This is a genomic window from Amycolatopsis sp. NPDC058986 (genome assembly GCF_042741125.1).
Lineage (GTDB): Bacteria > Actinomycetota > Actinomycetes > Mycobacteriales > Pseudonocardiaceae > Amycolatopsis.
This window is the reverse complement of sequence record NZ_JBHYJW010000006.1, coordinates 1-57671: the sequence shown is the minus strand read 5'-3', so window position 1 is coordinate 57671 and position 57671 is coordinate 1. Positions and strand designations below refer to the sequence as shown.

General features: G+C 68.4%; 42 protein-coding genes and 1 tRNA gene (1 of these 43 running past the window's edge). 26 read left to right on the top strand and 17 right to left on the bottom strand.

Translation table 11 applies throughout. The features are described 5' to 3' along the window. The 7 genes in view from ACFW0G_RS07800 to ACFW0G_RS07770 are tightly spaced (at most 30 nt apart) and all read left to right on the top strand, a layout consistent with a single transcriptional unit that may run on beyond the window. Positions 1-181 carry the end of an ABC transporter substrate-binding protein gene (locus ACFW0G_RS07800; protein WP_378324068.1) on the top strand. The gene continues 1130 nt to the left of window position 1, outside the view, so only the last 181 of its 1311 coding nucleotides appear in the window; its start codon lies beyond the left edge, outside the window; the stop codon is at positions 179-181. Between the two features lie 10 nt (positions 182-191). Then, on the top strand, positions 192-1142 hold the full coding sequence (locus ACFW0G_RS07795) for a carbohydrate ABC transporter permease (RefSeq protein ID WP_378324067.1): 951 nt from the start codon (positions 192-194) through the stop codon (positions 1140-1142). Continuing rightward, positions 1139-2017, top strand: a complete 879-nt coding sequence (locus ACFW0G_RS07790; RefSeq protein ID WP_378324066.1) for a carbohydrate ABC transporter permease — start codon at positions 1139-1141, stop codon at positions 2015-2017. The genes ACFW0G_RS07795 and ACFW0G_RS07790 overlap by 4 nt, the downstream gene beginning before the upstream one ends. Before the next feature lie 30 nt (positions 2018-2047). Then, entirely contained in the window at positions 2048-2998 is a 951-nt protein-coding gene (locus tag ACFW0G_RS07785; RefSeq protein ID WP_378324065.1) for a carbohydrate kinase family protein, read from the top strand. Then, the gene (locus tag ACFW0G_RS07780; protein ID WP_378324064.1) at positions 2995-4305 is read left to right on the top strand and encodes an alpha-glucosidase/alpha-galactosidase; all 1311 of its coding nucleotides are present in this window, start codon (positions 2995-2997) and stop codon (positions 4303-4305) included. The genes ACFW0G_RS07785 and ACFW0G_RS07780 overlap by 4 nt, the downstream gene beginning before the upstream one ends. A gap of 25 nt (positions 4306-4330) precedes the next feature. After that, positions 4331-5215: an SIS domain-containing protein gene (locus ACFW0G_RS07775; protein WP_378324063.1), complete on the top strand. Its 885-nt coding sequence runs from the start codon at positions 4331-4333 to the stop codon at positions 5213-5215. A 4-nt stretch (positions 5216-5219) separates the two neighbouring features. Then, a complete protein-coding gene (locus tag ACFW0G_RS07770; protein WP_378324062.1) occupies positions 5220-6428 on the top strand; it encodes a Gfo/Idh/MocA family protein in 1209 nt (402 codons plus the stop codon). A 61-nt stretch (positions 6429-6489) separates the two neighbouring features. Here ACFW0G_RS07770 and ACFW0G_RS07765 read toward each other — a convergent pair whose 3' ends face one another. Continuing rightward, positions 6490-6921 (bottom strand): DUF6292 family protein, encoded by a 432-nt coding sequence (locus ACFW0G_RS07765; RefSeq protein ID WP_378324061.1) that lies wholly within the window; start codon positions 6919-6921, stop codon positions 6490-6492. Between the two features lie 185 nt (positions 6922-7106). Next, positions 7107-7547 carry an Hsp20/alpha crystallin family protein gene (locus tag ACFW0G_RS07760; RefSeq protein ID WP_378324060.1) on the bottom strand — a complete coding sequence of 147 codons (441 nt, stop codon included), beginning with the start codon at positions 7545-7547 and terminating at the stop codon, positions 7107-7109. Positions 7548-7654: 107 nt separating this feature from the next. Between ACFW0G_RS07760 and ACFW0G_RS07755 the strand changes: the two genes are divergently transcribed. Continuing rightward, positions 7655-8260, top strand: coding sequence for an HSP18 transcriptional regulator (locus ACFW0G_RS07755; RefSeq protein WP_378324059.1), 606 nt, complete (start codon positions 7655-7657; stop codon positions 8258-8260). 67 nt (positions 8261-8327) lie between these two features. Here the strand turns inward: ACFW0G_RS07755 and katG are convergent, their stop codons facing one another. Continuing rightward, entirely contained in the window at positions 8328-10604 is a 2277-nt protein-coding gene (gene katG, locus ACFW0G_RS07750; protein ID WP_378324057.1) for a catalase/peroxidase HPI, read from the bottom strand. 24 nt (positions 10605-10628) lie between these two features. Then, positions 10629-11054 carry a Fur family transcriptional regulator gene (locus ACFW0G_RS07745; protein WP_378324056.1) on the bottom strand — a complete coding sequence of 142 codons (426 nt, stop codon included), beginning with the start codon at positions 11052-11054 and terminating at the stop codon, positions 10629-10631. Positions 11055-11166: 112 nt separating this feature from the next. Here ACFW0G_RS07745 and ACFW0G_RS07740 point away from each other — a divergent pair, with 112 nt between their 5' ends. From ACFW0G_RS07740 to ACFW0G_RS07730, 3 genes are all read left to right on the top strand, one after another. Continuing rightward, the gene (locus ACFW0G_RS07740; protein ID WP_378324055.1) at positions 11167-11454 is read left to right on the top strand and encodes a hypothetical protein; all 288 of its coding nucleotides are present in this window, start codon (positions 11167-11169) and stop codon (positions 11452-11454) included. Between the two features lie 151 nt (positions 11455-11605). Then, a complete protein-coding gene (locus ACFW0G_RS07735) occupies positions 11606-13378 on the top strand; it encodes a serine/threonine-protein kinase (RefSeq protein ID WP_378324054.1) in 1773 nt (590 codons plus the stop codon). Between the two features lie 139 nt (positions 13379-13517). After that, a complete protein-coding gene (locus tag ACFW0G_RS07730) occupies positions 13518-14747 on the top strand; it encodes a hypothetical protein (protein ID WP_378324053.1) in 1230 nt (409 codons plus the stop codon). A gap of 91 nt (positions 14748-14838) precedes the next feature. On the opposite strand, the gene ACFW0G_RS07725 is transcribed toward ACFW0G_RS07730, so the two are convergent. Further along, complete coding sequence (locus ACFW0G_RS07725; protein ID WP_378324052.1) at positions 14839-15720, bottom strand: hypothetical protein; 882 nt, start codon at positions 15718-15720, stop codon at positions 14839-14841. Positions 15721-15736: 16 nt separating this feature from the next. Next, a complete protein-coding gene (locus tag ACFW0G_RS07720; protein ID WP_378324051.1) occupies positions 15737-16942 on the bottom strand; it encodes a cytochrome P450 in 1206 nt (401 codons plus the stop codon). A gap of 703 nt (positions 16943-17645) precedes the next feature. On the opposite strand from ACFW0G_RS07720, the gene ACFW0G_RS07715 reads away from it, so the two are divergent. The 4 genes from ACFW0G_RS07715 to ACFW0G_RS07700 all read left to right on the top strand — a co-directional run bounded on the left by ACFW0G_RS07715 (position 17646) and on the right by ACFW0G_RS07700 (position 21409). Further along, a tRNA-Glu gene (locus ACFW0G_RS07715) sits at positions 17646-17713 on the top strand. Between the two features lie 705 nt (positions 17714-18418). Then, positions 18419-19594 (top strand): alcohol dehydrogenase catalytic domain-containing protein, encoded by a 1176-nt coding sequence (locus ACFW0G_RS07710; RefSeq protein WP_378324049.1) that lies wholly within the window; start codon positions 18419-18421, stop codon positions 19592-19594. After that, positions 19557-20243: an O-methyltransferase gene (locus tag ACFW0G_RS07705; protein ID WP_378324048.1), complete on the top strand. Its 687-nt coding sequence runs from the start codon at positions 19557-19559 to the stop codon at positions 20241-20243. The genes ACFW0G_RS07710 and ACFW0G_RS07705 overlap by 38 nt, the downstream gene beginning before the upstream one ends. Beyond that, positions 20240-21409 carry a 4-hydroxybenzoate 3-monooxygenase gene (locus ACFW0G_RS07700; protein WP_378324047.1) on the top strand — a complete coding sequence of 390 codons (1170 nt, stop codon included), beginning with the start codon at positions 20240-20242 and terminating at the stop codon, positions 21407-21409. Before ACFW0G_RS07705 ends, ACFW0G_RS07700 begins: the two co-directional genes overlap by 4 nt. Before the next feature lie 874 nt (positions 21410-22283). Here ACFW0G_RS07700 and ACFW0G_RS07695 read toward each other — a convergent pair. From ACFW0G_RS07695 to ACFW0G_RS07665, 7 genes are all read right to left on the bottom strand, one after another. Then, positions 22284-23594 (bottom strand): aminotransferase class V-fold PLP-dependent enzyme, encoded by a 1311-nt coding sequence (locus ACFW0G_RS07695; protein ID WP_378324046.1) that lies wholly within the window; start codon positions 23592-23594, stop codon positions 22284-22286. A gap of 306 nt (positions 23595-23900) precedes the next feature. Next, on the bottom strand, positions 23901-24467 hold the full coding sequence (locus ACFW0G_RS07690; protein WP_378324045.1) for a hotdog domain-containing protein: 567 nt from the start codon (positions 24465-24467) through the stop codon (positions 23901-23903). 1113 nt (positions 24468-25580) lie between these two features. Further along, positions 25581-27917, bottom strand: a complete 2337-nt coding sequence (locus ACFW0G_RS07685) for a hypothetical protein (RefSeq protein WP_378324044.1) — start codon at positions 27915-27917, stop codon at positions 25581-25583. A 327-nt stretch (positions 27918-28244) separates the two neighbouring features. Then, the gene (locus ACFW0G_RS07680) at positions 28245-29459 is read right to left on the bottom strand and encodes an acyl-CoA dehydrogenase family protein (RefSeq protein ID WP_378324043.1); all 1215 of its coding nucleotides are present in this window, start codon (positions 29457-29459) and stop codon (positions 28245-28247) included. Positions 29460-29489: 30 nt separating this feature from the next. Continuing rightward, positions 29490-29981 carry a flavin reductase family protein gene (locus tag ACFW0G_RS07675; RefSeq protein WP_378324042.1) on the bottom strand — a complete coding sequence of 164 codons (492 nt, stop codon included), beginning with the start codon at positions 29979-29981 and terminating at the stop codon, positions 29490-29492. A gap of 132 nt (positions 29982-30113) precedes the next feature. After that, positions 30114-31430: a PucR family transcriptional regulator gene (locus ACFW0G_RS07670; protein ID WP_378324041.1), complete on the bottom strand. Its 1317-nt coding sequence runs from the start codon at positions 31428-31430 to the stop codon at positions 30114-30116. Continuing rightward, on the bottom strand, positions 31423-32115 hold the full coding sequence (locus tag ACFW0G_RS07665) for a GntR family transcriptional regulator (RefSeq protein ID WP_378324040.1): 693 nt from the start codon (positions 32113-32115) through the stop codon (positions 31423-31425). The genes ACFW0G_RS07670 and ACFW0G_RS07665 overlap by 8 nt, the downstream gene beginning before the upstream one ends. Positions 32116-32219: 104 nt before the next feature. On the opposite strand from ACFW0G_RS07665, the gene ACFW0G_RS07660 reads away from it, so the two are divergent. The 6 genes from ACFW0G_RS07660 (at position 32220) to ACFW0G_RS07635 (ending at position 38834) form a co-directional block, all read left to right on the top strand. After that, positions 32220-33626: an amidohydrolase family protein gene (locus tag ACFW0G_RS07660; protein WP_378324039.1), complete on the top strand. Its 1407-nt coding sequence runs from the start codon at positions 32220-32222 to the stop codon at positions 33624-33626. A gap of 31 nt (positions 33627-33657) precedes the next feature. Next, complete coding sequence (locus tag ACFW0G_RS07655) at positions 33658-34515, top strand: fumarylacetoacetate hydrolase family protein (RefSeq protein ID WP_378324038.1); 858 nt, start codon at positions 33658-33660, stop codon at positions 34513-34515. 1 nt (position 34516) lies between these two features. Beyond that, the gene (locus ACFW0G_RS07650; protein WP_378324037.1) at positions 34517-35440 is read left to right on the top strand and encodes a VOC family protein; all 924 of its coding nucleotides are present in this window, start codon (positions 34517-34519) and stop codon (positions 35438-35440) included. Positions 35441-35489: 49 nt separating this feature from the next. After that, a complete protein-coding gene (locus ACFW0G_RS07645; RefSeq protein ID WP_378324036.1) occupies positions 35490-36002 on the top strand; it encodes an SRPBCC family protein in 513 nt (170 codons plus the stop codon). Between the two features lie 70 nt (positions 36003-36072). Further along, positions 36073-37461 (top strand): MFS transporter, encoded by a 1389-nt coding sequence (locus ACFW0G_RS07640; RefSeq protein WP_378324035.1) that lies wholly within the window; start codon positions 36073-36075, stop codon positions 37459-37461. A gap of 26 nt (positions 37462-37487) precedes the next feature. Then, the gene (locus tag ACFW0G_RS07635; protein ID WP_378324034.1) at positions 37488-38834 is read left to right on the top strand and encodes a carotenoid oxygenase family protein; all 1347 of its coding nucleotides are present in this window, start codon (positions 37488-37490) and stop codon (positions 38832-38834) included. A gap of 39 nt (positions 38835-38873) precedes the next feature. Here the strand turns inward: ACFW0G_RS07635 and ACFW0G_RS07630 are convergent, their stop codons facing one another. Next, positions 38874-39398, bottom strand: a complete 525-nt coding sequence (locus tag ACFW0G_RS07630; protein WP_378322860.1) for a DUF6790 family protein — start codon at positions 39396-39398, stop codon at positions 38874-38876. A gap of 56 nt (positions 39399-39454) precedes the next feature. On the opposite strand from ACFW0G_RS07630, the gene ACFW0G_RS07625 reads away from it, so the two are divergent. Continuing rightward, the gene (locus ACFW0G_RS07625) at positions 39455-39874 is read left to right on the top strand and encodes a MarR family winged helix-turn-helix transcriptional regulator (protein WP_378324033.1); all 420 of its coding nucleotides are present in this window, start codon (positions 39455-39457) and stop codon (positions 39872-39874) included. A gap of 15 nt (positions 39875-39889) precedes the next feature. On the opposite strand, the gene ACFW0G_RS07620 is transcribed toward ACFW0G_RS07625, so the two are convergent. Continuing rightward, a complete protein-coding gene (locus ACFW0G_RS07620) occupies positions 39890-41020 on the bottom strand; it encodes a cytochrome P450 (RefSeq protein WP_378324031.1) in 1131 nt (376 codons plus the stop codon). Between the two features lie 404 nt (positions 41021-41424). Here ACFW0G_RS07620 and ACFW0G_RS07615 point away from each other — a divergent pair, with 404 nt between their 5' ends. The 4 genes from ACFW0G_RS07615 to ACFW0G_RS07600 all read left to right on the top strand — a co-directional run bounded on the left by ACFW0G_RS07615 (position 41425) and on the right by ACFW0G_RS07600 (position 48683). Beyond that, positions 41425-42483, top strand: coding sequence for a LacI family DNA-binding transcriptional regulator (locus ACFW0G_RS07615; protein WP_378324030.1), 1059 nt, complete (start codon positions 41425-41427; stop codon positions 42481-42483). Positions 42484-42852: 369 nt separating this feature from the next. Further along, positions 42853-44874 (top strand): ATP-binding protein, encoded by a 2022-nt coding sequence (locus ACFW0G_RS07610; protein ID WP_378324029.1) that lies wholly within the window; start codon positions 42853-42855, stop codon positions 44872-44874. A gap of 277 nt (positions 44875-45151) precedes the next feature. Continuing rightward, the gene (locus ACFW0G_RS07605) at positions 45152-47071 is read left to right on the top strand and encodes a hypothetical protein (RefSeq protein WP_378324028.1); all 1920 of its coding nucleotides are present in this window, start codon (positions 45152-45154) and stop codon (positions 47069-47071) included. Between the two features lie 322 nt (positions 47072-47393). Next, positions 47394-48683 (top strand): YrhB domain-containing protein, encoded by a 1290-nt coding sequence (locus tag ACFW0G_RS07600; RefSeq protein WP_378324027.1) that lies wholly within the window; start codon positions 47394-47396, stop codon positions 48681-48683. 46 nt (positions 48684-48729) lie between these two features. On the opposite strand, the gene ACFW0G_RS07595 is transcribed toward ACFW0G_RS07600, so the two are convergent. Then, positions 48730-49323, bottom strand: a complete 594-nt coding sequence (locus ACFW0G_RS07595; RefSeq protein ID WP_378324025.1) for a hypothetical protein — start codon at positions 49321-49323, stop codon at positions 48730-48732. 18 nt (positions 49324-49341) lie between these two features. Then, complete coding sequence (locus ACFW0G_RS07590; RefSeq protein WP_378324024.1) at positions 49342-57168, bottom strand: hypothetical protein; 7827 nt, start codon at positions 57166-57168, stop codon at positions 49342-49344. Between the last annotated feature and the right edge of the window lie 503 nt (positions 57169-57671).

Below are 57671 nucleotides of genomic sequence, written 5' to 3'. Positions count from 1 at the left end.
GCCGGTTTTCGCGCACGCGCTGGAAAGCGCGCGCGTGAAGCCCGTGCACCCGGCGTATCCCCAGGTTTCCCAGGCCGTCGCCACCGCCATCGTCGCCGTGCTGCTCGGCAGGAGCACGCCGGCCGAGGCCATGCGCGCCTGCGCCGAGGAAGCCAACGCCGCCCTGATCATTCCGCGCTAGGAGTTCGCACATGCCTGGATTACCGGCCCCGATCACCGTATCCCGATCCCCCGGCGACAGGCGGGGAATCCGCCGGCGACGGCGACGCGAGACAGCGTCGGCGTGGGCGTACATCTCGCCGTCGGTACTCATCATCCTCGGCCTCGGTGTCGTCCCGGTCGTCTGGTCGCTGCTGCTGTCGTTCCAGGCCGACGACCTGGTGACGCCGAGCAGGCTGGTGGGCCTGGACAACTACCACGCGCTCGCCAAGGACCCGCATTTCGCGCAGGCCGTCGGGAACACCTTGCTGTACACCGTTTTGTACGTCCCGCTCAGCATCGTGTTCGGGCTGTTGCTGGCACTGGCGCTGAACCGCCGCATCAGGTTCATCGGCCTGTACCGCACGCTGCTCTTCGTCCCGTTCATCATCTCCGCGACGGCGCAGGGGGTGTTGTTCTCCTTCATCCTCGACCCGCAGTTCGGCGTCGCCAACTCGCTGCTGCATCACCTCGGCCTTTCACCCCAGGGGTTTCTCTCCGACCCCGGGCAGGCGTTGCTGGTTCTCGTCGGGATCACGCTGTGGAGCGGGACCGGTTTCTGCGTCGTGGTCTATCTTGCCGCGCTCCAGGACGTCCCACCGTCCCTTGTGGAGGCAGCGAGACTGGACGGGGCTGGCCGCTGGCAGGTGCTGCGGCACGTGACGTTGCCCGCCATCACCCCGATGACGGTGTTCCTGCTGCTGTGGCAGGTCATCAATTCCCTGCAGGTGTTCGACCTCGTTTACGTGACGACCAAGGGCGGGCCGCTCGGCTCCACCACGGTGATCGTCTACTTCATCTGGGAGCAGGCGTTCAAGAACTTCACGGCGGGCTACGGCGCGGCCGCCGCGTACGTCCTCGCCGTCGCCTTGCTCGTGATCGCGGTGGTCGTGCGGGTGCTGCGGAGGCCGGGACGCCGTCGTGCCATGGAGGTTTCCCGATGACGGTCAAGGCTGCCCTGCCCGCGGTCGGCACGTTCGAAGCCCGCCGGTCCCGGATCCGCCCGCGGCTTCCGTTCAGCCCGTGGCACCTGCTGCTCGTGCCGCTGGCGCTGCTCTTCGCCGCTCCGCTGATCTGGCTGCTGCTCAGCTCGTTCATGAGCAACGCGGAGATCAACCGTTTCCCACCGGCGCTCTGGCCGTCCGAAATAGACTTCGGCGGTTATCGCTACGTCCTGCAGAACGCGCTTTTCCCACGCTGGTTCCTGAACTCGCTGATCGTGTCCACTGTGGCCGTCGTGGCCAACCTGCTGTTCGGGGCGCTGGGCGGGTACGCCTTCGCGCGGATGCGGTTCGCCGGGTCCCGGGTGATGCTGATGCTCATGCTCGCCACGATGGCGATCCCGTTCCAGCTGACGATGATCCCGACCTTCCTGGTGATGAAGAAGCTCGGGTTGATCGACACGCTCGGCGCGTTGATCGTGCCGTCGCTGGTCACCCCGTTCGCGGTGTTCCTGCTGCGCCAGTTCTTCCTTTCCCTGCCGAGGGAACTGGAGGAAGCCGCGTGGATCGACGGCTGTTCGCGGCTGCGCGTGCTGTTCCGGATCGTGCTGCCGCTGTCGCGGCCCGCACTGAGCACCGTCGCGGTGCTGACGTTCCTGAGCACGTGGAACGACCTGACCTGGCCGCTGATCGCCATCAACCACGACACGCAGTACACCCTGCAGCTGGGGCTCACCACGTTCCAGGGGCAGCACCACACCGAATGGGCCGCGGTCATGGCGGGCAACGTGATCACCGTCCTGCCGGTCCTGCTGGCCTTCCTCGGCGCGCAGAAGACGTTCGTCCAGTCCATCACCTCCAGCGGGCTCAAAGGCTGACTCCGCGCTACCGCACGGGAAAACCACTTCATGTCACACCAGTTCGACCTGCTCGTGATCGGGGACGCCAACCCCGACGTCATCGTCGGTCCACTTCGGACACCACTCGCCTTCGGTCAGCGTGAACACCTCGTCGACTCGGGAAGCCTCACCCTGGGCGGATCGGCGGCCATCACCGCGGCGGGCGCCGCCCGCCTCGGGCTCGAGGTCGCCATCGCGGGCCGGGTCGGTGACGACGCCGCCGGGTGGTTCGTCCGCGAAGCACTCGCCGAACGCGGCGTCGACACCAGCACACTGGCCGTCGATCCGGACGTCCCGACCCCGCTCACCGTCATCCTGACCCAGGACGGCGACCGCGCGATCCTCACCACTCCCGGGACGCTCGGAGTGACCACGGCCGCCGACGTTCCGGCGGAGTTGCTCGCCGCCAGCAAGCACGTACACGCGTCCTCGTACTTCCTCCTGCCGAAGCTCGCGGCCGAGTTGCCCCGCCTGTTGCGTCTCGCCCGCTCGCACGGCGCGACGACGTCGGTCGACACCAATGACGACCCGGCCGGAGCCTGGGATCCGGCCGGTGTCGCGGCGTTGCTTCCCGAGACCGATTTCCTGCTGCCCAACGCGGCCGAGGTCCGGAACCTGGCCGGGAAGTCCTCCGCCAGGGAGGCGGCCACGGCGCTGGCCGCGCGCGGACCGGCGGTGGTCGTCAAGGACGGCGACCAGGGCGCGTTCGCCTGTACCGACGGCGAGCTGGTGTCCGCCAAGGGAATCCCGGCCGACGCCGTGGACACCGTCGGCGCCGGGGACAGCTTCAACGCGGGCTTCCTCGCCGCGGTGCTGGCGGGCATGGCGCTCGGAAAGTCCCTCGAATTCGGCGTCGCGTGCGGCGGGCTTTCCGTGCGCGCCGCAGGCGGCACCCCCGGCCAGCCCACGTGGGACGACGTCCTCGTCCACCTCGCTCGTACCGAAACGGATCCCGCATGACCACCCCCAAGATCACCTTCGTCGGCGCCGGAAGCGTCGTGTTCACCCAGGGACTGCTCGCCGATCTGTTCGCCCATTCCGAGCTGGGCGACGCGGAGATCGCCTTGCACGACATCGATCCCGAACGCCTGGCGACCGCGCTCGGCGCCGCCCGCTACATCGCGGCCGAACGCGGCGTGAAGCCCGGCATCACCGGCTACACCGACCGGCGCGAGGCACTGGCGGGCGCCGATTTCGTCGTCAACATGGTGCAGATCGGGATGGGCGAGGCCACCCGCACCGATTTCGAGATCCCGGCACGCTACGGCGTGCGGCAGACCATCGGCGACACGCTCGGGATCGGCGGGATCTTCCGCGCGCTGCGGACGTTCCCGTTCCTCAGGGCACTCGGCGAGGACATCGCCGAGGTGTGCCCGGACGCGTGGCTGCTCAACTACACCAACCCGATGGCGATGAACGTCCAGTACCTCGCCGAGGCCACCGGGCTGACCCGCGTGGTGGGCCTGTGCCATTCGGTGTACTGGACCGTGCGCGGGCTCGCGGACCTCGTCGGCGTGCCCTTCTCCGAGGTCGTCTACCGCGCGGCGGGCGTCAACCACCAGGCGTGGGTACTGCGGTTCGAGCACGAAGGCGCCGACCTGTACCCCCGGCTGGCCGAACTGTCCGAAAAGGACGAACAGCTGCGCCGTCGCGTCCGCTTCGACATGTTCCGGCGGCTGGGTTACTACCCCACCGAGACCAGCGAGCATTCCTCGGAGTACGTGCCGTGGTACCTGCACCACGACAGCGAGATCGAGCGCCTTCGCCTGCCCATCGGCGAATATCTCGGCATCGTCGAGGAGAACGTCGCGGCCTACGAACAGACCCGCCGCGCGCTCGCCGAGGACGCCCCGCTGACCGTCGAGGGCACGAACGAATACGCACCGCAGATCATCCACAGCATCGTCACCGGGACCCCGCGCACGGTGTACGGGAACGTCCCGAACCACGGCCTGATCGACAACCTCCCGGCCTCCGGCGTCGTCGAGGTTCCTTGCCTGGTGGACGCTTCCGGGGTGCAGCCGACCCGGATCGGCGCGCTGCCCCCGCAACTGGCCGCGCTCAACCGCGCCTACCTCAGCATGAACGACCTCGTCGTGCGTGCCGCCGTGGAGAACGAGCCGCGGCACATCCGGCACGCCGCGATGGCCGACCCCGCCACCGCCGCGACACTGCCGGTCGAGCGGATCTGGCAGCTGTGCGACGACCTGGTCCGCGCGCACGCCGACCGGCTGCAGCCCGCCCTGCGCGTCACCCTCGGCAGCTGACCCCACCATTCCCCGGGAGAAACCCATGTCGTACACCACCGACGAGATCACCAGCCAGCCGGAATGCTGGGAACGCGCCGTTGCCGAACTGCCCGCGCACGCCGCCGCCCTGCCCCGCCCCGGCGAGCACGTCGCCGTCATCGGCTGCGGGACGTCGTGGTTCATGGCCCAGAGCTATGCGCAGTTGCGGGAGGACGCCGGGCACGGGCTCACGGACGTGTACCCGGCGTCGGAGGCGAAGCTGGCCCGCCCCTACGACCGCGTCCTGGCCATGACCCGCTCGGGAACCACGACCGAGGTGCTGACCGCGATCGAGCGGACCCGGCCGGGCACCCGCGTCACCGTCATCACCGCGGTCGGCGATTCCCCCGTCGCCGAGCTTGCCGACGACGTCGTCTGCCTGCCCTACGCCGACGAGCGATCCGTTGTGCAGACCCGGTTTCCCACCACTCAGCTACTGCTCCTGCGTGCGCATCTGGGACAGGACACCGACCGCGCGCGGAAAGACGTCGTAACGGCGCTGGACGCCCCGATCGAGGACGAGTTGCTGGGCGCCGAGCAGTTTTCGTTCCTCGGCGAGGGCTGGCATATCGGCGTCGCCAACGAGGCGGCGCTGAAGGTCAGGGAAGCCGCGGCGTGGTGGACGGAGTCCTACTCCGCCATGGAGTACCGGCACGGCCCGATCGCGGTCGCCGGACCGGGCCGCGCGGTGTGGAGCATGGCGGGTGTGGCCGATTCGCTGGCCGGGCAGATCCGGGCCACCGGCGGATACCTGCGCCAGGGCCGCCTCGACCCGCTCGCCGAACTCGTCGTGGTGCAGCGGCTGGCGGTCCGGCTCGCCACCGCGGCGGGCCGGGATCCGGACCGCCCGGCGCACCTGACCCGTTCGGTCGTCCTCGAAGCCGGATGATCCCGTGGCGGAACTGCGAATCGGCGTCGTCGGCGTAGGGCAGCGCGCGGACCTGGTCACCCTCGCGAACCTGCCGGGCACGGCCAAGGTGGTGTCGTGCGCGGACCCGGATCCGCGTGGCCGTGCGGACGCCCGCGACCTATTCGGCGCTGACGTCGTGCTGCACGACCGGTACGAGGCGATGTTCGCGGACCAACTGGACGCGGTGTTCGTACTGACGCCCGACCATGTCCACACGCGACCCGTGCTGGCGTTCCTCGCGGCCGGGGTCGCCGTGTTCGTCGAGAAACCGCTCGCGATCGGGGTCGAGGACTGCGACGCGATGCTGGCGGCCGCGTCGAGGACCGGGACCCGCCTGTTCGTCGGCCACAACCTGCGGCATCTGCCGGTGCTGCGGCGGATGCGCGCGCTGATCGGCGAAGGGGTGATCGGCACGGTCAAGTCCGTGTGGTGCCGCCATTTCGTCGGGCACGGCGGGGACTACTACTTCAAGGACTGGCACGCCGAACGCGCCAACACGACCGGTCTGCTGCTGCAGAAGGGCGCGCACGACCTCGACGTGCTGCACTGGCTGGCGGGCGGCTTCTCCCGCCGGGTCGTGGCGCTGGGCGGGCTCACGGTCTACGGCGCGAACCCGCGTCGCGGCGAAGGCAGGGCCGGACAGCGGATGCCGGACTGGTTCGACGCCGGTGTGTGGCCGCCGGCGGCGTTGCGCGAGTTGAACCCGGTGATCGACGTGGAAGACCTCAGCATGATGCTGTCCGAAATGGACAATGGGGTCTTCGCCAGTTACCAGCAGTGTCACTACACCCCCGACTACTGGCGCAACTACACGGTGATCGGGGACGCAGGAAGGATGGAGAACTTCGGGGACGGAGTCGGCGGCGACGGGGCGTTGATCAGGGTGTGGAACCGCGGGAGATCGGGCTACCGGCCCGATGGCGACCTGACCGTCACGATCGCTCCGGAGCCGGACGGCTCCCATGGCGGGGCGGACGCGGCACTGGTCGCGGAGTTCCTGCGGTTCGTCGCCGAAGGCGGCCCGACCGAGACATCACCTGTCGCGGCCCGCGAGGCTGTCGCGGCGGGAGTCGCCGCCACGAATTCCCTGCGCTCCGGCGGTGCCCCGGTCGACGTGACGCCGCCGGATCCCGCGCTCGTCCGGTACTTCGACGGACACCAGGCCACCGCCCGCACCGCGCGGCCACGGTGACGGGCCAATTCGTGGGTGGGTCGCACGTCTGTCCTTTGTGGATGCGAGGCCCCGGCCCCGGTCACGACCGCGGCCCGGCCAGTAACGCGGCGAGGTCGTCGAGATCCCCGGCTTCGCGCAACGAAACCGGGTCAGGGCGACCGGGACGGTGATCCCCTGCTCGCATCGCCTCGACGAACCGGGCGACCCGGCGGGGGTCCGGCACCGGCGTGCTCCCGCCCAGGTAGCGGAGCACGATGAGGTCTTCGCCGGAATGCGTCTCGATGGCGATCGACCACCCGCGGCACTCGTCCCACAGCAGCGCGACGTCGCGGTCCGGATGATGGGGCAGGCGGCCGTCGAGCGCGAGATACGCCGAGACGGGGCGGTCGTGGTCGATGACGCAGGACTCGAGCCCGATGCCCAGCAGCCCCGCCACCTCGGCGAGGTAACCGCGCAGGGAACGGGTCGCGCGGTGCTGGTGGGCGGCGGGGAAGCCGATCGCTGCGGTCATTGCTGCGACACCCTTTCCGTGCGGCGCGGGGAACGGCGGGCCGCGAGCACGCGACCCGCCGTCGCCGTCACCGCGAGCACATGGCGGCACGCCGGGAACCGCCGGGCGGGGAACCGAAACCGCGTTACCGGGGCGCCCGGCGTCTCCCGTCCCGGCCCGGTCACGCGGTCAAGCGCTCGCGCCGGTCACGCCTTGATCTCCTTGGGCGCGGAGGCTCCGGAGATTTCGATGCGGCGCGGCTTGGCCTTCTCCGCGATCGGGATGCGCAGGGTCAGCACCCCGGCGTCGTAGTCGGCGTGGATGTGTTCGGTGTCCAGCGTGTCACCGAGGAAGAGCTGCCGGGAGAAGACACCCAGCGGACGTTCGGCGACCTGCATCTGGACGTCGTCACCGGTCGGCAGCGGCCGGCGTTCGGCCTTGACGGTCAGCACGTTCCGTTCGATGTTCAGCTCGATCGCGGCGGGATCGATCCCCGGCAGGTCGAAGCAGACGACGAACTCCTCCCCCGCGCGATAGGCGTCCATCGGCATCGCCGCGGGCTTGGACCACGTCCCCGGCGCCCCACCACCGAACACCTGCTGGGTCAGCCGGTCGAACTCGCGGAACGGGTCGGTGCGCATCAACATCGGGATCCACCTCCTGGTCGGCAACTGGGCTGGCGTCAACACGCACCTTCGTTCTAACATGTCATCGAAACGATGACAAGTACCGCGTCGTCGAAAGGATGACAGCCGTGGAAGAAGACCCGATCGCCACCATCAGCACGATCCACGACGTCGTCTCGGCGGTGCGACAGGGCTCGGCCGCCCCGGACCAGTTGCTGACCGCGCTGAACGCGTTACGGCTGCTGCGCGGCCAGATCGCCGCCTGGGAACCCGAACTCATCACCGCCGCCCGCGCCGGCGGGACCAGCTGGGCCATCCTCGCTCCCGCGCTCGGCGTGGCGAGCCGCCAGGCCGCCGAACGGCGTTACCTGCGACTGCAGCCCTCGGCCGGTGGCGAGGGCACCCGCGAAGCACGAGTGGACGCCCAGCGGGACCGGCGCGCCGCCGACCGCGCGGTGTCGGACTGGGCCCGCCGCAATTCCGCCGCGCTGCGCCAGCTCGCCGGTCAGGTCAGCGCGGTCGACGGTCTCGACAAGCCCGGCAGGCTGGCGATGGAACAGCTCGGCGACGCCCTCGGCGAGGACGACGCCGCCGCACTCCTGCCGCCCCTGGCCGAGGCCGGTTCCCATCTGGGAGCCGAACACGGTGACCTCGCCAACCGGCTCCGGACGCTCACCGAACACACCGACCAGCTCCGCCAGGCCACCATCGACCACCGCCGAGGACGTGGGTGAGCCCTGGTCCGTCCACATGCGACAGGCCCGGCCGATCCCCAGGGATCGGCCGGGCCCGCGGACGAAATCAGGCGAGGTCGAACCGGTCGAGTTCCATCACCTTGGTCCAGGCCGCGACGAAGTCGTGCACGAACCGCTCACGGGCGTCGCGGCTCGCGTAGACCTCGGCGAGCGCCCGCAGTTGCGAGTTCGAGCCGAAGACCAGGTCGACCGCGGTCGCGGTCCACTTCACCTCGTCGGTGGCCACGTCACGGATCTCGTACACGTTCTCCTCGGACTCCGACGCCTTCCACCGGGTCCCCGGTGAGAGCAGGTTGGTGAAGAAGTCGCCGGAGAGCACGCCGGGCCGGTCGGTGAGCACGCCGTGCCGGGAGCCGCCGTGAGTGGCCCCCAGAACGCGGAGCCCGCCGACGAGCACGGTCATCTCGGGGGCGGTCAGGTTGAGCATGTAGGCGCGATCGACGAGCAGGACCTCCGGCTGGAGCTTCTCCCCCGCGCGCAGGTAGTTCCGGAAGCCGTCGGCGCGTGGTTCGAGGACCGCGAAGGATTCGACGTCGGTCTGCTCCTGGGCGGCGTCGGTGCGTCCGGGATGGAACGGCACGGTCACCTCGACACCGGCGTCGCGCGCCGCCTTCTCGACGGCGGCCGAGCCCGCAAGCACGATCAGGTCGGCCAGCGAGATGTTCGCGCCGCCCGCCTCGTTGAACTCCCGCCGGATACCCTCCAGCTTCTCCAGGACCGAGGCGAGCTGCTCGGGCTGGTTGACCTCCCAGCCGCGCTGCGGTTCGAGGCGGATCCGGGCGCCGTTGGCGCCGCCGCGTTTGTCGGTGGACCGGAAGCTCGCGGCGGACGCCCACGCGGTGGTGACCAGTTGCGCGGTCGTGAGGCCGGATTCGAGGACCTTCGCCTTGAGCGCGGCGATGTCGGACTCGCCCACCAGATCGTGGTCGACGTCCGGCACCGGGTCCTGCCACAGCTGCGGCTCCGGCACCCACGGCCCGAGGAAGCGGCTCACCGGGCCCATGTCGCGGTGCAGCAGCTTGTACCAGGCCTTGGCGAACGCCAGCGCGAACTCGTCCGGGTTCTCCATGAAGCGGCGGGAGATCGGCCCGTACGTCGGATCGAAGCGCAGCGCCAGGTCGGTGGTGAGCATGGTCGGCTTGTGCTTCTTGTCCGGGTCGTACGGGTCCGGGATGATCTCCGGCGCGTCCTTGGCGACGTACTGCTTGGCGCCGCCGGGGCTCGTGGTGAGTTCCCATTCGTAGCCGAAGAGGATCTCGAAGAAGCGGTTGCTCCACTCCGTCGGCCGGTCGGTCCACGTCACCTCGAGGCCACTGGTGATCGCGTCGGTGCCCTTGCCACTGCCCAGGGTGCTCTGCCAGCCGAGGCCCTGCGCTTCCAGCGGGGCGGCCTCGGGTTCCGGGCCCACGTGGTCGTCGGCGATGCCGGCGCCGTGCGTCTTGCCGAAGGTGTGGCCACCCGCGATCAGCGCGACGGTCTCTTCGTCGTTCATCGCCATCCGGGCGAAGGTCTCCCGGATGAAGTGCGCCGCCGCGCGGAAGTCCGCGCTGCCGCGGGGCCCCTCGGGGTTGACGTAGATGAGGCCCATCTCGGTGGCGCCGAGTTCGGGCACCATCTCCGCATCGGTGACGTAGCGCTCGTCGCCCAGCCAGTCGTCCTCCGGACCCCAGAAGATCTCCTCGGGCTCCCAGGTGTCCTCACGTCCGAAGCCGAAGCCGAACGTCTTGAAGCCCATCGACTCCAGTGCCACGTTCCCGGCGAGCACGAGAAGATCGGCCCAGGAGATCTTCTGGCCGTACTTCTCCTTGACCGGCCACAGCAGGCGCCGTGCCTTGTCGAGGTTGACGTTGTCGGGCCAGCTGTTGAGCGGGGCGAAACGCTGAGCGCCGTCGCCCGCCCCGCCGCGGCCGTCGGCGATGCGGTAGGTGCCCGCGGAGTGCCAGCTCATCCGGATCATCAGGCCGCCGTAGTGGCCGAAGTCGGCGGGCCACCAGTCCTGCGAGGTGGTGAGCACCGCCACGACGTCACGCTTGAGCTCCTCGACGTCGAGCCTGGCGAACTCCTTGGCGTAGCTGAAGTCCTCTCCCAGCGGGTTGCTCTTCGGCGAATGGGCGCGCAGCACCGAGAGGTCGAGCTGGTTGGGCCACCAGTCCTTGTTCGTGCGGGGACGGCCGCCCGTCTTCGGGGTCGGCGAGTCGATCGCCGGATTCTCGCTCTCGCTGCCGTGCGCGGTCGCGGAGCCGGGCGCGACCGGGCATCCCTCCGCCGCCTGCCGATCGACGCCCTGCGCGCTGGAGGAAACGTTTTCGTTGTCGTCGCTCATCTGCCTGCCTTCCGGGCTCGCGGATCATTGCGGTTGGGGTTCGGCCGCGCAGTCGGGGCAAATACCCCAAAAGACGACCTCCGCTTCGTCGATCACGTATCCGTGGTCGTCCGAGGCGGTGAGACAGGGGGTGTGGCCGACCGCGCAGTCGACGTCCGCGATCGCCCCGCAGGAGCGGCACACCACGTGGTGGTGGTTGTCCCCCACCCGGGACTCGTAGCGGGCGTTCGCGCCCGCAGGCTGGATGCGCCGCACCAGGCCGGCGCCGGTGAGCGCCCGCAGCACGTCGTAGACCGCCTGGTGGGACACCGTCGGCAGCTCGGCCCGCACCAGCGCGATCACGGTCTCGGTATCGACGTGCGGATGGTCACGCAGCGCGGCGAGCACGGCCAGACGCGGCTGAGTCACGCGCAACGAGGCCGCCCGCAGCTGCGACTCGAAGTCGGACATCGCCCACCACCGTAGGCCGCTTGTCTGGAACGGGTCAAATTGTGCCCGGCGCACCGCCACCCACACAGGGGAACCCGGACAGCGGAACCCAGCTGGTCCCGAAAGGTCCACTGTGGATCTTCCGGATCCGGCGCGGCCGCGGCTTCTCCTACCGGACACCGCCTCCTCGGACCGGGACCGGAAGCGCGCGGAAGCCGCCGTCATGCGGGATGTCGCGCGAGCGCTGGGAAACACCCCCGCCGTCCGCCGTTCGTCCTATGTGGACCCTCGGGTCGTCACGGCCTATCGCGAGGGCCGGACGATCGCCGCGGCGCTGAAACGCGCGCAACGGCTCGACAGCGAACAGGCTCAACACGTCCTGGAGAAGGCTGTCTGCCGCCTGCTCGGGCGGAGGTCGTGAACGGCGCGCGGTGTCGACGGGGGCCACGCCCCTTTGTCGCGAACGACGCGTTCGCGACAAAGGGCAGCCCAGAGGCCCTGAAGGGGACCTTCATAGCATCCGACGCACCGAAGGACCCCTTCACAGCAACAAAGTTCCCTATACTGCTCCGGTGCACACCGGTGACGTAGTAGGCGGCCGGTACCGCCTCGACGAGCACTGCGGTTCGGGCCGCACCGGCGTGGTGTGGCGGGCGTACGACCGGCGGCTGCGGCGAACGGTGGCGCTCAAACGTTCCCACGCGCCCCTTCACGGGACTCAGCGGAGCCTGCTCCGGCGGGAAGCCGAGACCGCCGCGCGGATCTCCCACCCGAACGCGATCGCGGTCTTCGACGTGGTGAACGATGACGGCTGCTGGCTGGTGATGGAGTACCTGCCGTCGGAGAGCCTGGCCGAGATCCTGTGGCGGGACGGCCCGCTGCCCCCCGAGCGGACCGCGCGCGTGGGGAGGCAGATCGCGGCCGCGCTGTCCGCCGCGCACGCCGTCGGCATGCTGCACGGCGACGTGCAACCGGGCACCATCCTCGTCGCAGAGGAGGATCTCGCCAAGCTGAGCGACTTCGGGATCTCGGTGTGGCAGGAGGTGACGCTCACCGCCGACGGGAAAGTCGGCGGAACTCCGGGCTGCCTGGCGCCGGAAGTCGCCGACGGAGCGCCCGTGTCCAAGGCATCGGACGTGTTCTCGCTCGGCGCCACGCTTTTCGCCGCGGTGGAAGGAAACTCGCCCTGGGGTGACGGGGATCCGGCCGAGGTGCTGGCGCGGGCCCGCCGCGCGCGGATCGGCGAGATGCACCGGGCGGGCCCGCTGGCTCCGTTGCTGTCGGAGATGCTGGCCGAGCGCCCCCGGAAGCGGCCGGACGCGGAACAGGTCTGGCAGCGGCTGGTGCAGGCCACGGGGGAATGGAGCCCGCCGCCGGTGATCCAGGAGCCGCCGCGGCGGCCGTGGTGGCGCCGGCCGGGGTACTGGGGCATCGCCACGGCCGCGCTGGCACTGATCGTCGTCCTCGCTTACGTCATCGGTGGTTCGTCCCCCGGCCCGACGCCGTCCGCGGCCGCGGACGCGATCGGCGATCCGCGCACGGCCGCCCCGTGTTCGCTGACCGACGAGGGCGGGCTGCGGCGGTTCGGCAGGACGACGGTGTACGAGTCATATGGCAATTTCAACCGCTGCGACATCGAAATCGCCGTCGGCGCGGACAAGCCGGTGGACGTGAAGACCGAACTGAACAACGCGCGCCCACCGGTTCCGGTGCGGCCTGGCACCTTCGAGGTCGTGGCCAACCCGGGCGAAGACGGCAAATGCGTTCGCCGGATACTCGTCTCCGCCGAGCACGAGGTCGAGGTCAGCGCGGAGCTGGACGATCCTCCTCCCGCGGTCGATCTGTGCGCCATCGCCGACGTCGCGACCTCGGCCGCCACCGAACGGCTTCACCGCGGCACGCTGGACCGCCGCGACCGGCCGTTCGCGGAAGGGTCGCTGGCCATGACCGACGCCTGCGCCCTGCCGACCGGCGACGCGCTGTCCCGGCTCCCCGGCGTGAACGCGCACCGCCCGAAGCCCGGTTTCGGCAACTGGGAATGCCGCTGGGACAGCACCCTCAAGAAAGCCACGCTGCACATCCTGTACGACCAGCACCATTCACCCAACGCGGCGGACGGCAGACCGATCCGGCTCGCCGGCCATGACGCGTTCGTCGAGCCGGGCGACTACGGCCCGCGAAGCTGCGTAGTGCGGACCGTGCACCGGGCGTTCTCCGACCGGCGCGGCGACTCCAAGGTCGAACTCGTGCTCGTCGCCGTGACCGGCGAGGAGGGGCCCGGTTTCGACTACTGCGCCATCGCCACCGCTGTCAGCGAAGCAGTTGCCACCCGGTTGCCCCGATAGACCGCGACGGCGAGGCGTTGCCACCGCCTCGGCGCGTAACCCGCTCTCGTATCTCCTTGACGGAGGTGACGCCGGAGGTCGCCTCGGCTCATCGGGGACGCCGGCTCACGAGGTCGGCGCGACGAGAAGGAGCAACTGCATGTCAGGGAGAACATGGGGGTTCCGGAGCACTCGCCGAGCGGCCCGCCTCGCCGGGCTCGCCGGCGCGGTGGTGTTGTCGGCGAGCGGGGGCGGCATGGCCGTCGCGCCGTCCGCGGCCGCGGCCGCGCCGCACTCCACGGTGGCCGGCACCATCAAATGGCACCCCGGTCACTACATGACGAGTGACTGGTGGCACGACGCGGGAACCCCGGCGAGCATGGCAGGCAACGAGTTGCAGGTCGTCAACACCTCGCCCAACGTCCGAGGCTGGAAGGGCAACTACTACTGGGCGGCGCTCGAGACCGGCAAAGGGGTTTACAACTTCTCGGTCATCGACGCGGAACTGGCGCGGCTCAACCAGGGAAACCCGGCTCCACGCAAGAAGCTGATCATCGGGATCTCGTCGAGCGGGTTCCTGCACGCGAAGCACCAGGATCCGGGTGGCTTTCTCACCAAGGTGATTCCGAGCTATCTGACGACGGACCCCGCCAGTTACGGGTCCGCCCCCAAGGCGGGCACGAGCGGCTGGTGGTACGGCGGCGGCGGGCTCTCCATCACCGCCGCCGTCTGGCGGCAGGCCGTGAACGACCGTCTCATCGCGCTGCTCCAGGCACTGGGCGCACGCTACAACAGCAATCCCGACGTCGAGGGCATCGTGCTGACCGAGACCGCCTCCCAGGTCGGCGAAGGCGGCGGCTACAACGACACCACGCAACTGGGCCAGCTGGAACGCATGCTGACCGCCGCGACCGCCGCACTTCCCAACACCAACGTCGTCATCGAGAACAACTTCATGGGCAACCAGGCCGATACGAGCGCGCTGGTCCTGTTCCAGAACGCGCACCGGGTCGCGGAGAGCGGACCGGATCTGCTGGGCAAGACCGCGGCCGACAAGTTCTCGCCGCCCAAGGAGCTGACCTGGGGGCAGCAATGCGTGACGGGCTACCCCGGGACGGGATGCGGTAACCTGACCGGCAGCATCGCCGTGATCCACAACGTCGACGAGCCCGAGTTGCTCGGCACCCAGTTCCAGGGGGCCGGAGCGCCCTTCACCCCGCTCGACATCTACAACAACGGCGAGGACTATCTGCACGCCAGTCATCTCATGTGGACCTATCTGACCGGGCAGCCGGTCAACAACTGGCCCACGATCGCCGCGATGATCAATGCCCATCCGATCCGCTTCACCGCGTGCCCGAAGAGCTACCCGGGCTGCGATACGCGCTGACGAGATGGACCCGCGCCGGAGTCCTTTGTGGACTCCGGCGCCGTGAAGGGGTCCTTGACAGCACTGAGCGCCGCGAAGGTCCCCGGGGACCTCACCCCTCGCGGGGCGCCGCGTCCGTGAGCCCGGCGGCGGGTAGCGCACCACGCGGCGCGGTGGCGTCCGCCGTCCCCAGGCACTGTTCGCCGTCGAACAGCCCCAGCTCGTAGTGCACGGTGTGCTCGTCGTGCCCGCTGACGGCGATCCCGAGGTCGTAGGAGCGTGGATAAAGGACTTCGCCGAGGTAGTTCACCTGGTAGCGCCAAGGGAGGAACCGCGGGAGCTTCCTGGCGGAGCCGTCTCCCAGCAGGCCGTGCGCATGCGCCGCGATCGCCTCGTCGTACCAGCCGAGCTGGGCGATGTAGTTGACGTGCCGGTTGAGGTCGACGTCCCCGACGCGGGCGTGGACGGTGGCGGCGGCCGGGTAGTACCGCCGCTCGCGACGGCGCGGATCGGGTTTCGACGCGGCGGACGCGCCCGTTCCCGGCAGCCGCAGCTCGTCGAGGTCGGCGAGCAGCTCGTCCGGCAAGGTGATCGGCCCGGACTTGCCGGCGAGCACGATGGTGGCCTCGGCCGTCGCGACGAGCTGCCCGCCGGCGAACATGCCCTGACCGTAGGTATAGGAGGACCGTCCGATCGCCCGGACACCGGTGCCGATCCGGATGGTCTCGCCGGTCCCGCCGAACGCCGTCCGCCGTTCGACACACTGGCCGACGAACAGGATGTGGAACGGCCCGAACCCGCCTTCGGCCGCGAGCTTGTCGAAACGCGAGAAGCGCAGGCCGACGCGCGGATGCTCGAACAGGCGCGACAACGCCACCGTGCTCGTCGTGCCGTCCGGCGCGAGATCACCGAACCGTTGCACCACCTCCCGACGGTCAGGGAAGTCGGCCTCGGCCGGGAACGCGGCGGCGGATTGTTCGTCGAGCGTCAACATCGTTCCTTTCGAGAGATCACCAGGCCACGGGCAGGGACCGCAGACCGTGGATCAGCGCCCGGTGCTTGAAGACGGGAGCGGCGGCGAGGCGCAGCCCGGGGAACCGCCGCAGCAACGCCGGAAGCGCCAGCTGCAGTTCGAGGCGAGCCAGCGTCGCGCCGAGACAATGGTGGATACCGTGCCCGAAGGCGACATGCGGGCAGCGGCCGCGAGTGACGTCGAGGGCGTCCCCGTCCTCCAGCAGCGCCGGGTCCCGGTTGGCCGCGGGCAGCGAGGTCACCACGTGGTCGCCACGCCGCACCGGACGCCCGCCGATCATGGTGTCCTCGACGGCCACCCGGACGAAACCGGCGTGCACGACCGAGGTGTAGCGCAGCAGTTCCTCGATCGCGTCCTCGACCGCGCTCGGATCGTCGCGCACCAGCGCGAGCTGGCCGGGATGGCGCAGCAACGCGAGTGTGCCGAGGGAGATCACGTTCGCGGTGGTCTCGTGGCCGGCGATGAGCAGCAGATCCGCCAGGCCGACCAGCTCCTCGTCCGACAGCGCGCCCGCGCCGTGCTCGCGGATCAACAGGCTCAGCAGGTCCTCCCCCGGGTTTTCCCGGTGCCGCGCGACCAGCGTGTGCATGTAGGCGTCGGCTTCGGCGTCCAGCCGCAGCCGTTCCCGCGGGTCCATGGTCGTGTCGATGAACCGGTTGCTGCGCGCCCCGAACTCGGCCCGGTCGGCGAACGGCACCCCGAGCAGCTCGCAGATCACCAGCGACGGCACCGGGAGCGCGAACGCGGAAACCAGATCGGCGGGCGGACCGGCGGCCGCCATCGCGTCGAGGTGCTCGTCGACGATCTCCTGGATCCGCGGGGCCAGCGCCCTGGCCCGCCGGACCGTGAACGTCGCGGTCAGCAGCCGCCGCAGCCGGGTGTGCTCGGGGGGATCCAGCATCAGCAACCGCCCGGCACGGCGGTGTTTCATCTGCTCGTCGTCGACACCCGCGGCGGCCAGACCTGGCGACGGGCCGATCGCGTCGAGCCGCAGGCGTTCGGGGTCGCCGTGCACGGCCCGGACATCGTCATAGCGGCTGAAGAGGGTCGCTTCGTGCCCCAGCGGCGACCGCACCCGGTAGACCTCACCGGAATCACGCCGCCGCGGGACCTCCGGGTCGAGACCGAGTCCGTCCCACTGGGCGGCCAGTTCGGGCAAAACCGGCGAACTCACGTCATCCACTCAGCTCTCCTCTGCGCCGGGCGCGGCTACCACAAGGACGAGTATGTACGCGACCTTTCGACGACAAGGGGAACCGTGCCTCAAAGTTTTGGAATCTTACGCCGAAACTCCCTTCGCGTACGCGTCCCAGGCGCCGGAAGCACCGATGGCCTGAGAAGCCGCTCCGACCCTGCTCACCGGCGTGAATTCGGTCGACCGAGCTTTCCCCGAAATATGATTGACGGTGCCTGCCGGGTGCGTGATGATGAATGCACACCAGCAAGCGGAGGAGTGGCCATGACGAACATGCGGGAGCGAGAGGCGCAGCGCCGGTGTCCGGCCGCCGCGATCGCCTGCCCGTGTTCGCCGAACGACCACCGGATGCCCTTCTCCTGGCAGGAACACGGACGTCTGAGCGGTGTGGGCTCCCCACCATGACCTAGCACTTGTCATGTCAAGGGGGCCGCCCATCGGGAAACCGATCCGGGCGGCTTTCTCTGTTCGACGCACCCTGAACAATTCTTTTCTTACCGGCGAGCTTGGGAAGCGCAACGGCCTCCAAAACCGTTTTCCGGGGGTTCGACTCCTCCCGCCGGTGCTTTTCGTCACCCATTTCCGATGGGCTGGCGTGTTCTTTGACAGTTACACAGCGGAGCAGACATCTCCCGACGCTCACCTTCGCCGCGCGTCACGCGGCCCGGGTGAGCGCCGGGTAGCGACGGCGCGTTGGTCCAACGGCAGGACGCCGGGTTTTCACCCCGGAGGGCGCGGGTTCGACTCCCGCCAGGACGGCTGTGACCGAAGCCGAAGGAGACGAGGCCCCGGATTGTGGCTCCGGGAATCAGCCGGTGCGAGTCCGGTCGGTCACCCCACCCCCCGTCGCGGACCTCCCCGCGACGCGGACGCGCGCGGCTCGGCAGCCAGCCGGGACTCATGATCCTGGCCGACGTGGCTCGACACCACGGCGCGCGACGCCACCCGCTGAATCCGGCCCGTGTCATGACGGTCGTGGGACGACCTGCAAAGTCGTCAGACCGGGTTCGACTCCCGGATGGGCCTCGGCGACGAAGTCGGCTCCGCTGTGGCGGTGTCGCGAATGGGACATGGGGGACGTTCAACGTCGTCAATGTCCCATCCGCGACACACCACCGCGAGCCTGCCCCCACCAGCCACCGACACCACCCGACCACCTCGAGCAAACACCCCAGCGAAGCCACACTCCCGCCCCTTACTGGGAAAACCTCAATGGACTCGGTTCACTGTCCAAAAGTACCTTTCAGTGGCAGCCGTTGTGCGTTTTACGGTAAAGAATGCTGTTCCACTTTCCGCAGATCCGCGGCAAGCATGCGCCGGAACTGTCCCTTGTAGACTGCGGCGCATTACCCTATGCTGATGTCGAATAGTTGACGCCCCACGTTCTGGGCATCGTGATTACGAAGTTTTCCGGCACGTCACTCTCAGGAAAGCGAGTGCGATACCCATGAAACTTGCGCGATAATGGCGGTGACAGCCGATCAGCCGCGGCACGTCGAGGGCAGCCGGATGCGCGCGCTGGTGCTGAGCGCTCCGGAAAGCGCTTCCCCGCTTGGCCGCCTGGACATCGTGAGCCTGCCGATCCCCGTCCCGGGTCCCACGGAAGTGCTGGTGCGCGTCGGGCTGTGCGGCATCTGCGGCACCGACTTCGACGCGTGCCGGTTCCATCCCGACAACACACCCACGTTCGGCGGGCCTCTCGAACTGCCGGTGATACTCGGCCACGAGGCGTCGGGCGAGGTCGTCGGCACCGGTGAACTGGTGACCCGGGTCCGGCCGCACGACCTCGTGGCGCTGGAGAGCGTCCTCGCCTGCGGTACCTGTGACACCTGCCTGGGCGGCCGTCGCAACCAATGCGAGAACGCGGTGCTGGCCGGTCTGACCGCGCCGGGCGCGCTCGCCGAGTACGTCGTCGTGCCACAGACGGCCTGCCATCGGCTGAATCCGCTGTGCGACAACGGCTGGAGCCAGGAGGACACGCTCCTCGCCGGTGCTCTCCTGGAACCCCTGGGATGTGTCTACAACGCGTTGTTCGTCGAAGGCGGCGGAATCCGTCCCGGGGAGCGGGTGACGGTTCACGGGCTCGGGCCGCTCGGCCTGTTCGCGGGCCTGCTGGCCGGTATCGCGGGCGCGAGCCGCGTCGTCGGCCTGGATCCCCAAGCGGATCGGCGTGATCTCGCCGCGCGCCTCGGCTTCACCGCGTGTCTCGATCCCGCCGAACATCGGCTGGACAACCTGGACGCCGAGGTACACGTGGAGGCCTCGGGCGACCCCGCGTCGACACTGCCGCTCATCGAAGACCACCTCCGGCCCGGCGGGCGCGTCGTGCTGGTTTCCCGGACCGATGTGCCCGCGCTGGTCGATACGAACCCGTGGGTTTCGAACGCGGCGCGGCTGGTGGGTTCGAGAGGCCATTGCGGCGCGCTCTTCCCGTATCTGCTGAACCTGTTCGCCGCCGGGCGGCTCGATCCTCGCGCGCTGGTCGGGCAGGTGCTCGCGCTGGAGGACGTCCCCGGTCAGTTGTCCCGCGGTCTCACTCCGGCCGCCGGAAAAACCATCGTTCACGTGGATCAGCTCTCCGGGCTGTGGGAGGAGAACCGTCTTGCCCGTCTCGCCCAAGGCGATAGCGTGCACGCCTGAGCTTCACCAGTATCTGGTTCACCACGGCCGAGCGACCGACCCGCTGCTGGAAGAGCTGGCACAGGTCACCCGGGAAGCCGTTCCGCGGATGGCGCACATGACGCTGCCGTTGGAGGAAGCGACGCTGCTGACCTTCCTGGTCAACCTCACCGGTGCGCGCACGGTCGTCGAAGTCGGCATGTTCACCGGTTCGTCGACGATCGCGCTCGCCAGGGGTCTTCCGGCTCATGGCCGAGTGCTCACGTGTGAGATCGACCCCGGCTTTCTCGTCCTCAGCACCCCCTATCTCGAGCGGGCCGGCGTCGCGGACCGGGTCGACGTGCGCATCGGTCCAGCCTTGGCCACCCTGCGCTCGTTACCCCGCACCCCGCATCTCGACCTGGTGTTCATCGACGCCGACAAGCCCGGCTACATCGGCTACTGGGAGGAGCTGGTACCGCGGGTGCGACCGGGCGGTCTGCTGATCGTGGACAACAGTCTCTTCTCCGGTGAGGTGGTGAGTCCCGAGCCGGGGACGAAAGCCGCGGCGGTGCACGCGTTCAACGAGCACGCACGCGCGGACGAACGGGTGGAACTGGTGATGCTGAACGTCGCGGACGGCATCACCCTGGCCCGGCGCCTCGACGAGCAGGGTGGTCAAGAAGCGTGAGCGCCTTGGTCGCCGTGGTGGGGGCCGGCCCGTCCGGGCTGGTGCTGGCCAACATCCTGCACGACGCCGGGGTGCCGACGGTGGTGTTCGAACGAGCGAGCCGGGCGCATGTGGAACACCGGGCCAGGGCCGGGCTGATCGAGTACCGGACCGTCCAGACCCTGCGTGCGCATGGGCTGGCCGACGGGCTGTTGCGGTCGGGCACGACCCACGACAGCTGCGAGTTCCGGTTCGCGGGCGAGCGTTTCACCCTGGATTACGGCCGATTCACCGGTGAACGTGTCCATTACGTCTACCCGCAACAGTTCCTCGTCCGCGACCTGATCGACCGGTTGCTCCGCAACGGCGGGAAAATTCTCTTCGATACCCCGGTCACCGCGATATCGGAGCTCGGTTCCGGCCAGCCAGTGGTCGGATTCACCGACGAGACAGGTACCGAACGCGCATTGCCGGCGACGTTCGTCGCGGGTTGTGACGGCAGCCTCGGCGTCTGCCGCCGGATGGCGCCCGGCGTGGAACAGCGCACCGTCACCCATGACTACCGGGCCGGTCTGCTCGCCGTCCTGTCCGCGACGCCGCCGATCACCACCGATATGGTCTACGCGCTGCACCGAGATGGCTGCGCGATTCACGCCCTGCGCACTCCCGAAACGAGCCGGTTCTATCTGCAAGCCGATCCGGGAGACGACCTCACCGCATGGGACGACGAGCGGATCTGGGCCGAATTGCGCCGCCGATTCGCCGTCGCCGAAGGCCCGTTGCCCGGCCCGGGACGCATCATCGAGAAGAACTTGTTCACGATGCGGTCCGCGGTGACGGAAGAACTACGGTATGGCGGCATGTTCCTTGTCGGCGACGCGGCGCACACCATTACTCCTTTCGGCGGCAAGGGAATGAATCTCGCCATCGCCGATGCCGCCGATCTCGCGAGGGCCGTCCTGCTCGCCATGCGAACCGGTGACGATCGCGGTCTGGCCGGATACAGCGCGGAAGTGAATCGGCGGGTGTGGGCGACTCAGGAGTTTTCGCACTCCATGATCGATCTGCTGTGCGCGACGGCTGGCGGGGATCCGGAATTTCATTATCGGCTCCAAGTGGCGCGACTGAAGAAGTGGCGTTCTTCCTCGGCGAACGCCGCCGGTTTCGCCAGCGAGTACGCCGGCTGACGACGCGTCCGTCCTCTTCGCGTGCGGGCCGGATCAGCAGGGTTACGAGCGCGGCCAGGAGCGCGCCGGGCCCCAGCGGCTCGGGCTACCTGGGTTCGGCCCGCCACCGAGCCGCGGTCGACGAACTCGGACAGCTCGGCGGGTTCGGAAACGGCATCTTCCACCCGGACGCCGCCGACCAGACCGCTCGGGACGGGCACCAAACGGCTTCGGCGTGATCGTGCAGGCCGGCCAGGTTGTTAACCGGACCGTGACAGAAGGAACGTCAGCCGTAAAACGCGGTGCGGACACTGGAACATGTGATTGCCGCCCCGTCTCCTGGAGCCCGCAGTCGCCTGTGCGAAGCTGCCCGGCAGTACGTCATGCAAGGTTGGCAGGTTGCTCCGGGGCCGGCGTGTGACGGGTTGTCGTACCTCTCCGCCGGACGTCGCGTCCTGGGGTCGCCGGCTCCGTTGCGGGGCCTGGTCCAGGACCCGGGGGAAGTGGCGGAGTGGTGGTCGTCGCCGCGGATGATCCTGACGGCGCCAGGCCGGGTTTTCGACGTACTGTGCATGCCGGTATCGCTCGCCGCGGCCGCGGCAGCTCGGCTGGCGAAGGATCAGCTGTGTCCAGTGATGTTCACGCCCCAGGGCGCGCGGGTATTCGTCGAATGCGGTGCCCGGCTGCGACCGGAGCCGGCTTCCCGGGTGAGGCTGTTGAGCCAATCGGTGTGGCTGCCGTTACCGCCAAGCAGGCTCGTGTCGGGTTCAGCGGTCTGGTGGGTGTCCCCCGCGGACACGGCCTATCGGGTGGGAAACGCGGAGACGTTTCAGGAAGCGGTCCTGGCGGCGATCTCCACCCGTTGGTGACGTACCCCTAGTCTCTTCAGCCCGCGTCAGCAACTGGGCAGCGCCGTTACCCCGGGCAGCCGGGACTGTCCTCGTAGCGTGGCGACGGCGTGCTCGATTTCGTCGTGGTTGTTGATGATGCCGGCGCCCATGCGAATGGTCTCTTCCTCGTAGGGGGAGGTGGCGGCTTTGATGCCGTGCGTTGCCAGTGCGGCCACGACCGTGGCGGCGGTGCGGCCCGGGATCTGGAAGCAGACGAGGCCGCTGGCCATGGCTGGGTCCGTCGGGGTGAGCAGCCGGATGCCGGGGGTGCCGGCCAGTTCGTGCCGCAGTCGGGTGTTGAGTTCCCGGATGCGGGCGGCGATGGCGGATCGTCCGATCCGCTGGTGGAATCGGACTGTGTCCGTCAGCGCGAAGATGTTGGCGTAGTCGGTGAAGCCGCCGGGGGCCACGAAGGAAGCCCGGGTGGCGGGCAGGGGACGGTCGCCAAGCCAGCAGGTATGGAGAGTGGTGTCGATTTCGAAGGAGGGGATCGTGGGCGCGATCTGCCGCCATGCCTGTGCTCGTCCGTGCACGACGCCGGTGCCGGCCGGGCCGAGGAACCACTTGTGGGCACCGGCGATGAAGAAGTCACTGCCCAGCCGGGCGGTCTCGTGGTCTTCCGCGCCGAAGCCCTGGACGCCGTCGACGATGAGGAGGCAGCGGCTGGCTTCGTCGCGGTCGCGGTTGGCATCGGCGACGAGGGCGGCGATCTCCGGTAGCGGGAGTTCGACGCCGGTGCGGGAGCTGACCCAGGTGAGGCCGAGGCAGCGGGTGCGCGGCGTGAGCGCGGCGCGGACGCGGTCGAGGATCTCTTCCCGGGTCGTGTGTGCGGGGTCGTGGTACAGGCTGCAGCGGCGTACGGCCGCCCTGTTCTTCTCCGCCGCGCGGTGCACCGCTTGATGAAGGGAATAGTGGGCGTCGGGGGTGATCACCATCTCGGCGTCGGCGGGGATGGACAGGCCGTTGTAGATCAGCGCCAGTCCGGTGGTGGTGCTGGGGACGAAGGCCACCTCCTCGGCAGGCGCGCCCAGGTAGCCGGCTATAGCGGTCTTCGCCTGGAAGTAGGGGCTGTCGGAGGCGATTCCGGAGCCCAGCTCGGCCAGATCGCCGAGCAGGAACGACTCCAGCAGGTGCGGATCGAAGTCCAGCAGGGCCCGCCAGTGGTCGGCCGCGGCACGGACGGATGTCGGCGGGGAGGCGAGGAAGAAGTTCGCCAGGTGTAGCCGGGACGGGTCGAGGCGGAACTCGCGGCGAAGTGCTCGCCATGTCGTTTCTTCCAGGCCTTCGGAGCGGTGGGCTTGTGCGACTGCGGACACGAGTGGTCACCCCAAGGATTACGATGGAATCCATGTGAATGGGCCAGCAAACCGGATCCACTGTGAAATCCGATGGAACCCCTGGATTCTACTTGACATCGACTACGATTTTTTTTCTGGACACTTCGTGTCCGTCTGACGCAACGATCTCTCCGCTGCCGATGAGAACATGCGGAAGCGGTGAACTGCTCAACTGTTCAATACGCCGACGAAATGGGCAGGTATCGAATATTGGCGCGGTCGCCGACACGCCCTCACGTCCACGCCACAGACCCTGTCCGTTCTGACGATAACCCGTATCGCCCGCTAGGTCCCGGTACTTCCCGCCGAATACGTATTTCCGGCCGCGGAGCGGGTGAGCATGTCGTACTTGGGTGCGACATGCCGGGCTTCGAATCCGGCCTTCTCGACCAAGGCGAACGTCATCCACCCTTCACCTACCACACTGTGCGCGTCCCGGACCGTGACGTCCCACCTGCTGCGCAGTCCCGCGGCCTCCGCGCAGCGGACGGTGGTCTCGATCTCGGCGCCGATGGCGATCGGGCCCCGATGGTTCAAGTGCTGTCCGCTACCCACCGAGCAGTACCCCCGCGGCATGGTTTCCAGCAGCACGGCCATGCAGTACTGCTCGCACAGTCTGATCAATACGTACGAGGCGACCACTGGAGGTTTGTCGGTCCATTCAGGACCGGGACCGCCCAGGCGCACACAATCGCCGGGCTGGGTAACGTAACGGGCGCTGCGCGTTTCCCCGATCCGAACAGGGTCGCCAGAGCCGGACACACTCCGGCCATCGACGATCCTGGGCCGCGCGGCAGGCGCGCACCCGCCGGCCGCCGACCGGCCAAGAGCCGCACCGTCGAACGAAGGCATCCCGAATCACCGACCTTCCGCGGCGGCGGCCACGGGGCCGGCGGACAACGGGCCGGCACCCAGGAGTGTCCCCACCTCCGCCACATCCGACAGACAATCCCTGACAACGTCTACTTCGACACCTGCTACGGCAGCGATTTCGTCAATGTCCGTACCGCGCGAAGAATCCAATAGTTCTCGCGCAACAGAAATAATATAGTCATGCATCAGCTAATTCTCCTCAGGCGCGACCGCTTCAGGCGGACATTTTCAGTGGCAGGAAACGAAAGCTTTCATGCCCACATCCGAGAATGTGTGATTGGAGTAGCGGATACAGACATCTCGCCACTGAGAATTCCGCGTCACCCCCGCGAAGGAGCTTCCCGCCGACCAGCGCAACGGTACACACCCGAAGCTGACCACTTCAAGTGCCCAGTTGATCACCCTTTCACAGTTTCACACATGCCCTACGCCCGTTAACGCATGCGTCATGCGCGCGCCTTGTACCGACCCCGGATTATTGCCCAGAAACAGCAAGGAACAGGAAAACACTAATCGCGCTACAAATACGATAGGGCCACTAATTGTCAAGACAGCGGGGAAGATAGTTGACGATACGTGGACGATCGGGCAGATCGCCGGTTCTTCGGCCGGCCACCCGGTTCAAGGTGAGGGTGTCGAGCCGGCCGCACCCCGCTGGCTCTCCTGCCCACCGATCGCCTGGTGGTGTCCGGCTTCCACCGGTATGTGCGCGGGCCCGATGCATGTCGGGCTCCTGGCTGCGGTCATCGGCCAGGACCCTGTTGTCCGGCAACCCCAAGTCAGCAGCTTGGTTCGGCTTGGCCTCGGTGGGCGTGAGACGAGTCAACGGGGCCCCTGCGGGAGCCGGTCGATCTTTCGCGTCGCGGTCGCAATCGCCCGGACACATACGGCGCGAGCGTGCCCTCGCCAGTGATCGTGCTGTCCACTGTGGTCATTCGTTCCCGCCTGGCGGCGCGGTTGTCGCCGGTGAGCGCGACGCTGCGACAAGCCAGCGGCCGGCACTCGATTCTCGCTTACGTGAGATCCATGGCCTGAACGCCGCACGCTGCTCGAAGCGGCGTGCGGCGTTCGTTCCCGGTGCCGAAGCGGCGCTCAGCTCGCCGCCGGTTGGTTGTGCACGGTGATGTGCGCGAAGTTCCGGTCGAGCACCGCGTTCACCGGGGCGGCGACCAAGACCCTGTAGGCCCTGTCCGCCGGGGGCGGGTTGGTCGTTCCGGCGGCCACCGGGACGACCACGGTGGCGCTGGTCCGCCCTGGCGGGATCTCCACGCGCCATGCCGCGGCGGCGATCTGCGCACCGGACTGTGTCTGCACGTTCGCTACCACCGGGACCCGGCTCGGCCGGGACAGCGTGAGCCGAACCGTGGCGGTCGTGGCGGTCGTGCCGACGTCGACCGTCGTGTCCTCGATCGAGATCCGGGGCAGCGCACTCGGACCGCCCGCGCCCGCCGCCGCGGTCTGGAACGCCAGATCGGACAGGAACACCCCGCCGGACGGCGTCGCGGTCGACAGCACCACGCTCCGGAGATCGTGCACGTCGACCTGCGTCAGGTCCGATATCGGCCAGCGCACCGATTCCAGCCAGGTCTTGGGCAGGAAGGTGCCGGCACCGGGCAGCGGGGTCATCGCCCCGGACAGCGCGGACAGTGTCGTCGACTGCGACCGGCCGGCCCCGTCTGTCACGGTGAGCCTCAGATCGGCGGACGGGCTGATGTCATCGATCGCGGCCCGGATCGTCAGCGCCGCGTAACGCGAAACGTCGTGCTCCGCCACGGCGGCCGTCATCGCTCCCGCTCCGGTCCAGCTCAGGTGCAGCATCGGGGACGCCGTCACGTGGCTCGCGAAGCCGTCCGGCGCGAACGACGGGAACTTGTTGGTAAAGGTGGACTCCGTACACGAGGGCAGGCCACTCTGCGGTGATCGGCCGGCCATGCTCGCGCAGTACGCACCCGTCACCGAGCCGGTGAACCGCACGTCGCGTGCCTGCCCCTGCAGCGGTGCCACGTCGAGCCGATCGGAAGCGGGCGATTGGCTCTCCTGCAGGACCGTGGCGGCGCCGACGGTGACGGCGCTGCCGCTGTTTCCGGCGAACATCGGCAGGAACGCGTTTTCCCGGCCGAGCACCAGCCGGAAGAAGCCGGCGATGTAGGACGCGCCGACTTGGTGCTGCTGCGCGGCGGTGAGGCGGCTCGTGGTCGGTGCGTTGAGACCACACGTGGGGTCGTTCTCGTCTTGCCAGTCGTCGCCCTCCGGTGCCGCCGCGTCCCCTGGTGTCCACTGGGTGTTGAAGAAGTTGTGATTCGCGCCCATCACCAATAGCGAGGCCCGCAGGACGTTGTCCGGGCCGGCGTAGCGGGTGTCCTCGTAGTAGTGCTGGCCCTCCTGGTCGGACACGTCACCGTCGCAATACGGCAGCACCACGGCCATCGGCACGTCCGGCAGCGTTTCCCGGTCGAAGTCGGTCGGTGCGAGCGGCAGCACGGCCCTGATGCCGTAGGGATGCGGCAGCGCCGCGTTCATCAGCGCCGCCTTCACCACACCCGCACCGCCACGCGAATGCCCCATCAGGCCGACGTTGTCCAGGTCGAGTTTGTCCCGCAGCGACGGGCTCAAGCCGGGTGCGCGGCCGCGGTTCGCCTTGGCCAGCAGGTCCAGGTGGTCGAGCACGAGCTGACCGCGGGCCGACGTGCCGAAGTCCTCGCCGTTCTGGTTGTCCTGCGCGTTGACGCCGTTGGCGCTGATCGACACCACGACATAGCCGTGGCTCGCCAGCACTTCGGCAGCTTGGTCGAAGCCGTGGTAACTGGGGATCGAGGCGAACCCGGTGGGGCACGGCCAGTCCACCTCGTCCATCTTGCCAGTGCTCGCGTCATAGCAGGGCACGTAGCGGCCGTGCAGGAAGATCGCGACGGGTCGCTTGCCGGGCGCGTCCGGCACCCACACGGCGGCCCGTTCCTCCACGGGCTTGCCGGGCAGCCCCGGCAACGTCAGGGCGGTGTCACCGAAGTCGTAGTCGGCGCGAGTGCTGTGGTACCGACCGGTGGTTGTCGGGTCGGGCGTCGGCTTGCCGGGTGCCGGCATCGTGCCGCGCCGCGTGGTTCGTGGTGCGCTGCCGCCGACAGCGCCGTTCCACGCCAGCTGCACAGTGCTCGGGTGGGCGGCAGCGGGGTCGGCGGTGACGACGGTCAGCGTCCTGCGGTCCGGCGACTCGTGTGCCACGCCGACCGATTTGCCGTTCACCGCGATCTCCGGTGCCGCGGCACGGGTATCGAGCTGCCGGGGAAGGTGCAGGGTGATCTGGTAGCCGGCACCTTCCCGTACCACCGACCACGAGGTGCCGTCCGGCTCGGACGGAGACGCGGCTGCCGGTGTCGTGCTCACCATCGTGACGGCTGCTGCCGCGGCGACGGCGGCCTGGAGTGATCTCACCCATCGGTGCATTCGTCCTCCATGTCGAGGTGTTCTCGTTCGGTGCGGAGAATTCGGTGTGCACCAGGAAGTCCCGCCGGACCGCGGCGAGTTCTTCACCTGATCATCGTGATATGGCCCCTCGGCACACCATGTCCGAGAGAACTGTCTGCCCGACGATCCCCTTTTCAGGCACGAAAGTACTTTCCCGGGGTGGTGCTGCGAGGTCGTGCGGGAGGCGGCCCTCGATCGGCCTGTGAAATGGGCTTTCTCCTGTGCCTGGTGCACCGCCGAGTTCGTCCGCGGCGGTGCACCAGGCGGATTCGCTCCGGGGTGTGGGAGCGGTGCTCAGACGAATTCGGTCACGGTGCCGCGGATGCCGAAGAGGGACTTGCCGTAGATGTCCGAGGCGACATCGGCGCGCAGCGCCGCGTGCCGGCTCCCGGTCTCGCTGTCGCGCCAGATCCGTTGCAGCGGGTTCGATTCGCCGAAGCTCGAGGCGCCCTGCGCGGAACACACCAGGCGGATCGCCTCCCGCGCGTGGTCCGCGGCGACCCCGGCGTCCATCCGGATCCGGGCCCGGACGTCGTAGTCCGGCTGGATCCCGTGGTGCGCGGCCTCGTCGATGTCCGCCGCCGCGCGGTAGGCGTGCAGCTGGGCGGAGTCGGCCAGGGACGCGGCCTGTGCGGCGGCCTGCTGGATGATCGGGGCTTCGGCCTGGATGGCGTAGAACGTCTGGGTCAGCGACCGCTGTGGCGCCTTCTCCCGCAGGATTTCGACGGCGGCCTCGGCAAGTCCCAGCTGGGGCCCCGCCAGCACGAGCGCGGCCGCCGGCACGAACGCCGACCGGTAGAGCGCTTCCTCGGTGTAGGGGGTGGCGTAGTGCCCTTCGACCGCGTCCGGCGTGGAGTGGAAGCGGTGGGCGGGAACGAAGATGTCCTTGCCGGCCAGCGTGTTCGAGGCGGTCCCCCGCATCCCGCTGACAAACCAGGTGTCCTCGACGGTCAGCTCCGACATCGGCACGAGCACCAGCCCGGTGGCGTCGGTGGTGCCGTCCGCGTCCGGCCGCTTCACTCCGAGCATCGCCCAGTCCGCGTGGGCGCTGCCGGAAGCAGGCGCCCAGCGCCCGCTGACAAGGTATCCGCCGTCGGCTGCCTCCGCGGTCCCGGAGGGGGTGATGACGCCGGCGACGTGGGACTGCGGGGTGCCGGCCCAGACGTCGTCCTGTGCCTGGGCGGGAAAGAGCCCGACGAACCAGGAGTTGATGTTGAGCAGCGTGGTGACCCAGGAGGTCGAGCCGCAGGCCCTGCCGACCTCGCGGCTGACTTCCAGCAGCGTGCGGAAGTCGGTCTGCAGGCCACCGTAGCGAGCGGGCCGCAGCAGGGAGAGCAGGCCGCTCCCGGCCAGCGCGGCGACACTCTCCGTGGGCACGTTGCGCTCGCGGTCGGTCCGGTCGGCGTTCCCGGCGATCAGCGGCCGCAGTTTGGCGGCGCGCTCGACGAGGTCGGCGCGCAGCTCGCGGGCTTCGTCGGTGACGTGCGGTGCGTCCAGGGCGATGCTCATTGTCATCTCTCTTTCGGGCGGTGATACGGGTCAGCTGGCGAGGGCGTGGGCGGAATGCGTGCCGAAGACCCGGCGCGCGTAGATCAGGGGAGCGGTCGTGGTCGACTCGGCTTCTTCGACCCGCACGACGAGCAGGACGTGGTCGCCGCCGTCGACATGGCGCTCCACGTGACCGGCGGTCCAGCCCGCGGACTCGGGCAGGTACGGCAGCCCGCCGCGTGGCCGCCAGTCGACCCCGGCGAACTTCGCGCACGGCCCGCGGTTGCGGTGCGCGAAGGCGGACGCGATGTCCCGCTGGCCGGCGCCGAGGATGTTCGCCCCGACTCGCGCGCCGGGCCGCAGGTACTTCAGCAGCCCGGAGGTGCGGGCGAGGGCGAAGGTCATCAGCGGCGGGTCGTTCGACAGCGAGGTGAGGCTGGAAACGGTGCTGCCGTAAGGACCCTCGCCGGTCATCGTGGTCACCACGGTGACCGGCGAGCACAGTGCGCTCACCAGGTCGGTGAAGGTATCTCGGTCGATCATCGCCAGGCCTTCCGGTCGCAGGGCGCCGGAAGTGCTCCGGCATCACCCATGAGACCGTGGGGAGGGCGGGTGCCTCTTGGTCCGCGAGCGCAAGATCGCGCCGCGAGGTTGCGCTCGGCTGCCTTGCCGCGCTCAGCGCAGGACCGCGTCGCCCAGCTCGTCGGCAAGCTCCAAGGCGGTCCGCAGTGCGAGCGGGCGTTCGTCCACCGCGCGTTCGAGTACTTCTTGTGCCCGCCGTACGCGATAGGTGACGGTGCCGCGCGCGATGTGCAGGCGCTGGGCCACGGTCACCAAGCTGCGCTCGGCGTCGAGGTAGTGCCGCAGGGTCGTGCGGAGGATCGCCATCGTCTCGGTGCGTTCGGCCAGCGCGCCGAGTTCGCGGCGCACGAGTTCGCCGGCGGCGGTCAGATCGGCGGTCAGCAGCGCCGCGACGGCGACGTCGGCGTATGCGGTCGACTCGCGTGGCCGTTGTCCGGCCTCGCGGCGCAGGTGTTCGAATCGTTCCGTCCGGCCGGCTTCGGCGTGCGAGCGGCGGAAACCGTCGACGCCGTTGGCGGGAAGGCCGATGCCCACGTGCAGTCCGTGCTGTGGCTGGAGGCCGGGCGCCAGCGCGCGGGCGTCCGCCGAACCGGCCATCGGCGCGCGTACGGCGCCCCACGCCCACACCTGGCCGGGCGCCATCGGCACCACCAGCGTCGCGGTCGCGCCGTGTGAGCGCAGCATCTCGGTCGCGGCCGTCTGCAGCGCGGGGTTCGCGGTGGGCGAGTCCGACCACAGGACGACGGCCACGTGCGTACGGTCGAGGTCGTACCCGAGAGTGCGGGAAGCCTGCTCGGTGTCCGCGGGCGGACTGTCGGAAAGCAGTGCGCGCACGGCACCGGCGCGCGCGGCGGCCGTGCTGACGCTCCACGCGGCGTGTTCCGTGAGGTATTCCCGGATCATCGCGTCGGTGAGCTTGTCGATGCGGCCGAACAGTTCCTGCGTGACCGCCGTGAGTTCTTCGATCACCGCGGACGGATCGAGGAGTTCGGCACAGGCACGGTGGAACGCCTCGGTCGTCAGCGCGTGCGCGATGCGCAGCCCGCGCAACACCTGCTCGAGCGGGATGGCCCGGTGGACGTACTCACGCATCCCCTCCGCCGTGGGCTCGCTGATCGGCGGGCGCTCCCCGGACGGCCCGGCGAGCGCGGCCAGCACCTGCACGGCGGACGCCTCGGTGCCGCGGCGGAGCCGTTCGCGGGCCCCGGCGCCGCCACCGAGGGACGGCACCTCCTTGAGGATCCGCGCCGCGACCTCGCTGCCCAGCTCGACGGCCCAGCGCACCGGATCCTCCCCCACGAGTGCGATGGTCTCCTCGATGATCGGCCACGGGCACGCCGCCTGCGCGAAGTCGACCGCACCATGCGGGCTCAGCTTCTTGACCCAGGCCCTGGCTCCGGCTTCACTCACCCGGTTGGTTGGGTTGATCGGGCGCACAGCTGATCAGCAGCTGGGCGGTGTGGGTGATGTGGTCACGCAGCAGGTTTTGCGCGTGGTCGGCGTCGCGCGCGAGAACGGCGTCGAGTAGTGCTCGATGCTCGGCGGCGACGTCGCGGCCGGGTTCGTTGCCGAGGGATACCGACCACTGCCGGTACAGTTCGGCCTCCTGCCGCAACGCACGGGCCGCGTCGAGCAGCCGCTGGTTGCGGCATCCGGCGAGCAGTGCGTGATGGAAGGCCGCGTGTGCCTGTGACCACTCGTCGGACAGGTGGTCCGGGTCGGCCGGGTCGCGGTACGGCGCGCGTTCCAGAAAGTGGTGCGCGGCAACGGCATCGGCCTCCCAGCGGGTGTCGCCTTCCCGCACCGACAGCCCCAGCACCAGGGATTCGATCTCCGCCCGCGCCTGTGTCAGCTCGGCAAGGTCCTGATGGGACAGCGGCCGGACCAGGTAGCCCTGACGCGGCCTTGCCACCACCAGCCCTTCGGCGACCAGTCTCGTCAGCGCCTCGCGGGTGGCGCCGACGCTCACTTGGTAGCGGTCGGCCAGGTCCGGGAACTTGAGCCGGTCGCCCGGCACCAGCCGACCGGCGAGGATGTCGGCGCGTAACGCCTGGTGGATGCCGTCGGTGCGGGTCGCTCCGCCGCTCTTGGTCATGCCTTCCATCCTAGCACTTTACGAATCCCGCTTGAACTTTCGAAAGTTTGGGTCTAGTTTCGAATTCAAGCCCCCCGGGACCCCGACCGCACCAGGAGTCATCGATGCCCGCGAACACCCTTCGACGTCCGACCGTGCTCCGTGGCGGGACGGTCCTCACCATGGATTCCGGCCGCACCGTTCTCGAAGGCCACGACGTTCTCGTGGTCGACGGCCGGATCGCCGCCATCGGTGTCGGTCTCGTCGTTCCCGACGGCGCCGAGGAGATCGACGCCCGCGGCGGGATCGTGATGCCGGGGATGGTCGACACCCACCGGCACATGTGGCAGACCACGACGCGCGGATACGGCGCCGACTGGACGCTCACGCAGTACTTCGTGTGGTACTACCTGAACTGGGGCAAGAAGTTCCGGCCGGAGGACATCCACGCCGGGAACCTCCTCGGCGCGCTGGAGGCGCTCGACGCCGGGGTCACCACCTGCGTGGACTGGTCCCACGGCCTGCAGACGATCGACCACGCCGACGCCGCGGTCGATGCGCTCGCCTCGGTGCCGGGCAGGTTCGTGCTGGCCTACGGCAACATCCAGGACGCGCCCGCGAACTGGACCGGCACACCGGAGTTCCGCAAGTTCTTCGACCGCCGGTCCGGCGATCTCGAAGGCTTCCAGATCGCCTTCGACGTCACCGGCGATCCGGGCTTTCCCGAACAGCCCGCGTTCGAGGTCGCCAGGGACCTCGACCTGGCGGTGACCACGCACGCCGGAATCCGGGGCGCGAGTGGCGACGACGCCCTGCGGCTGATCCACGAGCACGGCTACAGCGAGGCCAGAACGGTGTACGTGCACGCCTCGACGTTCTCCGCCGACTCCTACGCCCGCATCGCGGCGACCGGCGGATCGGTGTCGGTGGCCGCGGAAAGCGAGCAGAACGCCGGACAGGGCTATCCCGCGACGGCCGCCCTGCGCGCCCACGGCATCCCGGTGTCGCTGTCGCCGGACAGCTGCGTGCTCGGCAGCGGTGACCTGTTCTCCGCCATGCGCACGACGCTGGGTGCCGATCGCGCCTACGAGCACCTGCAGGCGCACGCTCGCGACGAGACCATCACCCATGTCTCCCTGCGCGCCGACCAGGTCGTCGAGTGGGCCACCCGCGGTGGAGCGCGAGCGCTCGGGCGGGACAGTGAGATCGGCAGCGTCGAGGTCGGCAAGAAGGCGGACCTCGTGCTCGTCCGCAACGACGACTCGCCGGCGATGACGCCGCTGCTGAACCCGCACGGGCACGTCGTCCTGCACGCTCAGCGCGCCGACGTCGACACGGTCCTGGTCGACGGCCGGATCGTGAAGCGCGATCACCGCCTGGTCGGTGTCGACCTGGCCGGCGCCCGCCGCGCGGTCGAGGCAACCGTCGACTACCTGCGCGCCGAACTCGGCGAGCAGGCCTGGCGCGAGGGCATGAACCCGGAGATCCCCAACACCAAGGTCCTCGACAACCCCTACACCTACACCTACTGATGGTCGGCCGAATCCCGGAAAGGCAAAAACAATGAAACTGGCCAATGTGGACGGACGCGCGGTCCTGCTGACCGCCGACGACACCGGAATCGACGTCGAAACGGCGTCGGGCGGCAAGTTCGGCCCCGGTCTCGCGTCCGTGTACGAGAACTGGGACGGGTTCCAGGCCTGGGCGCAGCAGCCGCCCGCCGAACCCGGCGTCGTCTTCACCCGCGCGCAGCTGGGCCCGCCCTCCCCTGCCCCGCGGCAGATCATCGCGATCGGCCTGAACTACGACGCCCACGCCGCCGAGTCCGGTTTCGAAGCACCGGACGGGCTTCCCCCGACGTTCACCAAGTTCGTTTCCGCGCTGACCGGTCCCGACGCGGAAGTCGTGCTGCCCACCGGCGGCGACGTGGACTGGGAGGTGGAACTCGTCGCCGTCATCGGCCGGACCGCCACCCGCGTCACGGAATCCGACGCATGGGACCACGTCGCCGGGGTGACGATCGGGCAGGATCTGTCCGAACGCATCTCGCAACTGGCCGGTCCGGCCCCGCAGTTCAGCCTGGGCAAGTCGTTCCCGAACTTCGCGCCGGTCGGGCCGTGGCTGGTCACACCGGACGAGCTGGCGAACCGGGACGACCTGGCGCTCGGCTGCGCGGTCGACGGCGAGACCGTGCAGAACGGCCACACTCGTGAGCTGATCTTCCCGGTCGCCAGGCTGATTTCCGCGCTGTCGCGCACTATCACCCTGTACCCAGGCGATCTCCTCTTCACCGGAACCCCGGCGGGCGTGGGCGTGGGCCGCACGCCGAAGCGGTTCCTGCGGCCCGGCGAGCAGCTCGTCAGCTGGATCGAAGGCATCGGGGAGATGCGCCAGACATTCGTGACCGCACAGGAGGACTGACATGGGCATGCACCGCCTCACCCGGGTCACGATGGGGGTCCCGAACGTCGCGGACACCATCGCCTACTACGCCGATTTCGGGCTCACCCACCTCGGCGACGGGGCCTTCACCACCCTCGAAGGCGGCGAGCAGCTACATGTCCGGCACGCCCCCACCCGCCGGTTGCTCGAACTCGGGGTGGGCGTCGACGACCTCGACGACCTCGCGCGGACCGCGTCACGGCTGAACCGCCTCGGCCTGGCGGGCGGCGCGGACGGCACCGCGGTCACCGCGATCGAGCCGGTTTCCGGCTTCACCGTCCGCGTCGAAATCGCGCCGCGGATCGTGCAGCAGCCCGTCCCGGCCACGCCGTACAACGGGCCCGGCCGCATCGAGCGGTTCGGCCGCGCACCCGGAGTGCTGCGCGAGGACCCGATCCGGCCCAAGAAACTCGGCCACTGCGTGGTGGGCACCACCGATCTCGAAGCCACCATGCGGTTCTTCACCGACGGCCTCGGCTTCAAGGTCAGCGACTACATCGGCGACAAAGGCGCCTTCATGCGCTGCTCGGTCGATCACCACAACGTGCTGGCACTCGCCGCACCGGTGAACTTCCTGCACCACACGTCCTGGCAGGTCGACGACATCGACGACGTCGGGCGAGGCGCGAAAGCGATGCTGGCAGGCAACCCCGACCGGCACGTCTGGGGCCTCGGGCGGCACCACGCGGGGTCCAACTTCTTCTGGTACCTCAAGGATCCCGCGGGAAACTTCAGCGAGTACTACGCCGACATGGACTGTATCCCCGAAGACGAGATCTGGACCCCGGAAGTCTTCGAAGGCGCGCAAGGCCTGTTCAGCTGGGGCCCGCCCCCGCCACCGTCGTTCCTGGAACCGGACGACCTCGCCGCGCTGATGACCGGGCAGCACGCCCCCTCCCAGTGACCGCGGCCGACCGCTTTTCCCAGTCCCACCATCGAAACAAGGAGAGATCATGACAACCGCCCTGTACGTGCCCCAGATCCCGGACAACCTCAACATCCGGTTCGTCGAAAACCGCATCGTCATCAACCGCCCCGCACAGGACGTGTACGACTGGGTGACCACCTGGTCGAACCTGCCGAAATGGCTGCCGATGGCCCTCGGCACCGAAGTACGACGCGGCAAAGAGAACGTCCCCGCCGAGATGGGCGACGAACTGCTCGAAACCATCCAGCCGGAACTGAACGAGAAGCCGAAGCTCTACACCGTGGTGGCGCGGGTCCCCGGCAAACTGTGGACGGTGGTCGGCCGGGACGTGTACGACGACGGCACCCTGGCCCCGATGCACGCGATCGCCACCTTCACCACCTTCGACCTCGGCGACGGAACAACCCTGTTCTGCCGCCTGTTCGAGCGGCTGATCCCGGACACCGAGCCGCCCGGCCCGCACCCGGTCGAAGACCCCGCCCTCATCCAGCCCGGCCTGGAACTGATCAAGGCACACCTCGAGGGCACGGCCGAATAGCTCATCGCGCGGCGCTCCAGGGCAGCCGACCGAGGTCCGGCCCGTGCGCGGGCCTTTTCAGGAGACGAAAGTGGCTGATCAATCACACACCACAGCCGGGTCGCTCACCTCGGATCACCGGCGCGCGGGCCGCCAGGGGCTCGCGCTCGCCGCGCTCGCCGCGGGCCAGTTCATGGTCGTGCTGGATTCGTCGATCGTGAACGTCGCGCTGCCGTCCATCCGCGCCGGTCTCGGCCTCGGTCCCGCCGAGCTGTCCTGGGTGGTGGACGGCTACCTCGTCGCGTTCGGCGGTTTGCTGTTGCTGGGCGGCCGGCTCGCCGACGTGTTCCGTCGCCGCGGGGTGTTCGTCGCGGGTCTCGCCGTGTTCGTCGCGGCATCGGCCGCATGTGCGCTCGCTCCGACCGGGCCGGTCCTGATCGGCGCGCGGCTGGCGCAGGGAGCCGGCGGGGCGGTCATGGCACCGGCGGCGCTGTCCATCGTGATGGCCTTGTTTCCCGACGGCGCCGGGCGCGCCAGGGCGATGGGCATCTGGGGCGGAGTGTCCGGTGCGGGCGGCATCGCGGGCGTCCTCCTCGGCGGCGTGCTGAGCCAGACCCTGGGCTGGCCGTGGATCTTCCTGATCAACGCACCGATGGGACTGCTGGTCGCCGCGGTGGTGCTGTGGACGGTGCGCCCGTTCCCTGCCGCGGGCGGCACGTTCGACATCGGTGGCGCGGCCACCGTCACGCTCGCCATGGCGAGCATCGCCTACGGTCTGGTCAGCGGTGCACATGCCGGCTGGACGGCCGGCGTCACCCTCGGCGCGCTCGTCCTCGGCGTGATCGCGTTGGCCGCTTTCCTCGCCGTCGAGCGGCGCGTCGCCCGGCCGCTCGTGCCGCTGCGGGTGTTCACCCGCGCTCCGCTGGTCGCGGCCAACGCGATCATGACACTGCTCGGCGCCGTCAGCGTCGGCATGTTCTACTTCCTGCCCCAGTACCAGCAGATCGTGCTGGGCATGAGCCCGGTGGCGACCAGCGTCACCCAGGTACCGATCGCGGCGGCGATCACCGCCGGCGGGCTGCTCGCGCCCAGGATCGCCGCGGTCGTGGGCTCCCGCACCGCGCTCGCCGGCGGCCTCGTGTCCTTGACCGTCGGGCTCGCATGGCTGGCACTGGGGCCAGGCCCCGCCTATGCCGCGCTGGTGGGGCCGTTCCTGTTGATCGGCGCGGGAATCGGGGTCGGTCTCGTGTACGTCACCACCCTCGCCGTAGCCGATTCCGTTCCCGGCGAAGCCGGACTCGTCAGCGGCCTGGTCAACACCACGCGCCAGATGGGCGGTGCGCTCGGTCTGGCGACACTGGTCGCCGTCGCGACCGGCACCGGTCCCGTTCCGCACTTCGCCACCGCCTTCGCCACCGCGGCCGGACTCGCCGGCCTGGCGTTGCTGCTGTCGTGGGCACCGGCCCTTCGCAAGCACTGAAACCGTTGCAGGAAAAGGAGATCATCATGACGACCAAGCCCTACCTGACCGGGCACTACACCCCTGTCCCCGACGAGACCACCGCGGTGGATCTGCCGGTCACCGGCGCATTGCCGCCGGAACTGAACGGTGAATACGTCCGCAACGGCCACAACCCGAAGCCCGGCATCACCCCCAGCCACTGGTTCAAGGGTTCCGGCATGCTGCACGGCGTCCACCTGGCGAACGGGCGTGCCCAGTGGTATCGCAACCGCTGGGTCAGAACCCCGGCTCTCGACGGTGCACCGCTCGTGCGCGAAGACGGCAGCATCGATCTCACCGCCAGCGTCGCGGGCACCCACATCATCGAGCACGGCGGCCGGCTCCTCGCACTCCAAGAAGCCAACCTGCCCTACGAGGTCACGCCCGAACTCGACACTGTCGGCCCGTTCGACTTCCACGGCAAGCTCACCTCGGCGATGACCGCGCACCCGAAGCAGGACCCGGCGACGGGCGAGTTGCACTTCTTCAGCTATTCGCCGTTCTCACCGCACCTGACCTACTACGTCGCCTCGCCCGAGGGCCACATCACGCGCAGCCACGTGGTCGACGGCAGCGGCCCGAGCCTGATGCACGACTTCGCCATCACCGCGACCAAAGCCGTTTTCCTCGACCTGCCAGTCGTTTTCGACCCCGAGGAGACCTCGGGCATCCCCTACCGCTGGCATGACGACTACCCGGCCCGCATCGGTGTCCTCGACCGCGTCGGTGCCCCGCACGTGACCTGGATCCCGGTCAGCCAGCGCGCCCTGCTGCACGTCACCAACGCCTACGACACGCCGGACGGCAAGATCGTCCTCGAAGGACCCGCCTACGACCAGGCGTCCTGGGCGACCTCGTGGAAGTGGTGGATCGGCGCGCCCGGCTACCCGACCACCCCGGTCAGCGGGGCGATCGCGACCCGGTGGCTGCTGGACCCGGCGACCGGGACCGCGACCGAACAGGAACTCGACGACCTGGTGACGGACTTCCCCAGCATCAACGACGACCGCACCGGCCTGCCCTCCGCGATCAGCTACTCGGTCGCCTTCCCAGGAGCGGGGCTCGACGAATTCGCCATCGTCAAACTGAACACGACCACCGGCGAGCGGCACCTGCACCGGCCGGGGCCCGGCCGGCATGCCGGCGAAGCCGTCTTCGTCCCCGCCGCGGGCGCCACCGGCGAGGACGACGGCTACCTGCTGACGATCGTCAGCGACCTGCGCGCCAACGCATCCCAGCTGCTCGTCCTCGACGCACACGACCTGAGCACCACCGCCACGGTCGACCTGCCCCGGCGCGTGCCCAGCGGAATCCACGGCTCATGGATCCCGGACACGCACCTCACCTCGTGATCACCACACCGACGCACCCAGGACCGGCTCCCCCGGGTGTCAGGCGGCGATCTCGACGGCCGGCTGGGGCGTGGCCGCCAGTCGCCGGGACCGCACCGCCAGAATGATCATCACGGCCGGGATCAGGATGTCGGTGATCAGGACTCCGCCGGTGTTGCCGGGGGCGTGGTCACCGCCCGCGAACCACTGGTAGACGTGACCGACCACGGCTCCCCACAGGAACATCCCGGCACCGAGCCCGATAGTGATCCGCTCGCGCGCGGATGCCGAGGCGGCGCGGAATCCCAGGACGGCCAGCCCGAGGTTGGCGAAGGCGATCTCGAACAGGAACGGCGTCCGGCCGAACCCGATCGCGGTGGCCATCACGTCCGGGACGGCGAGGAACGCGACCGTCATCCACAGACTGCCCAGCCCCATCGCGCCGATGGCCCACCAGCGCTGCCAGATCTCCAGCCGTTCCCGAGGCGAGGCGACACGGCGGGCCCGCACGGCGGCGCCGATGGCCGGGATCAGGATCCAGACCACGGGGAAGGCTGACTGGGCGAGGTAAGAGAAAGTGTCCATACCCTCAGTCTTATCTTGTTAACATTAACTAGTCAACACTCTGTTATGCTGACACCATGGACGACGGACTCGCAGACCTGCTGCACCGGGTCGTCATGCTGCTGGGCGAAGCGACCCGGCGACGCACCGACGACCGAGACGGCCTGACCTACAGCCAGATACGACTACTGGGCACACTCGAAGACATCGAACCGGCGACACAACACCGCCTCGCACAGGCACTGTCGGTATCCGACCCCGCGATCAGCCGGGCACTACGACCACTCGAAGCAGACGGCCTCGTACACATCACCATCGACCCCGACCACGCACGACGACGACTGGTCCGCCTCACCAAAGCCGGCCGAAAAGCCTTCCATGCCACAGGAAAGCCGCTCCAGGACGAATTCCGCACCGCACTCATCGCGGCCGGCTTCCCCTACGAACGCTACCTGCAAGACACCCTCCGGCTGGCCGAAATCCTCGAGCCCGACTGAGAACGCCTTCGACGGCTACCCGGCGGGCAGCACCTCGTCCCAGGCGACCGGCAGCGCGACCGGCCCGAGCACGACGGTGTCCTTTTTGAACTGGATCTCCTCGAACGGTACCGCCAGCCGCAGCGAGGGGATCCGGCGTGGCAGCGTGGCCAGCACGGTGGACAGCTCCAGCCGGGCGATGTGCTGTCCGGGACACTGGTGCGAACCGTGGCCGAAACCGAGATGCGCGGCACGCGTCCTCGTGACGTCCAGCCGCTCCGGCTCGGGGAACCGGTCCGGATCGTGATCGGCTGCCTGGATCGCGACGACGACGTAGTCGCCCGCCGCGATGCGGGTGCCCGCGAGTTCGGTGTCCACAGTGGCCACTCGCATCAAGCCGTTGCCCGTGCTCAGCAAGCGAACGAGTTCCTCCGCGGCGTTCGGGGCGAGCGCCGGGTGGTCGCGGAGGATCGCGAGCTGGTCCGGGTCGCGCAGCAACGCCAGCATGCCGTAGGTGATCATGCCCGCCGTGGTGTCGTAACCGGCGGCCAGCAGGCTCGCCGCCACCTTCGTCAGTTCGAGCTGGGTGAGCGGCTGATCCGCCGCCCGTGCCCTGGCGGCCATCACGCTGATCACGTCCTCGCCGGGCTCCTGAACGCGGCGGGCCACCAGTTCGGCCAGGTAGGCGTACAGAGGGACATTCGCCGCCGCCAGCTCGTCGGCTTCGACGTGCCCGTCGAACAGCGCCCTGGCGGCGTTGCGGAACAACACCCTGTCCCCGGGCGGGACATCGAGTAACTCCGCGATCACCGACGAGGTGAGCGGTGTGGCGAACCTGGCGTGCAGGTCGACAGGGCCGGTCTCCCCCGCCAGCTCGTCCAGCAGGTCGTCGGTGATGCGCTGAACCAGCGGCCGGAACAGCTCGGTGCGTTTCACCGTGGTGATCGCGGGCGCGATCACCCGGCGGAAACGCAGGTGATCCGCGCTGTCCATCCGGTTGAAGTCGCCCTCCTCGACACCGGCGTCCGGGGGCTGGTTCAGCAGTACGTGACCGGCCTGGCCGGAGCGCGCGCTGAACCGCTCCTGGTCACCCAGCACCTCCCGGACATCGGCGTAACGGGTGACCAGCCAGGCTTCGATCCCGGTCGGGCACGCCACCTTCGTCACCGGTGCGTCGCGCCGAAGGCCGGAGATTTCGGGCGCGGGCCCGAAAGGACACTCCCGCTCTCGGGGCGACGGCAGCGGAATGACATCGATCGTGGAGGACAATGACCGCTCCTTACCGCGGCGGTAACCAACAAACGCGACCGTAGGCAGGCCCTATCACGGAATCGTCACGACGACGCACCCGTGCCCAAGCGGGCAGTAATCGTTGTCCGGCCGGATCCGCGCGGGCTTTCGGTTAGCCGACGGTTAACCGTATAACCTACCCTGAGGAGCGACCCGTCGACGCCGAGCGACGGCCGGGGGAGCTTCGATCGTCCACGACGCAGCATATCCGCAGCGACAAGGACGCGACGAAACGTAGCCGAAGTGGAAGTGGGAGGCCGTCCTTGGTAACCATGCGAGATGTGGCGGAAGCCGTCGGAGTCTCGCACGCGGCCGTCTCGTACGCCTACAACCGGCCTGACAAGCTTTCCCAGCAGCAACGGTCACGCATCCTCGCGGCAGCCGCGGAACTGGGATATCCGGGACCGAATCCCACCGGCCGGAGCCTGCGCACGGGCAAGGTCGGCGCGCTGGGGCTGATCCTGACCGATTCGCTGCCCTACGCGTTCGAAGACCCCGGGGTGGCGCTGCTGATGCGCGGCATCGCGGAAGTGGGTGAACTGGCCCAGATCGCCTTGACCCTGCTGCCCGCGCCTCTGGAGGCGATACCCGCCGCCGCGAGCCTCGACGCGTTGCTGCGTGGCGTGGTCGACGGCTTCATGGTGTACGCGATGCCGGATCGCCATCCCGTGCTCGACAGTGTCCTGCGCCGCCGGCTGCCGGTGGTGACCATCGACGGTCCCGCGCTCGAGGGACATTCCCGGGTCGGCATCGACGACCGTGGCGCGGCCCGCGAGGCGGCCCGGCATCTGCTGGCGCTCGGCCACCGCGACGTGGCCGTGCTGGTCAGCCGCCTGAGCCCGGACGGCCGTTCGGGGGCGGCGTCCCACTCGCGGATCGCCCATGCCCGTGACCGGGTCATGAAAGCGCGGGTCAAGGGCTACCGCGACGCCTTCGCCGAGGCCGGGGTCGGCGTGCTCCCGGTCGTCGAGGCCGGTGGGTTCAGCGCGGCACAGTCCCGCGCGGGCGCCGAAATGCTGCTCGACACCCGTTCGGTGACGGCGGTGCTGGCCGCGACCGACGTGCTGGCACTGGCCCTGCTCGACGCGGCGGCCGGCCGCGGCCTGCGCGTTCCCGAAGACCTGGCCGTGATCGGGTTCGACGATCTGCCCGCCGCGGCGGCCGCGGGGCTGACCACGGTCCGGCAGCCCATGACGCAGAAGGGACAGGAGGCGGCCCGCCTGCTGTTGAACAACATCAACGGGACGCCGGGAACACACCTCGTCACGCTGCCCACCGAACTGGTGGTGCGCGGCAGCACAGGCGAGCCGACGACCGGATCGACGGCTTCGCCGCGCTGAACCCCCGCGCACCGGCCACACCCAGGCGCCGGGCCTCCGGCGCGAACGAGCCAGATCTCACATCCCGGCCTCGCGTCCGAGCGGGTAAGCTCGACGCCATCATTCTAGTTACACGGTTAACCTGGTGACAGCGAGAACGTACCGATGACCACTATGACACCTTCTGCGCCACATCCCCGTCGCGCGGGACTTTCCGCGCGGAAAGAGTTTCGCCGAGCCTGACTCCGGACCATAGAACAGAAAAGTCTTCACATTATCCACTGTGGAATCACTGCTCAAACCGCCCGAGAACGAAGGGGCCGACGCGTGACCGAGGTACTTCCTCTCTCGACCGCCCGTCCGAGCCGGCGGCGTTCGATAGCTGATCGTGTGCGGCAGTTCTCTCGTGCGGGTTTCGTCGGACGGACCGAGTATCGGCGGGTTTTCGGCTCGGCGCTTGCCGGTGAGCCGGGTGCCCCGCAGGTGCTGTTCGTGCACGGTCCGGGAGGGATCGGGAAGTCGACGTTGTTACGGCGGCTGGCCGACGACGCCGAGGAGCGGGGGCATGCCGTGGTGTGGGTGAACGGGGAATACGTACTCACCTCCACCACCGCGCTGACCGAGGCCGTCGCGCCGGTGCACGCGAGTGCACGGCCGGTGCTCGTCGTCGACGGATTCGAGCACTGCCAGGCCCTGGAAACCTGGATCCGCGAGCAGCTGCTGCCCACCGTGCCCGAGGACACCGTCGTCGTCATCGCCGGGCGACACCGCCCCGACCCGCACTGGACCCTCGACCCGGGGTGGCAGCACCTTGTGCGCACGATCGCCCTGACGACCCTGAACCCGGACGAGGCCGGTGATCTGCTCGCCCAGCGCGGTGTTCCCGGCGAACTGCACGCCACCGTGAACGGCTTCGCGGCCGGGCATCCGCTCACTCTCTGCCTGGCGGCGGAAGAAACCTCCGCCCCACCCACCACGGCCCGCGACGCCGCGTGGAAACCCAGCCCGCAGATCATCGAAACCTTGCTGGCCCGCATGATCGACCGGGTGCCCTCGGCCGCGCACGAATACGGCCTACGCGTGGCCGGCCACGTACGCCATGTCACCGTCGGGCTGCTCCGCACCGGACTGAACGAACACGACGCACGCACCGTGTTCGACTGGCTGGCCGGATTACCGTACGTCGAAACAGGACGCCACGGACTGGTCTGCCACGAACTCGTCCGCGAGGTACTCGACTCCTCCTTCAAATGGCGCGACCCCGTCGCCTACGGCGAGTTGAACCTGCGCTTGTGGCGGCATTTGCTCGACAGCCGGCCAGCCGTTTCGGACGCCGAGATCGATGTGGCGGCGAACGATCTGCTGTACCTCTGTCGCCACCTCAGCCCGGCGAACAAGGCGGTCCTCGCTTTTCGGGAACGCGAGGCGCTGTTCGAAAGTGCCTACCGGCCGGAAATGCGTGCGAATCTGCTGCGCCTGGCGCACGAGGACCGGGGCGAGGAGCACGCGCGTCTGGTGGCCTACTGGCTCGACAGACAACCGGAAGGCTTCACCGTCCACCACCGCGCCGAGGACATGACGATAGTGTCCTTCAACGCCTGGCTACGCCTGCACCCGGGAACGGACGAGCTGAGTGGCGACCCCGCGCTCGCGCCGATACAGGAGTATCTCGATCAAACCGGCCAGGTGAAACCCGGAGAACATGTCGGGGTGGCTCGCTTCCACGTTCCGGCGTTGTCCGCCGAACACTACGTGACCGGGATGAACCTCCACACCGGGTATCAATCCACCAGGTCGCTGCATCGGCGAAACGGGCTCGTCGCGAGCTTCGTACTCGTGCCGAACGTCACGAACATGGCGCCCCACCTGGAAGCGTACGACTTTTGGCTGTACCGGGCGATCCCCGAGTTCGACGACAAGACCTGGGGGCTGTGCATGCACGATTGGCGCGAGGTTTCCCTAGGGCAGCTTCTCGAACGAACCGAGAAGACAATGCGGTGTGGCGTCATACCGGGCGACTCCGCTAGCGATGTCCGTGCCGCACCGGCGATGTCCCAAGAGGAGTTCTTCGCCGCGGTCAAGCAGGCCCTGCGCGACTGGCATGACGAAGAGGCGATCGCGGTGAACCAGCTCATCGGAGCCTACGGCGATGCCCGTACCTTGCGTACGACGGTCGTCACCACGGTCGACACCCTGCGCCAGGACCGGCGGCGCATCAAACATCAGCGCGCCGTCCACGCCACCTACCTCGACCGTGACACCAATCAGAAAGCCGCGGCCGCCCGGCTCGGCGTTCCGTTCAGCACCCACCGCAGGCACCTCCAGTCGGGCGTGCACGAAATCTGCGCCGCACTCTGGCAACACCATGAGGAAAACCGCGTCCAGGACAACCGGAACTCGTCAGCCGAATGAGGCGCCTCGGTGTAGTCACGGAGGACACCGCGGGTCAGCCGGGTGCTCGACGCCGGCGGCTGGTTGAGCAGCACGAGCGCGTGAGTTCGCCCGAGTTCGAAGGGACCGGCGCGTGAACGAGATAGTACCCTTCCCCACTGCCCGCCCGAGCGAGCGGCGTTCGTTGGCTGATCGTGTGCGGCAGTTCTCTCGTGCGGGTTTCATCGGCCGGGTCGAGTATCGGCGGGTTTTCGCTGCAGCCCTTCGCGGTGAACCAGGTGCTCCGCAGGTGCTGTTCGTGCATGGTCCGGGTGGGATCGGGAAGTCGGCGCTGCTGCGGCACCTGGCCGATGACGCCGCGGTGCGGGGCCACACGGTGGTGTGGGTGGACGGGGAATACGTGCTCACTTCCGCCACCGCGCTGGCGGAGGCCGCCGCGCCGGTGCACGCGGGTGATCGGCCGGTGCTCGTCATCGACGGGTTCGAGCACTGCCGGCCCCTGGAAACCTGGCTGCGTGGGCAACTCCTGGCCACGGTGCCTGAGGACACCGTCGTCGTCATCGCCGGGCGGCACCGCCCCGAACCACACTGGACCCTCGACCCCGGATGGCGGCACCTCGTCCACACCATCCCCCTGGCACCCTTGGATCCGGACGAGGCCGACGCCCTGCTCGCCGGCCGCGGTGTTCCCGATCACCTGCGCTCCCCGGTGAACGGCTTCGCCGCCGGGCATCCGCTCACCCTGTGCCTGGCCGCCGAAGAAACCTCCGCCAAACCCGGCCTGGCCGGCAACACCGCGTGGGAACCCAGCCCGCACGTCATCGAAACCCTGCTGGCCCACATGATCGACCGAGTCCCCTCGGCAGCGCACGAATACGGCCTACGCGTGAGCGGCCACGTACGCCACGTCACCCTCGGACTACTCCGCACCGGACTCGATGAACACGACGCACGCATCGTGTTCGACTGGCTCACCGAATTGCCGTACGTCGAAGCAGGACAGCACGGACTGGTCTGCCACGAACTCGTACGCGAAGTGCTCGACTCCTCCTTCAAATGGCGCGACCCAGTCGCCTACCACGACCTGCACATGCGTCTGTACCGCTACTTGCTCAGAGCTCCGTCGGCCGTCTCGGGAAACGCGGTCGAGGTGGCGGTCAGGGACGTTCTCTACCTCACCCGGTACCTCGACCAGGAATACGCCCAGATCATGGCCGACCAGGAGCGTGAATCGCTGTTCATCAGCGACTACACACCGGAAATGCGCGAGGACGTACTGCGCATCACACGCGAGAACGAAAACGACGAATGCGCGCGACTGGTGGCCTATTGGCTCGATCGGAAACCGGAGGCGTTCAAGATCAGCTGCCGTGCCGAAGATCTGACGCCGGTGTCGTTCTTCGCCTGGCTGCGGCTGTCCCCGGAAACCGACGACCTGACCGGCGATCCCGCGCTGGCCCCGATCCGGGAGTACCTCGATCGCGTCGACCGGCTAGGCCACGGAGAATATGTCGGGATGGCTCGCTTTCAGGTTCCGGTGGTCTCCGCCGAGCGCTGCATGTCCGAAACCGTCCTCAACGCCTCGTTCATGTCCACCCTCTCGATGCACCAACGGGACGGCCTCGTCGCGACCTTCATGCTGATACCGGAGATCGAAACCTTCGGTCCCGGGATCGAGCAGTACGACTTCCGTACCCTCCGTTCGATACCCGAACTGGGGGCGGGGGGCTGGGGTGTCGTCGTGCACGATTGGCGGGAGGTCCCCATGGAACCGCATTTCGAAAGAATCGAGAAAACGCTGAGTCAGCGCGGCGCCCCGGGTGACGTCGCGCGGGACGTCCCACCGGCACCGGCGTTTTCCCGGGAAGAGTTCTTCGCCGCTGTCAAGCAAGCCCTGCGCGATTGGCACGATGACGAAGCGGTCGCGGCGAACCCACTGGTGCGGATCCACGGGGGCACCGCAGCCCTGCGCACGGCGGTCACCTCCACCGTCGACGCCCTGCGCCAGGACCCACGGCGCATCAAACACCAGCGCGCGATCCAGGCCACCTACCTCGATCGTCAGACCAACCAAAAAGCCGCCGCGGCCCGGCTCGGCGTTCCGTTCAGCAGCTACCGCCGGCACCTTCAGGCAGGGGTGCACGAGATCTGTGCGGCGCTTTGGCATCGCCAAGAGGAAAACCGCTTCCAGGTGAGCCGGAACTCGTCAGCCGGATGAGGACGTTCGACGTCGTTCCACCGATCGGATAGGCGCGAGGAACCCATCTCATGCCCTGAAGGGGAGGATGGGGGCCCGCACCGGACAGCGCGGACCCCGCTCGCGGTTCACTCCGGACATCGGTTGAATACTTTCGGGCAGAGCTGCTCGTCCGTCCTCGACTTGGCCGAGGCATACCCTGTGCTATTGGTAGCGTCTCCGATGGATTCCGGGCAGGGCGAACCGGCGAAGCCCGATCCGGACACCGGCGTCACGTCCGGGAGACGCACAGGCGAAGCGACCTGAGATCGGGCTGTCCGGCAAGATGCGACCGAGGTGACTTATGAGCGACGATCCCACCAGCAGGGCGGCGGACTGGCTGGAACGTACCTACCGCGGTCTGGTCACCCTCGCCGACACCCAGCCCCTGCGCGAGGGCGACCAGACCTGGCTGTACGGCTGCGACTACACGAGTAGCTCGGCCGAGCCGATGCTGGCCGCCACGATCGCGGTACCCAAGGACGGCGGTCAGCCATTCCCGGTCTCCACCGCCGATCCGCTGAATGAGGAGTTCAACGCGTCGCCGGCGGCGGACCTGGATCCGCGGCCGTGGCGGTGGCGGGTCAACGCCCGCGGCTGTCTGGTCGCGACGGACGCCGCCGTGGACCGCCGCCCCACCTCGGCGCTGCCGTGGGTCCCGCTGGACGAGGCGCCCGGCTGGTGGGACCGGATGCTGAACACGCACTTCCCGGACTCCGAGGTGTTCACCAGTTCCACCTGGGCGGATGTGTCGTCGGCTTTGCAGGAGGGCGGCCCGGGTACCCGTACCGCGGTGTGGTTGCGACGGCAGCTCTCCGGTTCCGAGCTGACCGGCCATCTGCTCTACGGCTTCCACGACGAGCGCCAGGTGGTCTTCCTGGACGGACAGCGGGGTGCGCTGGCCCGGCTGGACGACGACGAGATCGGCCAGCTCGTGGTCGCGCGGTTCCACCGCCCGGTCGTCACCGAAACGACGTCCTTTTCGGTGCCGTGGGAGGCCCCGGCGCCGGACCTGCGGGCCGCATTGGACAAGGCGACCAGCTGGCTGGAGCACACCTATCCCGACCCGGTGGTCCTGGTCCGGCCCGATCAGGACGACGAGACCGAACGGGGCTGGCTGTTCGCGTGCACCACGCGGCGATTCCAGGAGACCGGCGAGTGGCGGGATCAGATGCTGGACGCCGCGCTGGTGGTACCCAAGGAAGCCGGCCGCAAGCCGTTCGGGCTGCCCAACAACGATCCGTGGTCCTATCTGTCCGATTGGGACGCCAGGAAGGACGGGCTGGGCAACCCGCCTGCCCCCGGCACCGCGGCTTGGTTCCAGCCGACCATGCGTGAGCTGGGCACCCCGGTGAGCTTTGCCGAGCACCGCAGCTGGGGCGAGGCACTCACCGAGTTGTCGGGCACCCCGCAGGATTCACGAGCAGTGGTATGGATCCGCCGGCAGGACGCACGGGGCCGGGAAACCGTGGGCAACCTGCTCATCGCGCTCAACGAGCCCGAGGGGGTACGGCTCATCGACTCGATGGCCGAGGACAATCTCCCGGTCTTCGAACAGGATCCGATGGCGGTGCACGTCATCCGCTACCGGTAGATCTTGAGCCGACTCCAGTTCGCGCGCACCGCGGGCCACCACCGGCTCATCGCAGCATCGTGACGAACGTGGGTTCCAGACTGGTAACGCGGAACAGTTCGGCCACTGCTTCGCGCGCGTTCTCCGAGCCACGCAGCAACACCGCGACGTCGTCACTGCCGTCCCACCAGGGCGCGACGAAAGCCAGTTCCGCTCCCGAAGCCAGGCGCAGAATCAAGACCTTACGCGGATCATCCTCCCCAAGGGACCAGAACACCGCACCCGCCTGCATCCCCACGTACGCGTAGGGCAGCCCGACACGCGCGACCGGGATGTCCGGAAAACTCCGCCACTGCGACGGGGGCACCCTGCGGACAGCCGGCGCGGGCCAAGGGCGCCGCGCCTCCATTTCGTTCAGAATCGCGGCCAGGAACGCACGCATGGCAGCCGCACCGTGCGGCGGCGGTGTCACCTCGGTCAGATCGGTACCCGGCCGGATCGCGGCTTCCAGGGCCGCGAACTCATCCTCGACTGTCAGATATCCCAACGGCTCGCGCACAAGCACGCGGGCGATCCGGGCCGCTGTCACACCGTCGAGCGATTCGCGCGGCAGGATACTTTCGCAGATGCCGTTCACCACGCCTCGCCACTTGTCCACCATACCCCACCTCGTACATGATCAAGATTTAAGTACCTGAATTCTTGCGTAGCGGAACTCCGCTCCTTGTCGAACCAGGTTATCCACAGTCTGCATGACATGTTTTTCCATAGGTCGATAATGTCCACTGCGACCGATAATATGCAGTAACCTACCCGTTTCGACCCGAATATACCCAGCTCCGGCGGTATCGCCCCCCGAAAGAAAGCTGGAATGCTGAAGCTCTCCGGCAGATTTTTTCGCTGAATAAAGGACCCCTTCCTCGTCCATCACGAAGATGAACTTATCACCACCCCCCGAACCTCGCCCAGTCGTATCAAAAACACGCCCGATACTATCGTAAAGAAGGCCATCCGGCCCTACCGTGATCAGATAGGCCTTTCGCTCCTCTTCCGTGAAGTACTTCACATGCGTGCCCAAGCTTGCGTATCGCCGATTTCCCGGCTTGTCTTCACCGTGGTATTTGGCTTGCATTTTCATCAGCTCGAAATTCGGCGGGAACTCCAGTAATCGCAATGCTACCTTTTGCAGTCTGGCGCTAAATTCCTCTTCGAGCCAGCGCAACTCGCTTGGGCCTACCGAAGAAACGACGAGTGCAAGTTCCAGGCGACGAACTCCACTGACCCACACTTCGCCGTTCCGGGTTTTCTCCTTCGCCCATTCCCATCTGCGCCGGACCGTCTCCCTCACTCTAGTGAGATAGCGTTGACTCGGAGCAAATTCTGCGGCGTCGCAAATACTTCCAACAATCTTTTCCGTCAATTCCGGAACAGTCTTCTCAGTGAGAGAATTCCAGAGGTAGTCGAAAGTGCGGACAGCCGTCTGCGACGCTCGGTCCGTGGCTTCGGCCTGTTTGGTGGCCCACCCCTCGTCCTTACCGTACGCATAAGCCAGTTCATCGGTGCTGTAGGGAAGTCCGGCAGCCTTCGCTGCAAGCAAGTCGGCGCGCGCGGCCGCGTCGACCTGAGCCAAGGCCCACTCCATGCTCTTGCCGTGGTTTCCGGCCAGCCGTTCGGCAAGGACCGGCAACCCGGCATCCACGTCGCTGAGGACTTCGGCGCGGGCACGACAGTCGGCCGGCTCATCGGCGAGCAGGTCCCCGTACCAGGCCGGACGCGCCAGCTGCCGCGCCACCCGCCGCGACTCCCACTCAGGCGGAGGAGACGAAGGCCGGTCGACCAGACGGTTCGTGCCGGAACGGGAATCCAGCCCGGCATGCGGTTCACTCTGGTATCTCGCGCCTCGCGCGGGTGACCGCCGATGACCACCGGCACGCGGGACCCGATAGTCCCCGCCCCGCTCCAGTTTCACGATCCGCACGTCCTCGTGCTCGATCGACAGGTCGGCCATCCCCGACTTACCGCCGAGCTTCTTCGACACCCGCTGCATGGCCACATAGTCGACGGAGCCGGACAGGCGCCGGTGGAAGTTGTAGATGTGCCGGTGCCCGCCCGGCGACCGGAAGGACACCAAACCCTGCTCACCAGGCTTGAACACGGCCCGGATGTGCTTGTCGGCCGCCGCGAAGTTCGGGAACGACGCGCCGAATTCCTTCCCGATCGCCTGCTCGATCTGCCATCCCGGCATCGGCGGGCTTCCCTCGGCCTCATACGACTGGTTGTGCTCAATGACTTTCGCCACCTGAACCGCCACCACCGGACAGTTCGTCAGCCTGGCCGCGAGGTCCCTCCTGGACTCGTCCGGCCACGGCTCGTTCACCTCCAACGCCGGCTCGTAGTGCGTCACGGCGTAGCGGTAGGCATCCCGGAGATCGGCGAAGGCATCCTCCGAAATCGGGTCACCCGGTCGGTATCCCTCGCGGAACGCCGGCCGCGCCAGCTCCTCCGGCCCGGCAAGCTTCAGGTCGTTCCTGCTCAGCCGCCTCTCCACCTCGAACATGGTCATGTCCGCCGGCACCATGAGCCGTTCCCGCTGCCCGGCCTCCCAGCGCGAGTATTCGGTGTGCAACGAGTCGAGCCACTCTCTCCCCCCTTGCGTCGATGGCCGCTCCCGACCGGCGGATGTAAGGAAGGTGGCGACCTCCCGCGGATCGCGCTTCAGCACCTCCGCGGCAGCGAGCAGGTCCTTTTCGTCCACCCCCAGGTCCGACAGATCGTCCGGAATGCGCTTGCCCGCCCTGCTGACGGCGAAGATGGCGGCCGCGTGCTCGCCGCCCACCTTCGCGACCAGCCGGGTGAAGTCACGAATGGTGAACCAGTTCCCCCGATTCAGGATCAGCATCTCAGGTGCGATCTTCTCGGCGTCCTCCGCCGGCACACCGAGTTCCCGCAGCCGCCACACCTGAGCGTCCCGCGCCCACTTCCCGTCGAACAGACCTTCGGACCAGCGTTCGTGCTGCTTCGCCAGCCTCCCGAGGGCCCGGTTCAGCTCCCCATGTGTAGCCTTGCCACTCGCCAGGAACCGCTTGAAAGCACGGGTGTCCCATCCCAGTCCCGCAACGAGCCCGGGGATCCCCTTGGTGACGAATCGGTTCGCCGCCTCCCCGAACACGGGTGAATCCATCGGGACGCCGTTCAGCTCGTCCAGCACCGCGCGGAACGGCGCCAGTTCCCGCAGGGCAAGACCCGTTTCCGCGCCGAATCGCAGCAGCACAGCTGCCGGAATCCCGGTTTCGGCGGAAACCCGCGCCAGCTGGTCCGGGAACGGGCCGAGCGTCCGGCACAGCTCACGCAGAGCCCGAAAGTGCTCCCAGGGATCGAGATCGGCTTCGACCAACAGACGGAGCGGACCTTCATAGTCATTCCGGCTAAACCAGGGTATCTCGCGAGAATCAGCGGCAACATCCTCGGCGCTCAACCCAAGTACACTCTCCACCGGCGTTGGCACTGGCGGCTTGATGACTTTTTTCGGGTCCGTCGTGATGATGTGAAACTCTTTGACATTCGTGGGGACTCGCCACATACTACGGTTGGTCCTATCGGGAATCTCCACCCTTCCGTCACGAGTACGCGCAATGAGCATCGCATGACGGGGCTCCGCCTGAATCAAGAGGGTCTGCAAAATACCCTTGGACAGCATTTTCCGAGCAGCGGCATTTACCTCTGCGAGACTCTTATACGGTCCCAGTAGCTGCCCCTTTGTTGCCTCGACAATCTCCTCCAGCGTGTTTCCGCCGCTGGGCTTGGCGCGGTACACGGTTCCCGGATGGTTGCGCGTGTTCAGCGCCGCGATCGTACACTCGACACAGTTGCTTCTTCGGCCGAGCGTCTCCAGTGCCGACTCGACCACACCATCCTCCGGTTCGTTCACCAGCAGCAAATCGCTGTAGTGCGCGTCGAAGTATCGCTTGGCATCGGCCGGAGAGGCGAAACTACCGGCGTGGATCAGATCGCCGTCACGGTAGTCGGCCGCGAACTCCCAGCCGCCAGGTTCTGCTTCGGCGACCGGCACGTCAGCCCCGCCCGCCGAAGCAGAAGCGTGCGCCGGTCCGGCGTTGTGCCCGCCGCGGTAGACCTGGCCGACAGGACCGCTCGCAGCATCCGCAAAGCGCCAGTCGCCGGAACGGCTCCTCGGCGAGGCCGCCCCTGGCGCCATGCCGACCAGCATGTCCGGGTCCAGCCGCGGACCTGCCATCGGCGTCGAACCCAGCTCGCGCAGCGGAACATATCCGCGTACCTCGGCGGGCTCGATCTTCGAAGCCGTGCCTCGATGCGGATCGGCCTGGGTGAGCTCACCGTTCGCCGACCGCCGGACCAGGACCATATGCCCCACCGGAGCATTGCCCTCCCGAAGGACGACCCCGCCCCACACCGCACCTCGGTGCCCGGCGACCACGCCCCCGGAACCACTCAGATGCGCCACCACCTGGGCATGGGACGCCTCGACCATGTCCTTCGGCCGCACCCGCAGCTGCTTCGCCAGCCACGACAACGGCATCGGACCACCCGGCGCGGCGTGCACGGTACCGGTCACGGCGCCTGCGGACCGGTTGTTTTTCAACGTCTGGACCGCCGCGACGAACGACTGGCCACAATTCTTCGTATGCCCATCCACGTCGAACAGGTAGAGCTGCGAGTTCACCCCGGCAAGCTCAGGGAAACGCGCGCGGAACTCGATGTTCGCCGCAGAAAGAACAACATTCCCACCAGAGTCTGAAATCGAACTCGTATCGCTCTCGTCGTCAAAGATGACGTCCGGCAGCGGGTCGGCAACATTTTTTCGCTCACCCTGCTGAGCGTCCTCGGCCCGATCGAGAAGATCGTAGAGCTCGGCATTGCCCAGCACGGGTTCTTCATCGGCGTCTTGCGGGAATTCGTGAACCTCCGCCACGTAGCGCTCGGCGTCGGCCCGGCTGATGGCGAAGCGCGAAGCCAATGACTCCGGGGCGGAATGCCGCATGTCCCAGCCAGGGGAATCCACACTGCCGTACATCGCGCGCGCATGGTCACGAGCAGCGGTGGCGATTACCCGTTTGGCCGTGTCCACCTCGAACCGGTACCGCTCGGCAAGCGCTTCCGGCGAATAGGGTGACCCCAGCATCGCCGCTTGCTCCACATCCATCCGCGCGGCAGCACTGATCCCGTTCCGCGCGAACTCCAGGACCGACTCCCGATGCTCTTCGCTCTCCTGGTCCAGGTCCCACCGGAGCTGCCGGGCCAGGTCCTCGACCGAGAACGGCACACCTTCCCCGGCAGCCCACCGCGCATACGCTCTGATAGCGGTCGATGCTATCGAATCGGCCGTTTCCTGGTAATTGTGTAAATACCTGCGAGCTCGAATTATTCGCGGGTCACTGCCATACAGGACAGTCCGCTGGAATTCAGCACTGGCGACCGTGTCGAATTGACTGCCGTACCGCGCATCGCTGACCCGGAACTGGTCTCGCAGGAAACTCAGATGAGACCTTATGTCCACCCGCGGGTCGTCCGCCACCGGGTCCTGCAGCAAGGTCTGCGCCGCGTGATAGACAATCGCTTCGCGCAGCTGAGCATCGATCCGGTCCCGCGCCCACGCTTCGTCCTTGCCGTACCTGCGCGCCAAGTCCTTCTCGGTGACCGGTTTGCCCTCGGCGAGCCCGCGCCGGATATCGCTTCCGGCGGCATCGTCGATCGCTTTCTCGGCCCTCGTGAAACTGATTCCGTACTGTCCGGACAGGTCCTCCGCGGTAAGCGGATTCCCGGCCGCGGCCGCCTCCTTGGCCGCCTGTTTCGCGGCATGTCCGCCAACAGCCTCGACCACGGGCGCCTGAAGAATCCGGGCACGCGCCTGCTCGACGTCCAAGCCGAACTCGGCGGCAAGGCGTTCGGCGGAGTAAGGCCGCCGGGCACCCATCGCCTCGATCACCGCGATATGGGCCGCCGCATCGATCTGGAGCCTTCCCCATTCCCGGGACTTCCCGTATCGCCTGGCCAGCGCCTCGGCGTTCGGGACCTCACCACGGCCTACCGCCGCGCGCACCTCGGCCCGCGCCAGCTGTTCCAGCGCCCCCGCGGGCTGGACCTCTCCGTGGCCATCGAGCCGGCTCAGCCCGAATTCCGGGACCAGCTGCCGGTAAACCTTGGACTTCGACAGCTCTTCCCGCAGCGCTGCCTCGGTGAGGATCGGTTTACGCGCCCACTGCGGCGTCCTGCCGTAACGCCGAGCCAGCTCACCGGCGGAGTAAGGCCGGCCGCCCGATTCCACGGCCGCCCGCACATCCGCCAGTGCCGCAGCGAACACGACCTGGTCGACCCAGCTCTCCCCGCGGACCTTCACCGCGAGGTCCTGACCGTACTTGGCGGCCAGTTCCTCGTCGGAGTAAGGCCGGCCGTGGTCGGCTGCCTCGCGCAGATCCGCCACCGCGGCAGCCTGGATCAGCCGGTACGCGTCCTCGTCTCCGATGCCGTAGGCATCGAGCACCTTGGCTTGATCGGGCCAGTTCCCGCCGGTCTCCCGCAGTTTGTCCATCGCCGCGGCTTCGACCACGCGTTTCACGTGCCACCTGCCGACACCGTGCTTGCCGGACAGGTAGCTGCGCAGCGCCCGTGTGACACCACCGTGCGCGGCAGCCTTGTGCACTTCCCGGGCAACGTCGCCCAGCACCAGGCCCAACGCGTGCTCCTCGCTCACGCCGGGGATGGTCAGCAGCTGATCCGCACGCAGCGGCTCGGTCCCGGCCGGTGCGCCGACCAGACGTTCCGGCGACAACTGCTTGCCCGCCAGCGGAGTCGTGCCGAGGTCGGACAGCGGCCGGAAGCCCCGCACGTTGTGCGGTCCCACGTCTGGGAGGACCCCTCGGTGCGGATCCAGATACTGGACCGGCTTCGTTCCTTCGTGCCGCGGACCGGCAGCTGCCCGCTCCGCCAGCACGACGTGCACCATGCCGTCCCTGCCCTCGATGTACACCTGGGCCATGGCACCCGGGGTGTGGCCCGCCATGTGCGATTCGACCTGCTCGAAGGTCGCCTCCACCGCCTCCGTGCCGTGATGCTCGTTCGCCGCCCCGATCGTCATCGGCCTGCCACCGGGCGCCGGCACCGTAACGCCACCCACCCGATTGCCGGACAGGATGTTGCGTCGGGTCTGCACGGCGGCGATCACCGACTGCTGGCAGTTCTCCGTGTGCCCCTCGGCCCGCTGGGCGTACTTCTCGCCGTTGACCCCCCAGTATTCCGGGTAGCGCTGCTTGAACTCCTCCTGCTGGAGCGCCAGCTCGGAGGTCTCGCCCCTGGCAGGGGACTCGCGCTGAACCAGGCCCGACGACGGCGCGTCTTGGGAAAGGCGAAACGGAGACGACGGTTCGGATCCCGGCGTCCGCTTCAGGTGCGGGAGCCCTGAGGCCGGACGGCTCTCGGCATTGCCGGATGGTCGGGACACCGAGACCTCGGGACTCGGCCCGGGCTCGCGGTCCTGCCGAATCGGCACGGCCACATCCTTGGCTCCCCCCGGATGACGCGCCCCGCCTCGGGCGGGCGCGGTCAGGTCGGTTGCCGGGTTTTCGTGAGGCTTGCCGGTATCGAGTGCCCTCGGGCCCTCGAACTCGGTCTGCGGCCGGACAGCCGGTACCCGGTGACCGGAAGCGCCGACGCGAGCGACTTCGCCGCCGGGAGCTTTCTCCATGACCGGAGTGGTCGGGCTTACGGTAGGCCGCGATGTACTTCGGGGCCCCGCCGAAGGTGTGGTCGTGCTCGAGGTTCCCGATGAACGAACGGTGGCCGGCCCCACCAACCGGTCCGGCTGCCCGAGCGTCTTCGGGTCCTGCCCGTGGTTCTGGCCGTGGTTCTGGCCGAGGTGGCCGTTCGCGGGATGCCCGCCTTCCGCGCCTGCCGTGTTCTGCCCGGCGGGCACGTGCCGTTCGATGGTTGTGCCGGTGTCAGGGAACTCCACCGACCTCGACGGAAAGGACGACGATTCGACGGAGGTCTTCGGGACGTACGACGGCTGCCGGAGGTCCTGCTGAGTACCGCTCAGCGGCGGCTTGGTGTTCAGCGGTGTGTTCTCGGAGGACGGGGACCGGGTCGGGTCGGATCCCGGCGCTTCCTTGGCCGGGCCGAAGGTGTGTGGTGTGGTGTTGTCGGATTTCGGGGTCTGCGTCGGTGTGGTGCCCGGCGGCTGGCTTGGCTGGCCGGTGGCCGTGGTGGTGGTTCCGGGTTGCTGGGTGCTGCCGTTCTGGTTCGGCTGTTGGTCGTTGGTGTGCCGCGTCGGGTCGATCGACGAAGACGGCGACGGCGAGGAAGTCTGCGGCGTGTTTCCCGTTTCCGGGTGGTGCGTACCGATGCCGGAGCCTGTGGTGGCGGTGGCCGGACCAGCGTTCTGGGTATGTGGTGCGGGGTTGCTCGCGGCGGGATTGTGACCCGCCGATGACAGCGACTCACCCGGCCGGACGTCCGGCGTGCCCTGGTGAGCCACCGGCGACTCCACCACCCGCGGCTGCCCACCAGGCGACTCCACCGACGGCTGCCCACCGGACTGCTGCGCGGTCGGTGTCTGCTCACGGGGAGATTCCGTTGCTGCGGGTCGGGGCGTGGGGGCAGGCGATGTCGCGGTGGTTGGTGAGGTCGCGGGCGTGCCTGATGGCTGACTGGCCGCCGGTGGTGTGGGCTCGGGGCGGTAGGCCGGAGGAGGCGTATACGGGGCGTTGTAGGGCGGAGGCGCCGGATATTCCGGCGGCTGTTCTCCTTCCCGCACCTCCTTACCCGACTTACCACCATCAGCCGAGGGCTTCCCATCCTGGTCCAGGTGTTCCAGCTTCACCTCCGGAGACGACGTCAACTCCGGCGACGACGCATCCACCACACCAGGACCACCCCCATGCGGCCCCCCATGACCACCCCCATGCGACCAGTTGTGCACCGCCTTCGACGTACTACCCATCAAAAAACTCGAAATAAACGTCCCAAACGGATCCATCC

What these genes read in the sequence shown, in the direction of transcription:
- ACFW0G_RS07795 (WP_378324067.1), top strand. Translation starts at nt 192, where the DNA reads ATGCCTGGATTACCGGCCCCGATCACCGTATCCCGATCCCCCGGCGAC.
- ACFW0G_RS07790 (WP_378324066.1), top strand. Translation starts at nt 1,139, where the DNA reads ATGACGGTCAAGGCTGCCCTGCCCGCGGTCGGCACGTTCGAAGCCCGC.
- ACFW0G_RS07785 (WP_378324065.1), top strand. Translation starts at nt 2,048, where the DNA reads ATGTCACACCAGTTCGACCTGCTCGTGATCGGGGACGCCAACCCCGAC.
- ACFW0G_RS07780 (WP_378324064.1), top strand. Translation starts at nt 2,995, where the DNA reads ATGACCACCCCCAAGATCACCTTCGTCGGCGCCGGAAGCGTCGTGTTC.
- ACFW0G_RS07775 (WP_378324063.1), top strand. Translation starts at nt 4,331, where the DNA reads ATGTCGTACACCACCGACGAGATCACCAGCCAGCCGGAATGCTGGGAA.
- ACFW0G_RS07765 (WP_378324061.1), bottom strand. Translation starts at nt 6,921, where the DNA reads ATGACCGCAGCGATCGGCTTCCCCGCCGCCCACCAGCACCGCGCGACC.
- ACFW0G_RS07760 (WP_378324060.1), bottom strand. Translation starts at nt 7,547, where the DNA reads ATGTTGATGCGCACCGACCCGTTCCGCGAGTTCGACCGGCTGACCCAG.
- katG (WP_378324057.1), bottom strand. Translation starts at nt 10,604, where the DNA reads ATGAGCGACGACAACGAAAACGTTTCCTCCAGCGCGCAGGGCGTCGAT.
- ACFW0G_RS07745 (WP_378324056.1), bottom strand. Translation starts at nt 11,054, where the DNA reads ATGTCCGACTTCGAGTCGCAGCTGCGGGCGGCCTCGTTGCGCGTGACT.
- ACFW0G_RS07730 (WP_378324053.1), top strand. Translation starts at nt 13,518, where the DNA reads ATGTCAGGGAGAACATGGGGGTTCCGGAGCACTCGCCGAGCGGCCCGC.
- ACFW0G_RS07725 (WP_378324052.1), bottom strand. Translation starts at nt 15,720, where the DNA reads ATGTTGACGCTCGACGAACAATCCGCCGCCGCGTTCCCGGCCGAGGCC.
- ACFW0G_RS07710 (WP_378324049.1), top strand. Translation starts at nt 18,419, where the DNA reads ATGGCGGTGACAGCCGATCAGCCGCGGCACGTCGAGGGCAGCCGGATG.
- ACFW0G_RS07690 (WP_378324045.1), bottom strand. Translation starts at nt 24,467, where the DNA reads ATGCCTTCGTTCGACGGTGCGGCTCTTGGCCGGTCGGCGGCCGGCGGG.
- ACFW0G_RS07680 (WP_378324043.1), bottom strand. Translation starts at nt 29,459, where the DNA reads ATGAGCATCGCCCTGGACGCACCGCACGTCACCGACGAAGCCCGCGAG.
- ACFW0G_RS07675 (WP_378324042.1), bottom strand. Translation starts at nt 29,981, where the DNA reads ATGATCGACCGAGATACCTTCACCGACCTGGTGAGCGCACTGTGCTCG.
- ACFW0G_RS07665 (WP_378324040.1), bottom strand. Translation starts at nt 32,115, where the DNA reads ATGACCAAGAGCGGCGGAGCGACCCGCACCGACGGCATCCACCAGGCG.
- ACFW0G_RS07660 (WP_378324039.1), top strand. Translation starts at nt 32,220, where the DNA reads ATGCCCGCGAACACCCTTCGACGTCCGACCGTGCTCCGTGGCGGGACG.
- ACFW0G_RS07655 (WP_378324038.1), top strand. Translation starts at nt 33,658, where the DNA reads ATGAAACTGGCCAATGTGGACGGACGCGCGGTCCTGCTGACCGCCGAC.
- ACFW0G_RS07650 (WP_378324037.1), top strand. Translation starts at nt 34,517, where the DNA reads ATGGGCATGCACCGCCTCACCCGGGTCACGATGGGGGTCCCGAACGTC.
- ACFW0G_RS07645 (WP_378324036.1), top strand. Translation starts at nt 35,490, where the DNA reads ATGACAACCGCCCTGTACGTGCCCCAGATCCCGGACAACCTCAACATC.
- ACFW0G_RS07635 (WP_378324034.1), top strand. Translation starts at nt 37,488, where the DNA reads ATGACGACCAAGCCCTACCTGACCGGGCACTACACCCCTGTCCCCGAC.
- ACFW0G_RS07630 (WP_378322860.1), bottom strand. Translation starts at nt 39,398, where the DNA reads ATGGACACTTTCTCTTACCTCGCCCAGTCAGCCTTCCCCGTGGTCTGG.
- ACFW0G_RS07625 (WP_378324033.1), top strand. Translation starts at nt 39,455, where the DNA reads ATGGACGACGGACTCGCAGACCTGCTGCACCGGGTCGTCATGCTGCTG.
- ACFW0G_RS07600 (WP_378324027.1), top strand. Translation starts at nt 47,394, where the DNA reads ATGAGCGACGATCCCACCAGCAGGGCGGCGGACTGGCTGGAACGTACC.
- ACFW0G_RS07595 (WP_378324025.1), bottom strand. Translation starts at nt 49,323, where the DNA reads ATGGTGGACAAGTGGCGAGGCGTGGTGAACGGCATCTGCGAAAGTATC.